This window comes from Glutamicibacter sp. JC586 (genome assembly GCF_009805585.1).
In the GTDB taxonomy this organism is placed as follows: domain Bacteria; phylum Actinomycetota; class Actinomycetes; order Actinomycetales; family Micrococcaceae; genus Glutamicibacter.
The window spans coordinates 1-57,549 of the sequence record NZ_VHIN01000006.1; the positions used below are offsets into that span (position 1 = coordinate 1).

Genomic DNA, 57,549 nt, shown 5'->3' on the forward strand with positions numbered 1-57,549 from the left:
ACAACCACCATTTCTCAGTGACTGCTTCGCTCCGGAGCAACTTTTCTAGCCTACCATGCTTCGTGATCCAGTCAAAACTGGTCGAAACTCTTCGGTGAAAAGTGATTGGCTACCGGGTAAACAACTCGTATATTCCGTGTTGTTTCCGTTCCGGCAACAGATAAAAACTATACAGAGGTTTCCGTGATGTTACAAATCGAGGAGCCGCGTTCTAGGTCACATTCAAATTGCTGTTCTAGTCTGGGCACATGAATGACCTACAAAGACTGCTTGGCTACCGTGAACCAATCTTCAACGCCCCCATGGCAGGAGCCGCAGGTGGCGCTTTGGCCGCTGCGGTGTCTGCCGCCGGCGGAGTCGGAATGATCGGGGTATCGGGTTCGCCCCAAAAAACGTGGATCGAAGAACAGGTATCGCACGTTGCCGAGCTGGATACGCCCTGGGGCGTCGGATTCATGGCTTGGTCCCTAGAGCAGGATCTCGCGCCCTTGGAGAACTTCCTCGAATATTCGCCGGCGCTTGTATCCCTAAGCTTTGGCGACGTGACCCGCGGTGCTGCCCTAGCGCATGAGGCCGGGGTACTCACTGCCATGCAGGTAGGCAACGCCGCAGAGCTAGAACGGTCTATGCAGGACGACATCGACATCATCGTTGTTCGTGGCGGCGAAGGCGGCGGACACGGTCGCAATGAGGTAGGCACACTACCCCTACTGCAACTGGCCACCGCGCAACAAGTGAAACCGGTCGTTGCTGCCGGCGGTATCGGAACTGCTCACGGTATGGCTGCGGTGTTGGCTGCCGGCGCCCAGGCCGCGTGGGTAGGAACGCGATTTTTGTCCGCAACCGAGTCACTGGGTCACGAGAATTTCAAGAAGGCAGCCAGAGCGGCCGGGATGGATCAGACCGTCTACACCCGCGCTTTCGACATCGCCCAACAGCTTGCCTGGCCAGCAGAGTTTGGTGGTCGCGCGCTGCGCAATGAGTTCAGCGATGCGCATCAGGATTTGTCGTCCTGGGAAGCGACGTCGGACTTGCGCGAAGAGATGGTGCAAGCTCGCGCTCAGGCACGCGAACAGATAGCCCCGGTCTATGCCGGACAGGCAGTGGAATTTGTCCGAGCGGAAACTTCCGCGGCGCAGGTGGTGACCGAGCTGGCCGGCTTCCGCCAGATCCTGAGAGAAGCCGCCGGCCGGTTCAGCTAGGGGCAGGCCCTAATCGCCGATCGGCTGGTTATCAATCAGCCGCACCTTGCCTACCGTGGCAGCCACGAGGATCAGGCCCTGGCCGGTGAACGGGGTGTCCTGACAGTTGAAGGCCAGCTCTTCTAGGGTGTTGGGATCAACCACCGTGAAGTAGTCCAGCTCAACTAATGGTTCCATCTGGAACATGCCAACGGCATCCTCCACGTTCAGTGGCTCGTTGCGGGCGGCTCGATCGGCGATCAGGCTAATGGCACGGTGCAGTACCAGGGCCGCTTCCTTCTCTTCTGCGCTGAGCAGTGCGTTGCGGCTGGAGAGGGCCAAACCCTTCTCGCTGCGCACGATCGGCACCGATCGCAGCTGGACCGGGTAGTCCAGGTCGGCAACCATACGGCGAATCAGCACCACCTGCTGGGCATCCTTCTGACCAAAATACGCGCGGTATTGACCCTGACGCGGGTCGGCCAGATGCAACAGTTTGGCGACTACGGCCAGCATGCCATCAAAGTGACCGGGGCGTGAGGCGCCCTCATAGAGTTCGCCCATACGCCCGGAGCTCAGACGGATCAACGGTAGGCCCGCCTGGTAGACCTCAACAGGTGCTGGGGCAAAGATAATGTCGACCCCGGCCTGTGCTGCCAGTTGAACGTCCGCATCCAGTTGGCGCGGGTAGCGGGAGTAGTCGCCGGCGTCGTTGAACTGCAGTTCGTTGACGAAGATCGAGATGACCACCAGCTCGTTTTCTTCTCGAGCGACGCTAAAGAGGGAACCGTGGCCTTCATGCAGGGCGCCCATGGTGGGGACGAAGCCCAGGGACTCCGGGTTAGCTTCGGCAATAGCTGCCTTCAGCTCGGCACGGGTTTTGCAAATTTTTGGGGTTTTCACCCCTCTATTCTAGAACTCGCAACAGTTCCTCAAGGGTGCCCTGTGAGATTAGCCCCCGATCGGCCGCCCGCAAGGCAGTAGCACGCGACAGGGACCGGTAGGAATTGTTGGTTTCTGCAGGGTCCTGGGCAAGGGCCGTGAGGTGCGCGGACACGGTGCCGATGTCGCCTCGGGCCACCGGGCCGGTCAACGCCCCGGCGCCCGAACGCAGGGCGTTATCCAGGCTGGCACCCATCAGTGCGCGCAGGGTATTGGCCGGGTCTTCAACGCCGATGCGGCGCAAAATATCCGCGGACTGTGCGGTGATGGTATTGAGGTGATTAGCTGCATGGGCCAGGGCCGCGTGGTAGCTGGCACGGTCCGCCTCGGCGATCACTACCGGCTCGGCACGCATCTCTACCACCAGGGCTTGAGCGACTGGCAGCATGATTTCATCGGCGGTCACCGCAAATACGCAGTCGGTCAGTCGGGTCAGATCCATACTGGTGCCGGTAAAGGTCATCGCCGGGTGAATGGCCAGGCCAAACGCGCCAAGTTCTAGGGCCGGGGACAAGATCGAGGTTCCGTAGCGTCCAGCGGTGTGTGCGATCAGCTGCCCGGGCTGAATATGGCCGGCGGCGGCCAGCCCGGCCACAAGCTCGCCGAGCACATCATCGGGCACCGCAAAAAGTACTAGTTCGCTGCGGCGCAGAATCTCGGCAGGGTCCAATAGTTCAACGCCGGGCAGTAGCGCAGCGGCCCGATCTTGCGAGGCTTGGGACACCGCGTGGATGCCGGTGATTCGGTGACCGCTGGCGGCCAAGGCGGCAGCCAAAACGGTGCCGACTTTGCCGGCGGAGATGATGCCGATTCCTAAACGTGGTGCGTCCACTTCTACCTTCCAACCTGGCGCTTGGCTTGTGCCAGGGTAAATTCTGCTGCGATCTGCGCATCAACCTGGTGCAGGTATCCGATGATACTTCCGCCGGCGCAGTGCAGGCGAACCCCGGCCAATTCACGCCGTTGCTCCCATGGCCCCTGCCTAAACTCCGTGCCTTGGATGCGATGGTGCGGAACAAAATTGGCGGTGCGGGCCAACCAGCCGTAGCGGGAGATCACGGTGGACTGCGTGACCAAAAAGCCTTGGTGCTTCCACGCTCCCGGGGAGAGCAATTTTGCCCGGTCAGGCGAGGCGGTGAAGCCATAATCGGTACCCGTTTTCACCGCGGTGGCCAGGACCTCGCGCTGGTTGGGTACGCCCAGATCGGGCAATAAGATCCCCATAATGCGGGACAGGGACTCAAAGTCGCCGACCGGAAGCACCTGGAGGTTATCCAGGTCCTCGCTTTTGGTGCCCAGCACGTTCACTTCCACCTTGTACCAGCCCAGAAGTCGCCAGAGTAGCGGCGCGGTGACCGAGATGGCTTGGACCCGGCCGGCGGGGATGGAGTGCTGGCGGGTATCAGCCAGACCGTAGCTGATGCGCAGACCCGAATCGGTGGCGCTGGCGGTGAAGTTCCAACCCTGGTTCAGCTGCTTGTAAAAGTAGCTGCCAAAGGTCAGCAGGATCGGTAGCACACCGGCGATGATGCCGTTAATGCCGGTGAGCCACAAGATCACCATGGTTGCACAGCCCAGAGCGCCGATCACCACCGGAAGCTGAAGGAATAGCGAAGCCAGCAGCCGGCCTGCGGGAACCTTGGCCATCAGCGGTGCACTGCCTGCGTGTTGCTCGCCCAGCGGATTCAGGGTTGCGGGTTCTGCGGGCTGCTGGGCAGGATTTTCGACTGGCTGCTCGCCTTGGGCCCGTTGCAAAATGAGCTGGCGCAGATCGTGGGTGTCGGCCTTTTTCAGGAAGGATAGGCGCAGCACCGACTCGGAGGAATCGGCCACGTCGAAGCGCAGCTCGGCTAAACCAAGAAGCCTGGCCACCAGCGGTTGGGCGATGTCGATGGCCTGCACCTTATCGATCCGCGCCTGCTTCTGGCTACGAAAGAGCATGCCCGCGTTGACGTAGACGTGGGTGTCGGTGAGCTTGTAGCGAGTGAAGTACCAGGACAGGAAATAGAAGAAGAGCACCAGCAGTAGGGCTGCACCGGCAAGGACTACGGTCCAGAAAAGTCGTTGACCGGCGAAGCGTTCGGCGAAGGAGAGCTCGTCGGTGTTTTGCCAGTAGATCCAGAGCAGACCAACGATGGCTATCCAACCGTGCACAAAGGGGCTGGCGGGGTGGACCCGCTGCCAGTGGGCTACCTGGTTCACAGCATTTTCTCTTCGCCGGCAGCCACCAGACGTTCACGCAGTTCTTGGCCTTGGGCTTGAGGTAGGCCGTAGACGTGGGCGGTGGCCCCGGCGCCTGCGGTATTCAGCGTGAGCTGGCACAGGCCGTAGCGACGCTCCAGCGGACCGCTGTTGACCTCCACATATTGCATGCGACCGTAGGGGATGACCAGCTGTTTGCGCCACATCACCCCGGAGCGAACCACAAAGTCTTCTTCGCGTTCTAGATAGCCAAGTGCTAAAACTTGTCGGCGCAGGATGCGCAAAATCAGCAGGGCGATCACCACCACCAGTACCGGTGGGATGATCACCAGCCATAGCGGTGTGTCCACCGAGGCGACGAAGAGTATTCCCGGGACCAAACTGGCCAGAAAAATCAGTCCCCAGGTGATAGAAAAGGTGATGAGCTTGACTTTAAAGTAGGCGGGGTCCGCCGGGGTGAAACTATTCGGTGACCACGGATTCGTTGTTGTCATCGGTATCCTCCGGGGGTAGCTTGCATAGGTGCTGAACAATATAGCCGACGATCACCATCAAGATCCCGGCACCAGCTAAAACTAGGGCGCGGGTGAATGTGGGGCTTTGGCCATTGGCCAGCCACAGCGTCAACAGCGAAGGCACATGCCATCCGGTGATCACTGCGCCGGCATACGCCGAGGCTTGGGCCAAGACCAAGGTCCGAGCGGCAGCGATCGGCTCAAAATGGGCTTTACCCATTGAGGATCGTTTAACCCTGATGCCCAGAAAAAGAACCACCGCACACACCGCACCCAGGGAGAATAGCGCAGAGTAGTCCAGCACCGGGGCATAGCGGCCAGCGCTGGTAAATAAGCGCAAGGTCAGCCATCCCGCGGCGGCACCGATCACGGCACACAAGATAATCCAACGCAGCTTCAGCTTGCTCATAGCCGGATGATGTCCTTGGTATCAGCAGCTTGCGCGGCCAGGCGGGCGACGAGCTGTCCCCCAAGCACCGCGTCGGGATCCATCCAGCTCCACGGAGCCAACACAAAACCGCGGATAGCTGCCCGCGGATGCGGCAACGTCAAGCGTTCATCGTTCAAGCGCAGTTGGTCAAAGGTGATCAGGTCCAAATCCAGGGTGCGCGCTTCCCAACGTACCTCGCGGGTGCGGTGGTGTTTGGCTTCGATCTGCTGGCATAGATCCAGCAGTTCATGGGCGGATAACCGGGTGTGCACTTGAATGACTTGATTGGTGTAATCGGGCTGATCGGGTGGGCCACCGACCGGCTTGGTAATAGCCAACGGCGAAGTCTTGAGGATTTCCAGCTCTTCACCCAAGTCTTGGAGCGCCTGCGCCAAGGTGGCCTGCGGGTCACCCAGGTTGGCGCCCAGCGCAATGATCGCGGTGTGCTGCTTCTGCTTACGGGTTAGCGAGATGGTGACATCGGTGAAGGGCACCGGGATGGGGGCTTGTGGCTTATGCACCACCACGTCCACTTCAAGCACCGTAGGGTAGGCGGCGAGGATGGCGTCGGCGATTTCGCTGCCCAGCTTCTCGATCAGATCCCACGGTCCGGCCTGGATCTGCGCAACTACCAGTTCGCTGACCTCGCCGTAGTGCACGGTGTCCAGAACATTGTCGCTGGCCGCGGCGCGGGTGATGTCCACGTGCAGCACCACGTCGATAATGAACTTCTGCCCATCACGTTTTTCGTGGTCAAAAACCCCGTGATAGCCGGTGGCAGAAATGCCGTAAATGCTAATGCGATCCATAGGCCTTCACGACTTCGATGGCGTCACGGCTACCGATCACGTCATGAACGCGCACCGCCCAAACCTGATCTTTGGCGGCCAGTACGGTGGTGGCTATGGTGGCAGCATCGCGTTCCAACGGCTTACGGCTGGTGCCGGCCTCGGCGAGTAGTTCACCGAGGAAGCGCTTGCGGCTGGTGCCGATCAGCACCTGGTGTCCTAGCTCTTCAATGGCAGCGACGTTGGATAGTAGCGCCCAGTTGTGTTCCGCGTCTTTGGCGAAGCCCAACCCCGGATCGATGATGATCTTTTCCGGTGCAACACCCTTGGCCACAAACTCATCACGTAGGGTGCGCAGTTCGCTCACCACTTCGCGCACAACGTCTTGATAGTTGGCCTCGGCCACCATCGACTGCGCGGTGCCACGGCGGTGCATCAGCACATAGGGTACGCCGGTTTCTGCAATCAGCTCGGGCATGCCCGGCTCATAGGTCAGCCCGGAAACGTCGTTGATGATGTGCGCACCGGCCTCGATGGCTGCACGGGCGGTGGACACGTGCATGGTGTCCACCGAAATCACCGCTCCGGCCTTCACCAAAGCCCCGATCACCGGAATGATCCGTGACTGCTCCAGTTCCGGGTCAACATCCTTGGCTCCGGGGCGGGTGGACTCGCCACCCACATCGATAATGTCCGCGCCCGAGTACAACAGCTTCAGACCCTGATCGATGGCCGCATCGAGAGAAAGGTACGCTCCCCCGTCGGAGAAGGAGTCTTCGGTGACGTTTAGGATACCCATCACCAAGGTGCGGTCGGTGGGCAGATCCGCCATGGTCTTAACCTTGGACTTGCGGATCACGGGCAATGGACTGGTGTTCGGGCCGGTGCCCGGGATGGCTCCAAGGGACAAAGGATTTCCTACTTTCCGAGGATCAGGCTCATGGCTTCGGCACGGGTGGCGGTTTCCCGCAACTGTCCACGCACCGCACTGGTCACGGTCTTCGCTCCGGGTTTTTGCACCCCGCGCATCGACATGCACATGTGCTCACATTCGATGACAACGATCGCTCCAGCCGGGTTCAGGTGCTCCACGAGCGAATCTACGATCTGCGTGGTCAAACGTTCCTGAACCTGTGGGCGACGGGCGTAAACCTCGACTAGGCGGGCCAGTTTGGACAGGCCAGTGACCTTGCCGCCCTTGCCCGGGATGTAACCGATGTGCGCCGAACCGTAGAACGGCACTAGGTGATGCTCACAGGTCGAATAGAACGGGATGTCCTTAACCAGCACCATCTCGTCATGTTCGATGTCGAAGGTGGTGGACAGGTGGTCTGCCGCGTCCTGGTGTAAACCAGCGAAAAATTCCGCGTAGGCCTTGGCTACCCGCTTAGGGGTATCTACCAGGCCGTCGCGATCTGGATCTTCGCCAATGGCTTCCAGAATCTCGCGGACGGCTGCCGCGATCCGCGGCTGATCGATCTGTTGTTGTTCACTCACGTTTCGATCCTAGTCGGTCGAGGAAGCTGCGCGCTCCTTGGGGCTTAACACCGGGCCATCTGTGTGCACTGGGCGACCTTCATTGCTCAGCCACACATCACGGATTTCGCGCTTTTGCAGGTCGGCAAAGATCTCCGCGATTTCCTTCTGGTTCAGCGTCTCATGCTCCAGCAGGGCAAGGGCAAGACGGTCCAGCACGTGACGGTTTCGCATCAGGGCCTGGTAGGCGTCGTTGTGTGCCTGTTCGATCAGCTCACGCACTTCCTGGTCCACCAGGTGAGCCATTTCGTCCGAGTACTCTCGTGAGGCGGTACCCATCTGCTGTTCCGCGGCGGAACTAGCCAGGCGTACCGCGCCGACCTTTTCACTCATACCGTATTCGGTGACCATCTTGCGGGCGGTGTCGGTAGCTTTCTCGATATCATTCGAGGCTCCGGTGGAAGGATCGTGGAAGACGATTTCCTCTGCCACACGACCACCCATGGCGTAGGCCATTTGATCCAGCAGCTCGTTGCGGGTCACCGAGTACTTATCGGACTCTGGAACCACCATGGTGTAACCCAAGGCGCGACCACGAGGCAAGATCGTAATCTTGGTGACCGGTGCGGTCTGGTTCATCGCTGCAGCTACCAGGGCGTGTCCACCCTCGTGGTACGCGGTGACCTTACGTTCGTGCTCATCCATCAGACGGGTGCGCTTCTGCGGGCCAGCCATCACACGGTCAATTGCCTCATCCAGCGCGCGGTCGTCAATCAGGTTGGCGTTGGAGCGGGCGGTGAGCAGGGCAGCCTCGTTGAGCACGTTGGCCAAGTCGGCACCGGTGTAGCCTGGGGTCTTCTTGGCAACGGCGTTCAGATCCACGGTGGCATCCATTGGCTTGCCTTTAACGTGGACTTCCAGAATCTGCTCGCGGCCCTTCAGATCCGGCGCTTCTACCGGAATCTGACGGTCAAAACGACCCGGGCGCAGCAAGGCTGGGTCCAAGACATCGGGACGGTTGGTAGCCGCGATCAGGATGACGTTGGTGGTGGCGTCGAATCCGTCCATCTCCACCAGCAACTGGTTCAGTGTCTGCTCGCGCTCATCGTTACCGCCACCGATTCCGGCGCCACGGTGACGACCCACGGCGTCAATCTCATCAACAAAGATGATCGCAGGGGAATTGTTCTTGGCCTGCTCAAACAGGTCACGCACGCGGGAAGCACCGACACCGACGAACATTTCAACGAAGTCAGAACCGGAGATCGAGTAGAACGGCACCTGGGCTTCACCGGCAACAGCCTTGGCCAGCAGGGTCTTACCGGTACCTGGAGGACCGTAAAGCAGCACACCCTTAGGGATCTTTGCGCCCACTGCTTGGAACTTCGCTGGCTCCTGTAGGAATTCCTTGATTTCGTGGAGTTCTTCCACGGCCTCATCGGCACCGGCGACATCCTTGAAGGTCACCTGTGGCATGTCCTTGGTGATCAGTTTGGCCTTGGACTTGCCGAACTGCATGACCTTGGAGCCACCGCCCTGGGAGCGGGCGAGGATGAACCAGAAAATACCGGCAATCAGCAAGAACGGAACGATCACGCCGAGCATCGAGAGCAACCAGTTGCTTTCCACTGGCTGATCGGTGAACTTACCAGGCTCTGCCTTGTTGATGGCGTTCACTACCTGCTCGGCACGCGCGCTGGAGTAGTAGAAGCTCACCGATTTGCCCTTGTCTACGCCATCCACCTTGAGGGAATCACGCAGTTTCAGGTCGACTCGCTGGTCTCCATCAAACATTTTGGCTTCGGTGACGTTGCCGCTGGTTAGCTGCGACAAACCTACCGAGGTGTCTACCTTGGCAGAATTATTGCCAAAGACCATCGGCAAGAACAGTGCCACGGCGATCACGCCGAGCAAAACCCAAATGATCCAGCTGTTAAAAAGCTTCTTCGTTTTCATTGATCCGCGAGGCCCCGCGCCTCACGCATCCCCCTCACGCACTACTCAGGCGTCCGGGTCACGCCACCTTCGATACTTCTCAACGCCCTAATGGCGAAAAAAGTTCCCTACTCGTAGATATGCGGAGCCAAGGTGCCCACGCAGTCTAGGTTGCGGTACTTTTCCGCGAAGTCTAGGCCGTAGCCCACAACAAATTCATTAGGAATGTCCATGCCGACGTACTTCACATCGATCTCTACCTTGGCAGCCTCAGGCTTGCGCAGCAGGGTGCAGATTTCTACCGAGGCCGGGCCACGGGATTCAAGGTTGGACTTCAGCCAGGACAGGGTCAGGCCGGAGTCGATGATGTCTTCAACAATCAACACGTGCTTGCCCATCAGATCCGAGTCCAGGTCCTTGAGGATGCGTACCACGCCAGAGGACTGGGTTCCCGAACCGTAGGAGGACACTGCCATCCAATCCATGGTCAGGTGTGAGTTCAGAGCGCGAACCAGGTCAGCCATGATCATCACAGCGCCCTTGAGCACACCCACGACGAGAATGTCGCGACCCTCGTAATCCTTGTCGATCTGCGCGGCGAGCTCGGCCACGCGTTCCTGAATTTCTTCCTTGGTGTACAGAACATGCGCCAGATCGGCTTTGACTGCAGTGGAATCCACGAGGGTTCTCCTGATTCTAGAGGTGTGGTACTTACCTAGAGTGCCACATTTAGTGAACTGTTGTTGAGCCGGTATTCGTGAAAACGATCACCGAACGCTGCCTAAAGGCACTGATTTTTCCGTCCAGTTGCACCGGACCAGCAGATTTGGACTTCCCGACGCCGATTCCGGCCAGCGCGCAAAGGGCCTGTGTTCGCTCATGGCCCACATTTTTTGCGCCGGATTCGATGGCGGCTAGGCGTAACACTCGAGACGCTATCGCCACCGGTAGCTTGGCGAGTTCAAGAAGATTCAGTCCGTGCTCGTTCTTGGCTCGTTGTGCCCACAGATCCAACGCATCGGCATCGGCGGCAGCCAAGGAAGCTGTGCGAGCCAACGCTTCGGGTACATGCTCACCGAGTTCGGAATTCAAATAAGGCAAGATCCGATGCCTGATCAGGTTCCGGCGGTACCTGGTATCTGCGTTACTCGGATCTTCCCAATACTGAATCCCGGCGTCGTGGCAGATCTTTTCGGTCTGTGCTCGGGTCAACTCAAGTAACGGTCGACGGTAGGGACCGCGAGCAGGTGGTATCCCAGCTAAAGAGCGTGTACCCGAACCTCGCAGCAGACCTAGAAGAACCTGCTCGGCTTGATCATCGCGGGTATGCGCCAAGAGCAAGGTTTCAGTTTGGTGGTGGGCTAGCGCCCATTCGAACTGTTCGTACCGTGCCGCACGAGCCGAAGCTTCATCCCCAGCGGTGGATACCTTGCGAATCACCACCGGATCCAGTCCGAGCCCGCGACACCGCTCGGCTGCCTCGTGAGCAACCTGCGCACTATTCGGTTGCAAACCATGATCCACAATCACCGCGCCAAAAGCTGAAGGCAAAGACGAAGCCACGATGGCTAGAGCCATCGAATCCGCGCCGCCGGAGACCCCAATCAGGGTCAGCCCCGGCCCGCTTTCCTGGGCAATAGCGTTGCGGGCGTCATGAAAAGCTTGGTTCATCGGGTGCGAGCCAGCCAACGTTCTGGGTGGTCCAGTTCTTCGGCGTTGGGGAAGAGCTCGCGGGCAGTAAAGATCTCGTTGAATCCTTCGTAACCGATTTCATCAACAATGTGTCGCACAAACTTTGCTCCGCGCTTATATTGCAGAGCCTTTTCATCCATGCCCAAGAGCTTGCCTAACAACGTGGCCCACACTGAACGATTCTCGCCTCGCGCCTCGAAACGACGACGGATGGTCTTGATGCTGCGGATGGAGGTGACATCGTTCATCACCACCATGGCGTGACCTTCAAGTACCGACATGATGCTAGTCAGCTCGCTGACCTCTGACTTCATTGATTTGAGTCGCTCACCAATTTGGCTGACAGAATTTTGACCATCCATGGGCTCAAAGGCCTGAGCAAGGATAGATTTCATCACTTCAGGAATCCACGGCGCTTGCTCAAACTGCAGTCGGTGCGTCTGCTCATGGGTAGCTATCCACAGATAAAAATCTCTGGCATTTAGATTCAGCTCGCCGCGGATCTGTGTAATGGTTGGAGCGTTGAGTAGCAAACGAGGGCCAACAAATGGGTCAAATTGGCCAAGTACGCGGGTACCCAAGACTGAGAGTACCGCCCCGAGCTCGGCACCTGCTACAGCTGGCACCACGGCCGGGACATCCAACTCGGCAGGAAGCATCGCTGCGAAGTTTTGGCTTACCGCCTTAGCCCAACCGGCGCGGTCCACGACCAACGTCTGTGAAGGTGCGCTGGAGACAAGTTTGGAGATCTTCTCGGCTTCTACCAGTCCCTCACCCGCGGCAATCCGTAGTTCCTCAACGATGCGTGCGGCATCCTGTTTGATAATTTTGGGGCCGGCAGGCATCAGAGTTTTAGCGGCGCTGGCCGCAAGTTTCCAATCAACAAGTTGCTTCATGTGCTTTTCCTGCTCCTTCAGCTCTGGCAGCCACAACCGCGGATAGCGGCGACGGCTGAGTCGATGGTCGGCTTATGAGGTGCGAGTGTTCCGTTGGATTGGTGGGCAAAAATTGAGAAGACGAGTAGTCGCCCGTCTTGGGTGGTAGTCATTCCGGTAAGTGTTGCGACCCCAGTCAATGAACCGGTCTTGGCATGAACCAATCCCAGCGTAGTGTCCTGTCCCAAACGTTGCATCAAGGTTCCGCTGTATCCGGCAACCGGCAACGAATACAACAGTTCGCGAAGTTCTGGTTTTGGGCTGGTTGCCGCGGCACGTAGTACTGCGGTCAACGTAGCTGGGGAAACCTTATTCCCTGCCGCGAGTCCACTAGTATCGAGCAGTTCGGCACCTTCGGCGCCATGTTCCGCTGCAACGTCGGCTACTGCTTGGCCGTTTTGCGCTGGTTCGATTCCGCGCTTGATCGCGACTAGACGACCCATGCTTTCGGCAATGTAGTTATCCGAGACCAAGAGCATGTGCTTAATAATCTGTCGCAGTGGAGCTGACTTCACTTCAGCAATCTGTTCACCACCGTCGTGCGTTCCGCGACCGCCCTCGTTAACTTTGATCGATGCGCCAAGAGCTTTGGCAAAAACTTTGCGCACTTGTTCTGCGGCATCTGACTGATACGGCGTATCGGTACTAAAACCTGCGCGCCCGGCGTAATGCGCAATCGGGTACACCTGCGCAATGTTGTTAGAGGTGAACAACGACTTATCCCACGCCGAATTATTGTGGGCATCGCCGAACAGAGAGTCGTCAAGCCACAGTGAGACTTCACTGATCCCACGGGATTTGAGTTCTTTTGCAGTCTGTTCTGCCAGAGTTGCTAATCCGGCGTAACCCTTGGCTTGGCTTGGGTCAGATTTGCCGTCACCCAGAAGAACATCTCCCCCGCCTCGTAAGACGAGAGTATTGCCGTCTAGGAATACGGAAGTAGATAGCTGGCTGTCGCCGCCCAAGGTGTCTAGCGCGGCCAGTGCAGTCATGACCTTCAGGCTGGAAGCCGGTGCGCCCTTGGCATCAGCGTTTCGGTCATAAAGAACTTTTTGGCTGGCAACGTCAACGACTTGCGCATTGAACTTAGTACCGTCTGACTTGTCGGCCAGGATCTTATCTAGTTGTGCGGTGAGCGCTGCAGGATCTGGTTCAGGGGCGTTTGAATCAAGGTCCGAGACGGTCACCGGCTCTTGCTCAGCGCTTTGAGCACTCGCTGGCGTATAAAACGCTTCGGGTTCTCCAGTAAAAAATCGAGGGGCCAAAACCATGGCCACAACCATGACAATTACGGCCAGCACGGCCACCCCCAGCGTAATCGCGCGTCGGGCGGCAGTGTTCATATGGTTACATTCCTCTCGAAGTTTTATCGAAGGTGCCCTTCGGGGCGATACCCTTATATTCGGATAACCCTAAGACTAGTTTAGGAGCGTGCTTTTCATGAGCCATGACGTGACCATCGAGATCCCTACCGGATCACGCGTCAAGTACGAGATCGACCACGAGACCCACCGCCTGCGTTTGGATCGCGTGCTGTTCACCTCGATGCAGTACCCAACCCACTACGGCTACTTCGACGATACTCTGGGCGAAGATGGCGATCCTCTGGACGCCATGGTCTTCATCCCAGGCGTAGACCTGATCCCAGGTGTTGTTGTTGAAGCTCGCCCAATTGGCGTCTTCAACATGACCGACGATGGCGGCGGAGATGCCAAGTTGCTGTGTGTTCCTACCGACAAGCGCTTTGACCACATCAAGGAGCTTGAGGACATCGACGAATGGTTGATCAAGGAGATCGAGCACTTCTTCACCCGCTACAAGGACCTAGAACCAGGCAAGTGGGTTAAGGCTGAGGGCTGGGAAGGCCGCGAGGCTGCCGAGGCCGAGCTGGCTCGCTCCATCGAGCGTTTCAAGGCCTAGTCTCCAAGACTTGAGCTGACAATGGCGGTGACCCCCCTGCGGGTCACCGCCATTGTCAGCTTTCGGGGTCTTCCTGGAAGACCCGGACTTCCCACGCATTGAGCATGACCGGCGCAAGAACCGTTTCTAGGCTTCGGGAAGCAATCCGCTCAGGACATCTTCTTGGGGCGTGACTTCCAAGGTCTGGACATCCTTGAGCCTGCGTTCCACGGCCCGCGTGCGCGTACCGGCATCACGAACTGTGTTCTGCGCGGTGGCCAGTTGCTTGCCCAGCTTGTCCCAGACGTCCCCGTATTTGCGGAATTCTTCCTTGGCAGCGGAGAGCACCTGCCATACTTCGCTGCTGCGCTTCTCGATGGCCAGGGTGCGGAAGCCCATCTGCAGCGAGTTGAGCAGACTCATCAGGGTTGTTGGACCGGTGACGAGCACCCGATGCTCTGTTTGCAGTTTGCTGGCCAGGCCGGGGCTGCGCACGACTTCGGCGAAGAGCCCTTCGGTGGGCAGGTACATGATCGCGAAATCGGTGCTGTAGGGCGGGGCGATATATTTGCTGGAGATCAGTTTGGCCTGCTCGATAATCGCGCGGTCCAGGGCCTTGGCCGCTGCGTCAATGGCAGCCTTTTCCCCGGATTCCTGGGCATCGAGCAGGCGCTCATAATCTTCTTGCGGGAGCTTGGAGTCGATAGGCAGGTAGATGGTGCCGGCCTCGCGTCCGGGCAAGATCACCGCGAATTCCACCACTTCGCGGCTTCCCGGAACGACTACAACATTCTGCTCGTATTGATCAGCGGTGAGGATGTCTTCCAACTGGCGCGAGAGCTGCACTTCGCCCCAGGAGCCGCGGCTTTTCACATTGGTAAGCACGCGCTTGAGCCCGCCGACATCCTGGGCCAGCGATTGCATTTCTCCCAATCCCTGCTGGACCATTTCCAGGCGCTTGCTGACCAACTCGAATGATTCGCCCAAGCGCTTCTCGAGGGTTCCCTGCAACTTCTCGTCCACGGTTTCGCGCATCTTTTCCAGCTTTGCTTCATTGCCCGCGCGCAGCTTTTCCATTTCCTGCTGCAGCAGATGCTGGATCTGGATGTGCCGGTTGGCATTGGATTCGCTCATGGCGCTGAGCTTCGCATCAATCTCGGAGCGCACTTCTCCCATGCCCTGGCGCAGTTCATTGCGCTGGGTTCCCAGCTCCTGCCGAAGCTCTGAATTGGCGGACCGCACCGACTCCCGGATCTGGCCAGCATCATTGCCCTGGGTGCGTCGAATCAGCAGCAAAGCAATACATGCCGTTGCGAGAATATTGAGGATGACGAGGATTAAAACCGCGATAACCATGAGCACCTATCCAGTGGCTTTCAATTGGACCTATACCCAAGCTCTATCAACACGCACCGACAGTTTAGGGACATAATGGGCTCATGCATCTTTTGGTGACCGGCTTCGAGCCTTTCGGCAACGACCAGTTCAACGCGAGTGGCGAGGCCGTGCGGCTGGTTCCCGACAAAGCCGATGGCCATCAAATCACCAAGGCGATCTTGCCGGTATCCTTCCAGCGCTCTGGCGAAGTTCTGGCAGCTTTGCTGCAGGATCACCAGCCCGATGCTTTGATCTGCGTCGGAGAGGCTGGCGGGCGAGATGAAATCAGCCTGGAAGTCCAAGGCGCCAACGTGGACGATGCCCGCATCCCTGATAATGATGGCGCCCAGCCGGTGAAACAGAGCATCGTTCGTGGCGGCGAAGACTACCGCCCCGCGACCTTGGATCCAGAAATGATCCTCCGGGCATTGCATCAGGCGGGCCACGGCGCTTACCTATCCGAAGACGCGGGCAAATTTGTTTGCAACCGCATCGCATACCTCGCCTATGGGCAGAAAGTACCGGCGCTGTTCATCCATGTTCCCGCGCTTCGACCTGCCGGCCAGAAGGCCACGGTGGGCGCCGAGACGGACAACCGTGAAGCTGCGCTTAAGGCGCAGCCTCGGACTGGCTGCACTCTCCCCGAGCTTGCCGAAGCACTGACCGTGGTCCTAGCGTCCCTTGCCGACCAAACGAAATAGACTACTGACATGGACAACGCTCTTGCTCTAGACCCCTTTGAAGTATCCGTACTGCTTCTTTGGGCCACCGGGGTCATCTACGTGTGCTGGCGCTACGTCCAGTGCCGTTCGGCGTACATGCTGATCGTACTGGTGGGGACTTTATGCATTCCAGGGCTTGGCATTTGCTACGCTGCCGGCCAGGCAATTCGGAAATTCACCAACCGCGAAAGCTAGGTCTAAAGAATGAATAAACCTGAAACTCGCTGGCTCGTACTATTCTCAGTCATCATCGGTGTCTTGTTTGTTGGCACCTTCGCACTTATCACCTCTGGGGCATTGGCCGCTTGGTTGGATTAGTCCACGGATTGCCCCATCACGTCCAAGGATCAGTTCAATCTCACGCAGCCACCTTGTGCCACGCCTCGGCAATAGCCGGAAGCGCCTGTTCAAGATCGGCTCGGTCCTGGGCAAATGGCAAACGCAGATAATGCTCCAAGCCGTGGCCTTCCACGGCGAAGGTGGATCCCGGCGCCAGCAACACTGATTTGAGCTGTCGAGCCAGCGCGCTGGAACGTGGCTGCGGCAGTTGGCACCACAGGCTCAGGCCGCCTGCAGGCTTATTGGGCTTCCATTCCGGCAGCAACCGCTGCAGTTCAGCGATCATCCAGTCTCGGTTGTCCCGCAATCCCTCCCGGGCACTCTGTGCGAGGCTAGCGCCTGCATTCAGCAGGTTGGCCAGCACCAATTGCTCCAGCACGGGCGCCCCGAGATCCATGCTCATGCGCGAGCGGGCGATGGCACCCGAGAGATGCCGTGGCGTTCGAATCCAGCCAAGGCGCAATCCGCCCCAGTGCGATTTGCTGGCACTGCCCACGGTGACCAGGTTCTTGGAAAAGGCCGCCATCGGCAAAACGTCCGGCTCAGTATCAAGCCACAGCTCGGCGCAGGTTTCATCGATGATGCCGACGGTTCCCGCCCGGTCCAGTTCTGCCGCCCAGCGTTCTCGCCTTGCGTCATCCAGCAAGGTTCCCACGGGGTTGTGGAAGTCGGGCAGGCACAGCATCACTGTCGGGGACACCGTGTGAAGAGCCGAGGCGATCTGCTCCATATCGGAACCGTCCGGACCGATGGGCACCGCTGCGGTGCGAGCGCCATGCGCCTTGAGCGCAAGCAAGGAATTGGGGTAGGTCGGGGATTCAGCCAGCACGCTCTGCCCGCGACCCATGACCGCGCGTCCTGCGGCTGCCACCGAGGATAGCGCACCTGAGGTGACAATGATCTGATCCGGACCGGTGGGAAGACCCTTGCGCGTGTAGTAATCGGCGAGGGCCAGCCTTAACGGCTCGAGGCCCAACGGGTAGTAGCCCATTGTGGCCGCATAACGCGGAAGCTGCTCCAACGCGACTTGGAATTCTCCGAGCATTCCGGTCGGGGCATTGGGCGCCGCGCAGGTCAGATCTAGCGCGGTGCTTCCAGGCATTGGCCCGAAACCGCCGAGCGGCAGTGGCTCTGCTCCGCCGGCAACCGGCCCTCCGGGAATCTGGGCGACTGTTCCCGAGCCTTGGCGGGAACTGGCGTAGCCGCTATCGCGAAGTTCTGCGTAGGCACGTGAAATGGTGGTGCGGCTCAGCCCCAGTCGAGCCACGACTTCGCGTTCGCTGGGCAGTACCGAGCCGTGCAGGATGCGGCCATTGGCTATGAGCGAGCGCAGCGTTTCAAAAAGCCATCGGTATGCAGGTTGAGAAGTGTCGACTGCCCCGAGCATTCCGGCGAGCGCAGCACCTGTGACGCGGCCCATAAGTCCACCTCTTCAAAATTGGCTATTTTTTACGTGGCCAATTTACCGGATTATTTTATTCATGACCATCACTAATCTGACTCCGCGCCAACAGCTCGCCAGCGGGCGGTTGCCTTTGCGATTCTTCAACCTCTTTGCCGGCCTGTCACTCTACGCATTGGCGATGGCCATGATCATTCGAGCGCAGCTGGGCGTGGATCCATGGGATGTATTGCACCTAGGCATCGCCAACCATGTGCCCTTGTCGTTGGGCACCATCATCATCTTTGTTGGCGCGTTGGTCTTGCTCGCCTGGATCCCGTTACGCCAATGGCCGGGGCTGGGCACCATCGCCAACACACTGTACCTGGGTGTCGCACTCGATTTCTTTCTGCTCTTCCTGCCCGAAATCAACGGTCTGAGCTGGCAGATCCTCACCCTCGTGGTCGCAATCCTCATCAACGGCTTGGGTGGAGCCCTCTACATCGGAAGCCATTTCGGCCCCGGCCCGCGCGATGGCCTAATGACCGGACTGCACCTGCGTACTGGGCTTTCGTTGCGGCTGATCCGCACCGCTCTGGAACTCTCGGTACTGGGCATCGGCTGGCTGCTCGGCGGCCCGGTGGGTCTGGGTACGGTGGCCTATGCTGTACTCATCGGACCGGCGACGCAGCTCTTTGTTGCGCGAACCAGTGTGCGCTTGCCACAAGAGCGCTAAGGTCAACGTGTCGCGTTGAACTCGCGACAAACCCGCCTACACAGGCAATACTGGAAACATGTTTGTCGTTGCGCTCAGCCCCCGGCCCCGCTCGGTCACCGATGTTGCCGACGCCAGCGAGCAGTTGTGGCATCAGCTTTCCCAAGTTCATACTCATGCTCCGTTCACCGCACTGAGCGGACAATTGCTGCTGGGCGTGCCCAAAGATCCCGACGCGGCAGTAGATGCACTCATGCGAGTGGCGAGGTTGAACTTCTGCAATATCGGCCTGGGCATAGGCAGCCTTTATGAGCCGGTACCTACCGAAGCGGACCTGGTTGAAGGCAAAGCTGCACGTCGCGCTCTGGGCGCTTTGGAGGCCGCAAGTCACCGAGGGGAACGCGTTCCTATTTGTGTGTCGTCAGGCAATGACGAAATGGATGCCGAGCTCGAGGGTCTTTTGCGCATGCTCGGCCAGTGGATTCGTACTCGCACTGAAGCCGAATGGTCTGTAGTTGATCTGCTCACTCCTGGTGTGCGCGGCCAGCAGAAAGCTGTGGCCGAGATCCTTGGGATCACTCCGCAGGCGGTATCAGCCGCGATTGTGCGCTCAGGCTACAACGATGAGCTCGGCGCACGCGCAGCCATCGCCCGGCTACTGGAATTCACTGACCAGCTCTAGCCTTGCAACAGTCCCTCGAGGACAATCGCCAAACCGTCCTCATCCACGCCTTCGGTCACAGCGTCAGCTACATCCTTAACTTCATCCGGTGCCTGCCCCATGGCCACACCGTGGCCGGCCCACTGAAGCATTTCGATGTCATTGCGGCCATCACCCACGGCCAGTGAATCGGCCAGATCAAATTTGAGGATCGCTCGCAGGCGCTCCAGACCACTAGCTTTGGTGGTGCCGTCGGCGGCGATATCCAGCCAGGCGGTCCACCCTACCGAGTAGGTCACGCCGGAGAGTCCAAGTCCCTGCACCGCATGTCCGAACTCCTCGGCTGTATTGTCGGTGGAGAACACCACGACACGCACTGCCTTGTTGGCCAGCAATTCCTCGAAATCAACAACCCTGGATTCGGCGCCAAAACTGGCATCGCCAAATTCCTGGTTAGAAAGAAATTCGCCGCGCTCATTCTCCAGCGCGTACTTGGCCTTGGGCAACTGCTTCCACAAGGCAGTGAGTGCCTTTGATGGATCAAAAACTTCACGGTGAATCACTTCGACGTCTCCGTCGCTCACCTTGGCCAGTACGCCGCCGTTGCTGACCACGACGTAGCCGTGATCAATGCCCAGTTCTTCCATGATTGGAAGGGCCGCACCAAGGGAACGTCCAGTGGAGATGACCACTTCGTGGCCCTGCTCAACCACTGCCCGGGCTGCGTTACGTACCCGCTGACTCATCTGGCCCTGATGGTTGACGATGGTTCCGTCCACATCAAGGCAAATCATCATTTTCTGCTTATTTAGTCGGTCGTCGTTGCCGATCTTTGTCATAACTGTCATGGCTCAAGTTAACCATCACCGCCGCAATTTAGCGATGATCCACGGCACAGGCGCACTTGAATAGCTGGTTAACGGCAATTGCCGGCCACCTGGATAAGGTGACCGGCAATTTGTTAATCACGAATTACTTGAGAACTTCGAGTCCGCCGAGGTATGGCTGCAGAGCCTTAGGAACGTTGACCGAACCGTCTGCATTCTGGTGGTTTTCCAGAATCGCAACGATCCAGCGTGTGGTTGCCAAGGTACCGTTCAGTGTAGCTACCGAACGGGTCTTGCCTGGCTTGCCGTCAACAATTTCGCGTTCGCGAATGTTAAGGCGGCGGGCCTGGAAGGTGGTGCAATTTGAGGTCGAGGTCAGTTCGCGGTATGCGTCCTGAGTTGGAACCCAAGCTTCACAGTCGAACTTGCGAGCAGCACTCATTCCGAGGTCGCCGGCGGCGGTGTCGATCACGCGATATGGAAGTTCCATGCGGCCAAGCATTTCTTCCTCCATGGCCAGCAAATTCTGGTGTTCAGCTTCAGCGTTCTCAACGCTGGTGTAGGTGAACATTTCCAGTTTGTTGAACTGATGAACGCGGATAATGCCACGGGTGTCCTTGCCGGCCGAACCAGCTTCTCGTCGGTAGCACGAGGACCAACCGGCGTAGCGAATTGGGCCCTGAGACAGATCCATGATCTCGTCCGAGTGGTAACCGGCCAGGGCCACCTCGGAGGTGCCCACCAGGTACATGTTGTCGCGCTCGAGCTTGTAGATCTCGTCGTCGTGCGCCACATCGAAGCCGGTGCCCTGCATGGTTTCTGGGCGGACCAAGGTCGGGGTGATCATTGGGATGAAGCCACGCTCCATAGCCACGTCCAGCGCCATGTTCATCATCGCGATTTCCAGTCGGGCACCAATGCCCTTGAGGAAGTAGAAACGCGAGCCAGAAACCTTTGCGCCGCGCTCCATGTCGATGGCGCCCAGCTTCTCGCCGATCTGCAGGTGATCCAACGGTTCAAAGCCTTCGGCCTTGAAGTCGCGGATGGTACCCACATGCTTCACGACGGTGAAGTCCTCCTCACCACCGGCAGGGATGCCGTCGATGATCAGGTTAGGGATCAGACGCTGCAGTTCGGTGCACTTAGCAGCGGCTTCATCGGAGGCAGCCTGGGCAGACTTGACCGAAGTGGCCAGTTCTTTGACCTCGGCCAGCAGCGCGGCGCGTTCCTCGCCCTTGGCCTGGCCGACCTTCTTAGAGAACGCATTCTGCTCGGCACGCAGGCGCTCGTAGGTGGCAATGGTTTCGCGACGCGCCGTGTCAGCAGCCATAAGCTGGTCAACTAACGACTCGTCGGCACCGCGCGCGCGTTGCGAGGCGCGGTACAAATCCGGATTTTCGGTGAGCATTTTCAGGTCGATCACACGTTAAGCGTAACAATCTTGAGTACGATGAAAGCACTATGCAGACAAATCGTGTGATCGTTTTCTCTGCCGTGGCCGCCGCAGCTGCCGTCGCGGCAACAAGTTGGTACTCGGTGCGTAAGCTTTCGCACTACCGCAAGCCCTCGGCGCAAGAGCCGTTCGCAGCCGAACAGCAGAGTCCGGGCAAGGTCGCACTGGTCATCAATCCGTCCAAGTCAGGTGCTGAAGAAGCGCAGAAGGCCGTAGAGCGAGTCTGCGCTGAAGCCGGGGTTGAGGCTCCCCTTGTACTGCACACGACGAAGGAAAATGCGGGCCAAGATGCTGCCCGGGAAGCCTTGGATGCGCAGTGCGACACAATTATTGCCGCAGGCGGAGATGGAACTATCCGTGCCGTCGCAGAAGTACTCGAAGGTACCGAAGCCGCACTTGGCGTGTTGCCTCTAGGTACCGGCAACCTGCTAGCCCGAAATGTCGATATTCCGCTCGATGATCTGCACACCGCCGCACTTGCTGCCGTGCGTGGCATGGTCCGCCGGATCGACGTGGGGCACATGAAACTCAAACTGCTCGACGGCTCAGAGGCAGACCACGCATTCTTGGTCATTGCCGGGGTAGGCACGGACGCGGATCTTTTTGATGACACCAATGAGGAGCTGAAGTCCAAGGTTGGTTGGCTCGCTTATTCTGAGGCGGGTCTGCGTCAGCTTCCGGGCAAGCGCAAAAAGGTCAACTTCAAATTAGATGACGACGAAAACTGGCAAACCCGTAAGGTCCGCTCGGTGCTTTTCGCTAACTGTGGCAAACTGCAGGGCTTGGACTTTGTCCCCGACGCCAAAATTGATGATGGCGTCTTAGATGCAGTGATCCTGTCTCCTCGTTCAGCCGCTGGCTGGATGTGGATTTTACTCAAGACAGCATTCCGCGCTAAAAACAAGATCCCTGTGATGAGCTTCTACCAGACCCCAGGGATCGCCTTGCGTTGTGCTGAGCCTATGAATACCCAGATCGATGGGGATCCCACCGGTCAGGTCAACGAACTGAAAGTGAGTATTTCACCGAGTTCGTTGCGCCTACGCACCCCGTAGTTGACATTCGTCTCAAGACGCTGTGAAGGCCTCGATAATCCTGAAGACTATCGAGACCTTCACGGCCTCTCTATAGCCGATTGCGCAGCGACTGCACCCACGCACGAGCATCACTAAATGCGCCGTCCGAATTATGCTTATCAACAAGAGGTTCAACACCCTGCGCCGCCGGATAGGAACCAAGGAAGCGTAGATCTGGGGTCAGTCGGTGCAATCCGGACAGGGCCGCAGCCACACGTTCATCGGCCACGTGCCCCTCAAAGTCCACAGAGAAGAAGTACTGGCCTAAACCTTGGCCGGTGGGACGAGATTCAATGCGCGAAAGGTTCACGCCGCGAGCGGTAAATTGCTCAAGTAGTTCCATCAGCGCACCGGGGCGATCTTGCCGCAACGGCAGGATCAGAGTGGATTTATCCACCCCGCTGGGAGCCGGAATCTTCCCCGGACGGGTGACCAGAATGAAGCGAGTCACCGCACCCACATTGTCCTCAACCCCGCGCACCATTACCTTCAGTGCGCGTTCCTCAGCCACCAAAGGGTTGCAGATCGCAGCATCATGCTGTGGGTCATCCTCGACCAGGGCCACCGCAGCGGCCGCCGTAGATGATGCCGGAGTGAAGACGGCGCCGGGGATATTCGCTTCTGCCCACAACCGGCATTGTGCCCAAGCGTGCCCGTGAGTGGAGACTAGCTTGATCTGATCCAGCGAGTCGATGCCCGGGCGTACCGCCAGCACAAAACTGATGGGGACAAGGATTTCAGCAACAATCTGCAAGGCTTGACCTTGGGCAATGGCGTCCAAGGTGGCCGAAACGCCACCTTCCACCGAATTTTCAATCGGTACCATCGCAGCATCGACGCTGCCATCTCGCACCATCGCCAAGGCAATGTTCACATTAGTTGCGGGGATACGTTGCGCGTCCGGTGCCCCGGGAACCTGCAGCAGCGCCGACTCGGTGAAGGTGCCTGCAGGTCCCAGATAGGCGTATTTCATCGGACTGCTGGCTCCTGCCCATTTTCTGATTCCATTGGCAGGCCGGCTTCAATCCATGCATCCGAACCACCGGCAACGTTAAACGCCGTGTAGCCCATTCCGGTCAGCCAGGCTGCTGCCTGCGCGGAACGTCCACCGGTGCGGCAGATGACATAAGTGTCCACATCTGGATCCAGTTCGCCAACACGCTCAGGAAGGGTGCCCAATACGACATGGGTAGCACCAGTTGCGTGGCCGGCTTCCCATTCAAAGTCTTCACGTACGTCAAGGATGAAGGCATCCTTAGGGACATCATTGACCGAAACAGTCTCAAAATCGCTCATAGCTAGCATTCCTCTCACATAGGGTGTTTGCTTATAAGACTAGTCATTTCCTGCGTCGAAAGCTGACATGTTTCCCACTAGCGCCCTGAAATTGCGTGACGACTTGGCCCGAGGCGAGATTTCCAGTCGCGAGCTGACCGAACACTACCTGAACCGCATAGAGCAACAGCGGGATTTGGGCGCCTTTGTGCACGTGGCCGAGGATGCCATGGCCGCCGCTGCGGCAGCCGATGAAGCGCAGGTACGTGGGCAGTTGGGGCGGCTTCACGGAATGCCCACCGCATTCAAAGATTTGAACGATGTGACCGGCATGCCTACGACCTACGGATCAGCTGCCATCGATCACCCGGTGGCCACTCGCGATCATTCCCTCGTTGCGCAGCTGCGCAGTGAAGGAGTGGTGGTTCTAGGCAAAACGCAGGTCCCAGAATTTGGGCTGAGCAGCCATTCAGAAAACCTGGTGGCTCCAGCTTCACGCAATCCTTTTGATCCAACGCGCTCTTCGGGCGGTTCCTCGGGCGGACAGGCTGCGGCGATCGCCGCCGGAATGATTCCGGTGGGACCGGGCTCTGATGGTGGTGGCTCGGTACGCATCCCGGCAGCAGCTTGTGGACTCATTGGGCTCAAGCCGTCACTCGGACGAGTCCCCACCGATGTGTTAGACGGTTATGTTGATCCGCTGGGGGCGCCAAAGCTCGCCGTCTCAGGCCCACTGGCCCATGATGCTTTAGATGCAGCGCTGTTGCTGGATGCGATGCGCGGCAAGGATCATTACCTGCCGCTGTTGCAAGGCAGCTACCCCGAACGTTTAAACGAGTTGAGCATCGGCTTCAGCACCCACTCACCCTTTGAATCGGTCTACGACATCTCGATTTCTCCTCAAGCCCGCGCTGCCTTTGACCGAGGCCTTAAGCTACTGGGCCAGCGCCACCGCGTACAGCCAGCGGATATGAACTATGCGGAGGACTACCCTCAGACCTTTGCCACGGTGTGGACCAACGGACTCAAAGATGTTCCTATCAATGACGAGTCACTGTTGGGCGAGTTGGCCCGCGATTACCGGCGCCGGGCCGCGGGGCGTTCGCTGGAACAGAATCTACAGGCCGGTTCACGGCTTAAACAGATTGCCGCGGACTTTGTTCGCCAATGGTCAGCCTATGACGTTATTGCCACCCCAGCGATGGCAACCATTCCACCGTTGCTCGGGCACTATACCCAAGGCGATGCGGATCGCGATTATATGTTGCAGTGTCAGTACACGCCGTACACCTCAATGGTGAACGTCGCCTCAGTAGCTGCCATCACCATTCCGGTGATGACCACTGAGGATGGGTTACCAATGAGTATTCAGCTGATTTCCCCTCGTTCAGACGAAGGACTTCTGCTCGCGCTGGCCGCCCAGATGCAGCTGTGAGCTTTGCCATATAAGTAGGTACTCGAGTAGCCAAAAGCGAAAAATATTACGTATGTCTACTGCAACAACGAGCACTTCTAACACCGGAAGGACCTTCTTTGGTCACCCCGGTGCGCTCGCAAGCCTCTTCAGCGTAGAAATGTGGGAGCGATTCTCTTTCTACGGTATGCAGGGCTTGCTGGCTTACTACATGTATTACTCGGCCACCGATGGTGGTCTGGGAATGGACCAGGGCTTGGCCCTGTCCCTGGTTGGCGCTTACGGTGGCGCCGTATACCTGTCCACCATTCTTGGCGCGTGGCTCTCTGACCGTCTCTTCGGTTCCGAGCGCGTATTGTTCTTCTCGGCCATTGGCATCATGGTTGGGCACATTGCCCTAGCATTGCTGCCTAGTTACATTGGCTTAATCATTGGTCTGATTCTGGTCGCTGTCGGTTCCGGTGGCCTGAAGGCCAACGCCGTAGCACTGGTTGGCTCGCTCTACGCCAAGGAAGATCCACGCATTGATGCTGGCTTCTCCCTGTTCTACATGGGCGTGAACATTGGTGGCTTGATCGGCCCACTGCTCACCGGCTGGCTTCAGGTGACCTACGGCTTCCATATCGGTTTCGGCGCTGCCGCCATCGGTATGGCTATCGGCCTGGGGATCTACGCTGCGGGGCGCAAGAAGCTTCCTGCCAGTGGCAACATCCCGAATAACCCGTTGCCTGCCAACGAGCGCAAGCGTTACGTACTGATCTTTGCGGCTGTTTTGGTCATCATCATTGCCGCTTTCGCGACCAAGATCGTCACCCCTGAAAACCTTGCCAGCACCGTGGCTTATGTGGTTATCGTGGCTTCGGTCATCTACTTTGCTTTGATCCTGCGCAGCAAGAAGGTTGATGCGACCGAGCGCAAGCAGGTCTGGGCATTTATCCCGTTCTACATTGGATCGGCTGCCTTCTGGGCGCTGTTCCAGCAGCAGTTCACCTTCATCGCCGCATACTCGGATCAGCGTTTGGACCGCCACATTGGTAGCTGGGAGATGCCACCGAGCTGGGTCACCTCGATCAACCCAGTATTCATCATCATCTTCGCCGGCGTTTTCGCCGCCATGTGGACCAAGCTGGGCAAACGTCAGCCACACACTGCCGTCAAGTTCGGGCTCTCACTGGTAATTGTGGGTGCTGCGTTCCTATGCTTCATTCCGTTGGAGTCCTTCACCATGACCCCACTGTTGGCCTTGGTGGGTATTTTGTTGCTGTGCACTTTTGCTGAGCTACTGCTCTCCCCAGTGGGACAGGCCATCGCTACTAAGTTGGCTCCGGCTGCCTTTGGTACCCAGATGATTGCACTGTTCTTCCTGTCGGTATCCTTGGGCACCACCCTGTCCGGTGTGCTGGCTGGTTACTACACTCCGGGTAACGAGATCCCTTACTTCATCGCCATGGGCGGCACCGCTGTCGTTCTGGGTATCGCCATGATGGCGGCAACCCCGGGGCTGAAGAAGTTGATGGGCTCGATTCACTAGGCTCACAACTGCGAAAATTAGCTGGTCCCGATTTCGGGACCAGCTATTTTTGTTGGAATTGTTCTGCAGAGGTCAACGCCTATGCATAGGTCACATTCTCGTAATAGGAACTGTCTCCAAACCCGCTGGCAATGAACCAAACGAACCAGATGACCACCGCATATGTGACGATGGCTAGGACTAATCCGATCCATGACGTGATCAGCCCAGCCAATGCTAGGTCTCGGGAACGTGGTTCGCGTCGGTAGGCAAGGTGTCCGGTAATGACTCCAGCGAGCGGAACAAGGATAATAGCAGCAAAGCCCAACATCGATAAGATGCCCAGCACCAAGGAAGCCACGGACAATCCGTTGGGTTCTCGCGGTGGCTGGTACGGGTTCTGCGGATATGGGTAGTAGCTCATCACCTACTATTCTTCTACGAATTCGCATAAGGCGCATTAACCTGAGAGGCAATCTGTGGCACATCTTCGAGCTGGCCAACCAGCAACTGAATCCGACCTGATTAATCTTCAGGAGGTGCTCGACGCCTACAGCAACATCATTCCTTCCAGCGACAACGCCGATCAGGCAGTCATCTTTGGCACCTCGGGACACCGCGGGACCTCATTGAACGGCACCTTCAACGAAGCACATATCGCCGCCATCACGCAGGCCGTCGTCGATTACCGCGTCGACGCAGGGATCACCGGCCCTATGTATGTTGGCAAGGATAGCCACGCACTCTCGGACCCTGCCTACCAGACCGCACTAGAGGTTTTGGCAGGAAACAACGTTGAGGTTCTTGCCGAAGACGGTCTGACCCCAACCCCGGCAGTAAGCCACGCCATCCTCGTTCATAATGCCAAGGGCGGGGATCAGGCGGACGGTCTGATCATCACCCCGTCGCACAATCCACCCACCGATGGTGGCATCAAGTACAACCCACCACACGGCGGACCAGCGGAATCCGAAATTACTGGACCCATCGCTGCCCGCGCCAACGAGCTGTTGGCAAGCGGAAAAATTAAGCGCGGCGAAGCAAACGCCAAGCCTTTTGATTTCCGCGAGCTTTACATCACCGACCTGGCTGGGGTCATCGACTTTAAAGTCATCGCCGACTCAGGGATTTCCATCGGCGCTGATCCGCTGGGTGGCGCCTCGGTGCACTACTGGGGAGAAATCGGACGCCGCTACGGGTTGAACCTCGAAGTAGTCAACGAAAGTGTTGACCCGCGCTTCGGTTTCATGACCTTGGATAAAGACGGCAAGATCCGCATGGACTGCTCCTCGGCGCACGCCATGGCTTCCTTGGTAGCCAACCGCGAGAAGTACGACATCGCCACCGGTAATGATGCGGATGCTGACCGCCACGGCATCGTCACGCCGGATGCCGGGCTAATGAACCCTAACCACTTCTTGGCCGTGGCCATCGACTACCTGTTGACCCACCGCGAAAACTGGCCAGCAGACGCCGAGATCGGCAAGACCTTGGTCTCCTCGGTGCTCATCGACAAGGTCGTGGCTTCCCATAACCGGACCCTGCGCGAAGTACCAGTGGGCTTCAAATACTTCGTAGAACCGTTGGCCTCCGGCAAGGTGGCCTTCTGCGGCGAGGAATCCGCAGGCGCAAGCTTCTTGGACTTCTCCGGCAAGGCCTTCAGCACCGACAAGGACGGGCTGATGCTCGCCTTGCTAGCTAGCGAAATGCGCGCTGTCACCGGCAAGAGCCCAAGCCAGTTGCACGCAGAACTAGTAAAGCGCCACGGTTCCAGCTTCTACGACCGCTTTGACGCCCCGGCTAATCGCGAACAGAAGGCCGTGCTTTCCAAGCTGGACCCTTCGATGGTTTCCGCCACCGAATTGGCGGGCGATTCGATCACCGCAAAGGTGACCGAGGCTGCTGGGTTCGCCATTGGAGGCCTGAAGGTTTCAAGCGAGCACGCATGGTTCGCGGCCCGCCCTTCGGGCACCGAAGACATTTACAAGATCTATGCAGAATCAACAAAATCACCCGAGCATCTGCAGCAAGTGCTCGCTGAAGCTCGGGTGATTGTTGACGCTGCTCTGGCATAAGTCAGAGATTTATTACCCTTGTGCAGTGGCTCGGGCACAGAGAATTTTTCTGCGGCCGGGCCACTGTGGTTTCCGAACTATTGTCCGTTTCTGAATACAATATCGGCCACGCCGAGTACTCTTCGATCTGCCTCTCTTGTCGACAAACAGCGAACTGAGATTCATCAGAGACTTGGCGCTCAACGACCATCTAGCTCGCCCAGCGGTGACTTCTGGATGTCTTCAATCAATTTTGTAAGCCATTCGCGAGTTGCATCGATGTTCGGGAGCGCGAGCGTTTCACCGCGCACGAGGGTCTCCTTGCGCGCCTCCCCGTACTGCGTTTCCCATCCGTCCATTTCACGCAGTGGAAGTGGCGGCCACTTCTGCGAACGGCGGAAATCAAATGTACGCACGCAAAATGCCCTCACCGTGGAAAGATCAGGACCAGCACTGCATAGCAACTGCAAATCCACCAGGTCATGTGCACGGTTATAGGCAGGGTCTGTCACGGCATGAATTTTCTGTGCAATTTGATATTCCAAGTCGATCAGTTCGACCGGCAGTAAGTCTCCGAATCCAAAGAACGCACCGAGCTCTACGAGCTCGGGGTCTATATCGAGCCGACGATGGGCATGCGGTTCGATTTCAGGGTCAGACACCTCTACGTCCACGCCAGCCCAATCCTTCCCAAGGAAGGCGAGGGTAAGCCTATAGGGGTGCACCACATACCCCGGCATCCCTAGCCCAGGGTCATGCTGACGTTGCTTCTTGAGGGTCGCGGTGAAGGCGACGCGGTCAGGTGCCGTAGGGGACTTCCTCAGCGAGCCCTTTGACGCTGGCACTGTTCCCCAGCCTTTTGCCAATCGTTCCCGGAAAGATTCTTCGAAGTCCTTGCCACGTTGCTCGGTTGAAACATCTAAATCAGCTGTAGCCCGCGTTCCACTCTCGCCCATACGAAGCTTGATACCCATACCACCCTTGATGGCTACTGCACTGGGAAGCATCTGAGAAATGATGAGCGTACAAAGCATGCGGCGTACACGTGCAATTGGAACCCCAAGATCTCGAGAAACTTCCTCCAACCGGACGTTCAGTTGCGCAATATTCAGCACCGGGACCACAGCACTCATGTTAGGTGTCGCCCATTCTTAGGATCAATGGCCTCGCAGTCACCTATTAGATCACGTCGATGCGCCTGGTCAACTAGTGATTTCCATCGGTTCCACGGCATCCTGCCACGGATGTCCGATAGGGCCCGTCCGACTGTGGTGGACGGCACCCCCTCGTAATGAGTCAGATCTTCGTCAGCGACATCCATACGCTGTTCCAACTCGACCCATTCAGGCATGACTCGTCGTACCCTGCGTCGAGTCCCCACCATGATTCGGTGCGGGTTGAACTGCCCTAGACCTAGCAGGTCAAAAACTGCCTCCCGCTGCAGAAAAGCCCCTGGTCCAGCCAGTGCCACTGCTACTGCCGCTTGAGTAAATTCGGTCATTGGCACACTGAGATGAACATATACGCCTTTGCCATACGAACGTAGCGCGCCTCGATGCGCAAGCTTACGTACTTCCACGGCAGGAACTCCCGCATCCTCGGCTTCTGCAATGGTCACTACGCCGTGGCGCCCTGAGGCAATCTCCCACAAGTCATGCCTATACCCGTTCATTTCAAACCCTTCCCGCCAAAAGTGTACCATTTTTGGTACGCTTTTGGCGCGGACTGCGACTAAGTCCAGGCACAACAAAGCCGGCAGTCCCGCATTCAAAAAATGCGAACTCTGCCGGCTTGGCTGGTCATGAAATTACTAGTTCAGCTTCGCGGTCCATGGGTCAATGACCTCGGCTGGCTGCTTGCGAGTAGCCAGCCAGTGGCCCAGCCACAGCAAGAGGAAGATCGGTAGGCCGACATAGCTTGAGGCCATCTGCAGCAGATTGCCGTCCAGAACTGCCTGGTAGTTCTGGCCAGCGATGACCACCAGCAGGATGACGAAGGCAAGGAATGGACCCAGCGGGAACAGCGGAGCCTTGTACGGCAAATCGGCAAGACTCTGACCGCTGGCGATGTACGCCTTACGGAATTGATAGTGGCTCACCGCAATCCCGACCCACGCGATAAATCCGGACAGCCCCGAGACGTTCAGCAGCCAGGTGTAAGCCTCGCCCTGTCCGATGATCGCGGTCAGGAACCCGAAGAGCCCCACCGAGGCGGTCAAAAGCATGGCCGGCACCGGAACACCTCGCTTGTTCAAGCGTGCAAAGATCTTCGGAGCTTTGCCGTCTTTGGCCATGGAATAAAGCATGCGCGCAGAGGCATATAGGCCTGAGTTGCCTGCCGACAAGATGGCCGAGAGGATCACGGCGTTCATCAACGCGGCAGCGAAGGCGATGCCGGCTCGCTCGAAGACCAAGGTGAACGGTGAGGTGGCGATATCAGATGCTTCGGATGACAGCAGCGAAGGATCCAGGTACGGGATCAACATGCCGATGACAAAGATGGCGCCGATGTAGAAGAGCATGATTCGCCAGAAGATGGTCTTGATGGCCTTTGGGACATCGCGCTGCGGGTTTTCCGCTTCACCTGCGGCGACACCAACCAGCTCAGTTCCCTGGAACGAGAAGCCGGCAATCATGAACACCGAAACGATGGACAGCCAGCCGCCCACAAATGGCGCGTCCCCGTCGGTCCAGTTGCTAAATCCTGGCGAGGTTCCGCCGATGATGCCGAAGATCATCGCGAAGCCGCAGATCAGGAACACGATGACCGTGATGACCTTGATAGCAGCCAGCCAGTATTCGCCTTCACCGAAGGCCTTGGACGACAGGGCGTTGAGCCCGGTGAGCAGCACCAGGAAGATGGCGGCCCAGATCCATCCGGGAGAGTCCGGGAACCAGTAAGACATCACGATGCCCGCAGCAACCAGCTCGGCGGCGACGGTAATGGCCCAGTTGAACCAGTAGTTCCACCCGATCGCAAAGCCGAAGTGGCGGTTGACGAAGACGGTGGCGTAGGTCTGGAACGAGCCTGCGACAGGAAGCCGTGCACTCATCTCGCCCAGCGATTGCATCAACAGCAGCACCATGATGCCAATCAGGGCATAAGCGACGAGCGCGCCACCGGGGCCAGCTTCAGAGATCGTGCCGCCGGACGCGACGAATAGTCCGGTACCAATTGAGCCGCCAATGGCAATCATCTGCATGTGGCGAGCTTTGAGGCCACGCTTCAGGCCGTCCTGGGACGGTGCGGGCTCAGTCATGCGTTACATCTCCTGATGCTTAGAAATTTCCAACCTTTCAATCCAAGCACTCTGACCAGTCCCAATGCTATGAACCGCGCTACAGTAAGCGATCAATAATCTTTCGCTTAGCCCAAGAATACGGAGGATAAATTGCGCTCAGCGTATCTACCACCGTTGTTTTGTTGAGTTCTGAGCGCATCTGCGAAAGACGATCAAAGCCATGTTTGCCATGATAAGAACCCATACCGCTGGCACCCACGCCGCCAAACGGCAGGGTTGGAATCACCATTTGAGCCAGTGGGGCGTTGTGTACGATCGCTCCAGCACGAACCCGATCCGAGAAAATCGACTGCAGTCGGGGACTCTCACTCATCAAATAGGCAGCTAGCGGTGAAGGACGCCGGGCAATAAATTCCAAGGCTTCTTCAAAGGTCTTGACCTCGATGACCGGAAGAATCGGACCGAAGATTTCCTCGGTCATCAAGGTGCCTTCTAGATCTACGTTGCGCATGATGGTCGGCGCAATGCGTAGCGTCTCTTCGTCATACTCACCACCAACAACAACTTCACCTTGCTCCAACATTGCCAGGAGGCGGTCAAAGTGCTGACGGCTAGCAATCCTGCCGAAGTCTTGATGAGTGATCGGCTCTTTACCGTAGAAGCTGGTGATGGCCTGTCCCAGCCGGTTGATCAACGATGTAGCATCACCGATGCACAAGATGTAGTCCGGCGCGACACAGGTCTGTCCTGCATTCATGAATTTCGCGTAGGTCAGTCGTTTAGCAGTAGCCGGCGAGTGATTGTCCACCACCGCAGGGGACTTTCCTCCCAGCTCCAAAGTGGTTGGGGTCAGATGCTTTGCTGCCGCCATGGCGACAATCTTTGCAACTCTCTCACCCCCGGTATAGAAGATGTGGTCCCAGCGGGCCGCGAGTAGCTCAGTGGCTGTATCCACTCCGCCTTCGATAACCGCAAAGACTCGCTCATCGAGGTAGAGCGGAAGGAATTTGGCTAAGGCACCAGAAGTGGCCGGAGCCAGTTCTGAAGGCTTGATGACCGCCGCGTTGCCAGCAGCAATAGCGGCCACCAAAGGGGCCAGCACCAGCTGCAGAGGATAGTTCCACGCGCCAATAATCAAAACCACTCCTAGAGGGCGTGGTTCGATCTTGGCCATGGCCGGCTGTAGTGACAATGGGACCTTAACGCCGGTGCTGTCCATCCATTCAGCCAAGTGCCGCAGCGCATGATCTATCTCGGCACGAACCACATCGACTTCAGCGAATTTTGCTTCTGTCGCACTTTTTCCAAGGTCTTCATTCAGAGCCTGCAGGAAGTCCTCAAGATGCTCTTCGAGCATCTTCTCCAGCGCTCGCAATTGTTGGACGCGGAAGCGGCGCGGGTGCGTAATTCTGGTATCGGCTGAACGACGAAGATGGCTCAGGACCGTAGCAATACGAGAAGGATGCTCGTCCACCGGCGGCGCGGAATCGCCGACCGGTTCAGGCAATGGAGTGGAAGTAAACAGACCCATGATTTGAGACTACGTTACGAAGCGAAAGTTTCCTCAAATAATTCCCAAGTTCTTCAATATGTATCAAGTATTTGATACATTAACTGTCATGGATCAACTCTCGGCGAGCGCTTTGTCGGTAGCCATTGCGGCCACCATAATCTATCTTTGGCTGCGCTCGGTGGCTACGGGAGGCAAGGTCCCTGCCCTTCAGCGGGCCAGGTCTCATTCGTTCTGGTGTGCGTTAATTGCTTTCTTCGTCTCTACGTCCGGGGAGCTTAGAAAGTTGTGGGTGATTGATGGACAGACGGAGCCGACAATCTCACTGATCATCATCGCGCTGAGTGCCGGAGGGTGGATCGCTCTGGTCTACATCATCGGTTTGTTTACCTGGCCACAGGAGCTACAGCCGGTCCGTGTTGCTTCCTTAGAACCTCGGACATTTACCTCACCTTTCCCCCGAAAATTGGGGGCACTTGTTGGTGCCCTCGCTGTGGTTTCAATTGCGCTTCTCTGGCCGGTATCTCAAGTTTCGGGTCAGAGTCCCCAGGGTTATTCCGAGACCGAATCCACTAGCGACTTTGGCGAACCCTTCGAGCAAGTTTCAACCGTCACGCCCGGATGGCACTCCGGCACTGAAGTGGCTCCACTTTTAGCACTGAGCATTCTAGGAGTGTTGGTTGCTGCCGCATTGGTCAGTTTCGTCATTCTCAAGCGCCAACCTTTGACCGGAATATCGACTGCGCATAACCAACAGTTGCGCACCGTATGGCTCAACAGGCTCTTGCGGCATACCGGCTGGATCCTCGTTGGCATTAGTGTTTCTGCAATCTCCTATGCCGACCCCATACTAGGTCCCGAGTGGAGCCGCATCTCAACATTTGCGTACCTTGGTCTGGGCTTCGTATTGCTCGTTTGGGGACCGAACGTTCCAGCGCTGAAGAACGAACACCCCAATGTGCATTCAGCTTTCGCGCGGATGCGATCGCACACTCTGACGGTTTCGTATATTGCAACGGCAGTATTGCTGGTCTGTTCCTACGTCATCGCTGTAGTTGCCAGTGAACGCACTTATGAAGTGTCCACTGTTTATGGCGACATGAGAGCCAGACTTTCAAACACTTCACTCGTAATCGTCTGGGGCGCACTTGCCGTAGTGCTCTTCTTGGTCATTTCGGCCGGTTTCGCGCTCTATGCTGACCGACGCGCCAAACATGGCGCAACACGCTCCCCACAGACTCAGAATCTCCCTTTTTGGGTGTATCTCATTGCCGCGCTTTGCGTAACCAGTGGTAGCGTTTTGCTCTACATTCCCGACGCAGTCCCCTCGAACATGCGAGTTTCCCCCTGGTTGACCACGGGGGTTATTGTCGGGTTGCTGATATTCGCTGCCGGTTATCACTGGTGGATCCGCCGTTGCGCGGTACCGTGGGACGTCACAATGGAGCAGGAGATCTGGTATCGACAAGTGTTGGAATTCCGCGCCCTGCGGGTGTTAAGTAGCGCGTTCTTCCTGCTGCCTGGATTAGCTTATCCAGACGAACCGGCCGTAATCGCCCTTGGTGTGGGCCTATTCTGCATTCCAGCTTTCTTAGTGGTACCCCGACCAAATCCCGTTGCTCTCCAAAGCGCACGCGCATGAGCACGCAGATCAGTGTAGATCTTGAGGCTGCTACCGCACCTTATGAGCAAATCCGTTCGCAGGTAGCCTCGCTGATCAATCTTGGCGAACTAACTGCCGGTAGCAAGCTACCTACCGTTCGTGCGCTGGCCACGGACCTTGGTGTAGCCGCAGGAACGGTAGCCCGCGCCTATAAGGAGCTTGAAGCTGAAGGTCTCATTTCTTCGCGACGTCGCGCCGGCACGGTGGTGAACGAACGCTTAGCACCCGTCGATACGCATGAAGACCTTGTGGTTGCGGTAGACAACTTGTGGAAACTGGCCGCAGCGCACCATGTCGATGCCGCGACGCTTAAGGCTTTGGTGGCGCGACGTGAACCGTAAGAATTTGTTCTAGCCATCCCTACTGCGTACGCTCTAGACCAGTGACACGGGGTGTCGGAGAAGCCGACTGAGATAAGACCCGTCGAACCTGATCTAGTTCACGCTAGCGGAGGGATGTCGCATGACTCTACCTACCGTTGCCCAAAAATATCGGCAGCACTCCCCCTTGGTTTTTTGTCTGACGAATACTGTCGTCACCAACTTCACCGCCAATGCTCTCTTAGCTTCGGGCGCTTCACCGGCGATGACCAATCTGCCCGGCGAGGCCGGGCCGTTTGCGGCCGTCGCATCTGCAGTACTGGTCAACCTCGGTACACCGAGCACCGAGCAAATGGTTGCTATGGAAGAAGCAATACACTCGGCGAACGCAGCTGGCACCCCATGGGTCCTAGATCCAGTGGCAGTGGGCGCTCTACCAGTGCGCACCGACTTTGCGCGTCGTATCGTGCAGCAGAAGCCGACATTGATCCGCGGTAATGCTTCGGAAATTCTCGCCTTAGCGGGTAAGGACTCCACCGGCCGGGGCGTTGATGCAACAGATACCGTACACGCCGCTGTGGCCGCCGGGCGTGAATTGGCTCAGGCTCACGATTGCATTGTTGCCATCTCCGGTGAGGCAGACGCGATCATCGATTCACACCGCACGGCTCTGGTGCACACCAATGGCATCGGGCTGACCAGAATCACCGGAGGCGGTTGCGCACTTGGTGCTTTTAGTGCTGGCATGCTCGCCGTGCATGATGACCCCTTTGAAGCCACCATCGCTGCACACGGCTTTTATGGCCTAGCCGCCGAAAAGGCATTGGCTAACAGCACTGGACCGGGAAGTTTCGCAGTGGCATTCATTGATTCACTGGCATCCGCTGAGCCCGAGGAACTACAGAATTTGAAGTACGAGGAATTGAACCATGCATAATATCGGCGCTTACTTAGTAGCCAACACTGCCAGCTGTACCCCACGCACCACACTGGAAGTAATCGAAGGTGCAGTAGCTGGTGGCATCGAATGGATCCAGCTGCGAGCCAAAGATGAGACCGCCCGCGAATTCTTCGAACTGACCTGCGCTGCGGCCAGGCTAACCGAAGGCAAAGCGAAGCTACTGGTCAACGACCGCATTGACGTGTTCCTGGCAGCACGCGCGGCCTCTGCAGCTGTCAGTGGAATTCATATCGGTCAGAAGGATGTTCCGGTGCGTCTGGCACGTCAAATCATTGGCGAAGGCGTCATCGGGCTGAGCGCTTCCACCGATGAACAGCTGTCACAGGCCAATCTTGATGCTGAAGTCATCGACTACCTAGGCGTGGGGGCAGTACGCGCTACCCCCACCAAAAAAGATCACCCCACCCCGCTGGGATTGGATGGGTTTACCCGCGCAGCCTCGCTGACCGAGTTGCCCTGTGTAGCTATTGGCGCAATCACTGCAGAGGATGCCACCGCAATCCGTGCAGGTGGCGGCTCCGGTCTAGCCGTCGTTCGGGCCATCTGCAACGCCGAGAATCCGCAAGAAGCTAGCGAGCAACTAGTTGCCGCATGGAAGGCAGCACAGTGAAAAACATTCTCTCCATCGCCGGCTCCGACCCATCCGGTGGCGCCGGAATCCAGGCGGACCTAAAAGCCATCGCCGCTAATGGTGCCTATGGTATGTCCGTCATCACCGCCCTGACTGCACAGAACACCCAAGGGGTCAGCGCGGTTCAGGCCATCGGCGGCGAGTTTGTCCTTGCCCAGCTTGAAGCCATCGGTGCTGATATACAGATTGATGCCATCAAGATTGGGATGCTGGCCAACGCCGATGTCATCCGGGCTGTCACCAGCTGGTTGGATTCCGTGGATGCCCCTGTCGTTCTTGACCCCGTCATGGTGGCTACCAGCGGGGATCGCCTCCTCGAGAATGAGACCGCGCTTGATTCTTTGCTCAACCGTGCCTCGGTAATTACCCCCAACCTATTGGAGCTGGCCACATTATTGCGCGAGCCCGCAGCTGACAACTGGGCTGATGTCCTAGAACAGGCCCAACGCCTGGCAGCCAAACATGACGTTCTAGTTTTGGCTAAGGGAGGGCATCTGGCCGAAGATCGTTGCCCAGACGCACTCGTTGAGGCCGAAGGGGTTGTAGCCGAGTTCAGTAATCCCCGGCATCACACCAAGAACACCCATGGCACCGGCTGTACCCTGTCCAGCGCTCTGGCCGGCCAGTACGCAACCACTGGTGATTGGGTGCAGTCTCTGGAAAATGCCAAGGCCTACCTGTTCCGGGCCATCGGCACCGCCGATGAGCTCAACGTGGGTAGTGGGCACGGCCCGGTCAACCATTTTGCCGACTTCTTCGACGCTTCTGATCCAATGCAGGATTGGTGGCAGCAAATCGAGGGCTTGCGTGAGTCCATCGATAATTTGGAGTTCATCACCCAGTTGGCCGACGGCACACTGGCACCAGCTGACTTTGAGCACTACCTCGCGCAAGACGCCTTATACCTTCAGCGTTACGCTCAGGTGTTAGCTGAGGCCAGTGCCCTAGCGCCCGAGCTTGATGCTCAGCGTTTCTGGGCCAACTCTGCCAGCCAGATCCTAGAGGGTGAACTTCAGTTGCACCGCAGCTACCTCGCCGAGGGAAGCGCCAACCCCAGCTCTATCACGCTGAACTATGTGAACCACCTTGCGGCGTCAAAGCACAGTTACGGTGAGCTGATTGCGGCGATTCTGCCCTGCTACTGGCTGTATCAGGACATTGGCAAGCGCCTTGCTTCGGCCAATCATGAGCAACACCCCTATAACAAGTGGCTGGTTACCTATGCCTCGGAAGAATTCGACCTGGCTACCGAGCAGGCCATCAACATGGTGCGTAGCGCGTGGAAGAAAGCCGATGCGGACCAGCGCGAGCGAATGCGGCTTGCCTTTATGCGTTCTTCGGAGCACGAGGTGGCCTTCTTCGACCAGGCGCGAGTGAACCGAGTAGAATTCTCTACGGTCTAAAACGCACGGGCCACAACCTGGAGGATTGTATGAGCTGGAGCATTCACGGCAATGGAAAGACCATCAGCCCGGGCGAGGTTGTTGCCCCCGATGAGCGCTTGCACTGGCCGCAGACCATTTCCATTGGAGCCCAGCACATCTTGGCCATGTTCGGGTCCAGCATTTTGGTACCTACGTTGACCGGTTTCCCGGTCACCACCACCTTGCTGTTCACCGGCTTGGCCACCATTATCTTCTTGCTGATGACTAAGAACAAGGTGCCTAGCTACCTTGGCTCGTCCTTCGCGTTGATTGCTCCGGTCATCTCCACCACCCAGTCACACAGTATGGCTGGTGCGCTGGGCGGAATCGTGATGACCGGTGCATTGCTCTTTGTGGTGGGTCTGATTGTGCAGGTCACCGGCACGGCGTGGATTCACACTCTGATGCCCCCGGTAGTCATGGGTACCATTGTTGCGCTGATTGGCCTGAACTTGGCTAGTGCAACCTTGGCACCAATGACCGACTTCCCACTGACCACCTTCCTGACGGTGATCTTCACGGTGGTAGCCACCGTGGCCTTCAAGGGCTTGCTGGGACGCCTGTCGATTCTGGTCGGGTTGGTTCTTGGTTACTTGCTCGCATTGGTGCAGGGTCAGGTTGATTTCAGTGCAGTCGCCAAAGCTGACTGGGTTGGCCTGCCACAGTTCACCACTCCAACCTTTCATCTGGACACCGCGCTAATGTTCCTACCTGCGGTCTTTGTGTTGATTGCTGAGAACATTGGACACGTGCGTACCGTGGGTGTGATGACCGGCCGAGACCTCTCAAAGTTCAACGGACGCGCGTTAATGGCTGATGGTGCAGGCACTGTTCTCGCTGGACTCGGCGGCGGCTCTGCGACAACTACCTATGCAGAGAACATCGGCGTGATGGCTGCATCACGCGTGTACTCCACCGCAGCCTATTGGGTAGCGGCCATTGTTGCTATGGCTTTGGCCTTCCTGCCAAAGTTCGGCGCACTAGTGGGCACCATTCCAGTGGGTGTTATCGGCGGTTTGGGCATTGTCCTGTACGGCATGATCGGTATTGTTGGTGCCCGCTTGTGGATCGAAGCGAAGGTTGATTTTGGCAATCCGGTCAACCTGATGACAGCTGGTACGGGTTTGATCATCGCTATCGCGGTCACCAGTGACATCACCTTCGGGCAGATCCAGCTCGGTGGTATCGCCCTGGGGTCGATCGCCACGTTGGTCGTCTTCCACTTGATGAGCCTGGTAGCCAAGCTTCGTGGTTTCGACCCTGCCGAAGTGTCGAAGCAATCTTGAGAGATTAAGAATATTTTTTGATCGGTCGGCGCCGCGAGTTTTTTCGCGACACCGACCGATTTTTTGTTGTAATCTCCCGGCTGGTTAGGCATGAGAGATAGTAGGGATTCACCCTTCCTGAACGTCTCATGTAAGGACTCCTTCCAAAATGTGACGGTTATCCCACAAAAAACTGAAAATAAGTGATTTTCATACCATCCAAATCGGATAGCATGGCTCATTGTGACTGCGACAACATCAGACGGAAAACTCTCCGCGCGACTCATCTTTATCGCCCTTGGGGCGGCACTAGGTGGGTTCGTTTTTGGATATGACTCATCAATCGTTAACGGCACCGTGGACGCTGTCGAGCACGAATTCGGGCTCAACGCGGTAACCATCGGTTTCACTGTTTCCTGCGCCTTACTCGGTGCAGCACTAGGGGCTTGGGTGGCCGGCATGGTCTCCCAACGTGTGGGACGCGTACGCACCATGGTGTTCGCCTCCGCCCTCCTCATCATCTCGGCCATCGGCTGTGGCCTGTGCTTCAGCGCAGTTGACCTGATCGTTTGGCGTATTGTCGGCGGCATTGGCGTGGGCTTCGCTTCGGTAATTGCTCCGGCCTACATCGCCGAAATTTCCCCAGCAGCCGTCCGCGGCCGTCTGGGCACCATGCAACAGATGGCCATCGTATTGGGCATCTTCGTAGCATTCTTGGTCAGCGCGCTGCTGGTCTTCGTCATGGGCTCTGCCGATGCCACCGGCCTGTTCGGTCTGGCTGCTTGGCGTTGGATGTACCTCTCGCTGGTAGTTCCAGCAGTGATCTACGGGCTTATGGCACTTCGTCTTCCCGAGTCTCCTCGCTACCTCGTTGAGCGTGGACGCGTGGTTGAAGCTGCTGCGGTTCTGACCCGCGATATGGGCATGACCCCAGGCACAGAAACCGAGCAGAAGATCGAAGAGATTCGCTCTACCGTGCACGTAGAAAACCGTCAGAAGTTTAAGGACCTTTTGGGCCGCTTCGGCTTCCACCCACTGGTCTGGACCGGTATTCTACTTTCGGTTTTCCAGCAGTTTGTTGGCATCAACGTGATCTTCTACTACTCCACTACGCTGTGGAAGTCAGTAGGCTTCGCTGAATCGGATTCGTTCACGATTTCACTGATTACTTCGATCACCAACGTCGTGGCCACCGTCGTGGCAGTGCTGCTGATCGACGTGCTTGGACGTAAGCTGCTACTGACCATCGGTTCGGCAATTATGACCCTGTCTTTGGGCATGATGGCTATTGCCTTCGCCCAGTCGGTCACCGTCGACGGTGCCGTCTCCCTGCCTGGTAGCTGGGGCATCATCGCCCTGGTTTCGGCGAACCTGTTTGTTGTGGGCTTCGGTGCCACTTGGGGTCCAGCGGTATGGGTACTGCTCGGGGAAATCTTCCCGAACTCCATCCGAGCCATGGCCTTGGGTGTGGCAGCCGCCGCGCAGTGGATCGCCAACTTCGTTGTTTCCACCACCTTCCCGGCCCTGGCCGACGCAGGTCTGGCCCTGGCCTACGGCATCTACGCGGTCTTCGCATTACTCTCCTTGATCTTCGTGATCTTCATGGTCAAGGAAACCAAGGGACGCACCCTGGAAGACATGAAGCTGTAAACGTAACGTACTCAGAAGCACGGCGGAGCATGCTCCGCCGTGCTTTTTACTACCTTCATTCAGTGAGTTTGCTCAGGCACCGTTCAAGCTCTGTATCTTCATAAAAGAAGCTACCCTCTTCAACGGGCTTGCAATCAAAGCCGAACGGGATTTCCTTTTCGTTATACAACATCCGAACAATCACCTGCTGATCGTCATTTGAAAATACATCCCACTGGATGTTCGCCCCCATTGGGGCAACTTCCGCACCACGCCACTCATTAGTGTCATAACTGAACAACGTATCTGCTGGCTGTTGTTCTTCACTACCTGGTAGCTTGAGCAGTGCCGCCAACGGAATGAGTTCCTCTGCGTGGGCAAAGCGGAAATCTGCAGCCTGGGTGGTCTTACCCTCACGCACCCCAGCTACCGCATCAAGCATGTCCGTTAGCAACACGTCGGCCATCTTGTAGGTGACATCGTTGCCGGCAATGCTCGGTCCCTTTTCGTAGAAGTCTTCGGCTTCTGAGACCCGCGAGAGCACTAGCGCGTCTTCGCTGGTGAGGAATTCACCGAAGTCGACTTGGTAGTCCTCACCCATACCCGGAGAGATCACATACAACTCGTAAAGGTACATGGCTGCATCCACTACGCTTTCCAGATGCTTCTCGCCTTTGCCGCGGTCCACCAAATCAATGGCTCCACTATCAAGCTTGGTAATGAACTCTTCGGTAAAGAGTCGCGAGAGCACATGCTTGGATGCGTCAACGATCTGCGGATCCTCTTCAACCTTCTCCAAGGTCTCAACCAGAACCGGGTCATTGTCGATGAAGTCGTTGTAGGCCTGATCTGTGTCATGGAAATACAGCAGCTTTTTGTCCGTGCGTGGTTCACTGATCAGTGGCTTAATATCCTGATCTTCTTCAACTAGTCCCTGCGAAAAATTTTGCGCGCTATCCACGGCACGGTCCACACCGGAGGTCACGATGTTGATCTTCTTCTGCTCGTCTTCGGCGCCCTCGAAAAGCCCCTCCATACGTTCGTAGGCGCGTTCAGCCATCTGCTGATGCTCGTGTTCTCCCTCGGTGCTTAGCATTCCGTAGCCAACCTTTTCGTGCACCGCGGTAATCTGCGCAACCACCGGACCCAAGCGTTCTCCGGTTTCGGTCAGGGCGTTTTCTTTCTTAGCCATTTCCCACAGTTGGGTGATGAGGTCGTCGTATTTTTTGCTCGAGAGCAATCGTGAACCATGTCGGGCCACATGCTCAATGAGTACTGGTTCGAACTCTTCTGGTGGCTGCGAATACTGCACATCTTGTACTGGGGCGGGATAGGTGGCCTTGGTACCCAAGGCCAGGCGTGCCGCCTGATCGTCATGGGCGGCTTGGCTCGGTGCGCTGCATCCGGTCAGGGCGAGCATCACCCCTGCCAGTGCTAGTGAGGTGAAACGAGTGTACTTGGCCATGCATTGCTCCTTGGGTGAGAGTGATGAGTGATTTTAGGGTTGTGCAGTTGAGGCGCGAGCCACCAGTTGCGGGGTGTAGAGCTCGCGCAGTGCTTGAGTACGTCCGGCGGTGCGTTCGGCAATCGCGTCCACGGCCCGGCGGCCCATATCGACCTGCGGCTGGTCGATACTGGTGAGGCTGGGGTAGAGCAATCGGGCTAGGGCCGTGTTGTCATAGCCGATCACCGCTAGTTGCCCGGGCACCTGAACCTGCTGTTCATGGGCCAACCGGATCACTTCAGCGGCCGTTAGGTCGTTATTGCACAGCACCGCATCTATCCCGCTGGCGCTGAGCTGCTCTAGGTTTATGTCTTCTCCGCTCTCCACCTGAAGAATGGTGCACGGCAGCTTGGCTGCTTCAAGGGCCAGGACCACCCCATCGATACGTGCGTGGCTGGTCGCGCTGGCGGAGCGAGAGAGATAGGCGATGCGCTGGTGCCCGGCCTGAACCAAATGTTCTACCGCTAGTTGGGCACCAGAGACATCGTCGCTGGCGATGGTGTCCACCTGCGCGGGTGGATCCGCCAAATGGGTGAGCACCACCGTCGGGACCTCACTGCCGGCACGTTCCAACACCTGACGTGGAACCCACGAAGAAACAATGACCAACCCATCAACCCGCAACTCGATCATGGTGTCGATTTGGCGTTCTAACTCTTCGGGATTCTGTCCACCATTGCCGATAATCACCCGCGCATTCAGTTCCTTGGCGCGAGTCTGGACTCCCTGAACAATTCCGGTGTGGTGTTGGTTATCGAGCTGATTGAGCACCACTCCCACCAGCCCGGAGACCCCGCGCACCAGTGAACGCGCCGCTGAATTAGGGCGATAGCCTAACTCTTGGGCAGCATCGAGCACTAGATCACGATTATTCGCGCTCACTCCGCCGTCCCCGCGGAGCGCCCGGGAGGCCAAAGACTTGGAGACTCCAGCACGTTTGGCCACATCAATAATGGTCGGGCGGCGACCGGCCGTCAGTTCCGCTACCATCTCAGCTACCAACCCGAATGCGGGTGAATTCCTCGACAAAATGGTCCAGTGCCGGGTAGTGCGCACCGGGCCCCTGGGCGACGAACGCCGGGGCAAGGTGTTCGCCCATTTCTCCCGCGTCGAGCAACAGTGGCTGATAGCTGCCTCCGGCGCGTTGGACAATCAACGCACCAGCGGCCACATCCCAAGGATTCACCGAACCACCAAAGGCACAGTCCACCCATCCGGCGGCCACATGGGCCAGGGTCAATGCGCCTGAACCGGTGCGCCGCAGTGAGGAGAACGCCTCAGCGAGATCACCAAAGTGACCCAATGCAGTCTCCCTATCAGCTTCGAGATCCCGGGCCGTGGGGTACCCAGTGATCATGGTCGCTGCCGCTGCCGGCTGTGTCGCCGGGGTGCGCAGGATCTGACCATCTAGGTAGGCATGTTCATGATCGGCGCTAAAGAGTCGTCGTGCTATCGGATCAAAGATCGCCCCGGCCACCAGTTCGCCATCCACGGCGACTCCGATAGAGACACAGAAGAAAGCTAGACCCTGAGCAAAGTTGGAGGTGCCATCGATTGGATCCACATACCAGGTCACCGGGCCTTGCCCGCCCTGGGCTCCACCTTCTTCACCGATGATTCGCCAGCTAGGATCACGTTCTAGCAAAAACGGCACAATCAACTCTTCGGCGGCTCGGTCATGTTCGGTGACCAGGTCGTGGCGGTCGCGCTTGTAGTCGATGTCCATCTGACCGCGGAATACCTTTTGCAAATATTCTCCGGCGAGAAGGGCGGCTTCTTCGGCGGTGGTACGCAGGAGGCTGGGCAGTTCAGGCACTGTACTTTCTCATTTCATTCAGTAATTCTTGGGGTGTGGCGACCACGAGGTCGGCAGTCACCTCAACGGTGTAGGGGCGTTTGGCGCTTCCCGGGGAGGGCATCAGCACGTTGCCACCAATCCCGGCGCGCACCCCGCATAGGACATCGCGATCCAGGTGGTCCCCGACATACCAGCAGTCGGCGGCACTCAGCCCCAGCGCCTGGGCACCCAGATGCAGGAAGTCCGGGTTGGGTTTACGCAGCTCACACTCATCGGAATACAGTTCGGCAACAAAATAGTCGCTGAGCTTTTGTTCTGCCAGATAGTCGCGGTGCACCTGCCCACACATGGCATTGGAGACCACTGCCACCGGCAAGTCGATTTTTGCGCACCAGGCCAATAGCTCGGTGATACCCTCACGTAGTTCGCGGTGCTCCTTGGTGAAGCTGATCAGGTAGCACAGCTGCTGATAGTGAGCTTCGATGGTACGACGAGCTTCTTCGGGCCAGTCCGCGGCGATGAAGTCCAAAACGTAGGTGTGCTGGTCTAGTTCTTTGGGGTGGCGCGGCCGGGACATGGCATTGCGCCAGAGCCCAGCGGCCACCGCCCCGGCGGTGATGTCTGCGATCAACCGGTCGCGTGAGACCATGGGTTCTGATCCGATCAGTACCAGGAACTCATCGGCCACCAATTGCTGCCAGTTCGCCGGTTTTTCGCTGTTGACAATGACTCCGCCGAAATCTAAAAGTAGGCCTTTGGGCAATGCTTGCAAGCTCATGCTGCTACCGCCTCTACATTTCTCACGCGTTCTCCCGTGGCATCAAAGAGGTGCAGTTTCTGTGCGAGGGCCTGCACCTGTTGTCCCTCGGCGAGCGCTGGGCGTTGCTGTGAGGTGGCGAAGTAACGCCGCTCACCGTCACTCAGCTCGATAATCCACGAACCACCGGTGGGCAGTAGTGCACTGACCGTTACGGACAAGGAGAATTTCCCGGGCGTCGGCGTCGTGGTGATGTGCAGGTCTTCAGGCCGGATACCCAGTGACGTTGCGGTGGAGTCCATTGACTTCATCCAGGTATCTGCGGATTGGTTGTGCCCCGATTCAATGATGTTCATCGGTGGACTTCCCATGAATTCTGCGACAAACCGATTGGCTGGGGAATCGTAGATCTCGCTGGGGGATCCGACCTGTTGGATCCGTCCCTGATCCATCACCACAATTCTGGTAGCCAAGGTCATGGCCTCAAATTGGTCGTGGGTTACAAAAACCATCGTGTTACCGGTATCCCGATGGAGCCGCTGAAATTCTGCACGCATTTCTAGACGCAGTCGGGCATCGAGGTTGGAGAGCGGCTCATCTAAGAGCATCACCTGCGGGCGTGCTGCCAGTGTTCGGGCAATGGCCACACGCTGTTGCTGCCCGCCGGAGAGCTCCCCGGGGTAGCGGTCAGCTAATTCGCTAATCGACAAGGTCGCCAGGGCCTGGTCCACAAGGGTTGCACGTTCGGCTTTGGCTAGCTTTTGCACGCGCGGGGCAAAACCCACGTTGTCTTTGACATTGAGGTGCGGCCATAGCGCGTAGTTCTGGAACACCAATCCGAGTCCGCGGCGCTCGGCAGGAACACACTTACCTCCGGGCACGTCGTCGAAGGTGGTCCCGTTCACCACAATTTCGCCGGTTGTGGGATGTTCCAGCCCTGCGATCATGCGTAGTGTTGTGGACTTGCCGCACCCCGACGGTCCCAGCAGGCATAGGAACTCCCCTCGTTCCACCTCAAGGTCTACGTCCTGTACGCTCGGGCGGCGGCTCCCAGAGTATGTTTTGCCCAAGCCTCGCAAACTGATCATCGGCTCCATATGAACTCCTTGTCGCTGTGCTTTTACTTGGCCGAGGTGCGCCACAGGTCTTGCCAGATTTCGCGTGATGCCCAGTCGGTTTCCAGCCCAGCGTTATCAAACTGGAAGATTTCATTGAGGTGTTTTCCTACATGGGCAGCGTCTTCAGGCTGTTTGATCGACGAGTTTGCCGAGATCTTTCCATCGGAGATCTGAGGTTCGATGCCCTCTTGAGTCAGTACGAAGTGTACAAAGAGCTTGGCGGCATTGGGGCTCTTGCTACCCGAGGCAATAGTCAGTGACTTAGGCGAGGCCTTGCCCACCCATGGAACCAACCCTTCACACACACCAAGGGAGTAACCCTTTTCCTCAATATTTCGGTACTTCGCGCTGGACATCAGTGCCATCGGAGGATCATCCTGCCCGCCTGCTCCCACCGCTTCGGAAGCCTCTTCACTGGATTTGGTAAGGATCGGCTGATTGGCAGCCATTCGAGAAACCCATTCTGCAGCGGCCGAATCCTTGTCGGTTACCAGGTCCTCACCGAATGCTTCCTTATAGGCATCGCGGAGTTGCTGGTCACCGAACTGTGCCATCTGGCTGTACCAGTCCAGAGCCCCGTTATCACCGACGGGGTCCTGGAAGGCGACCTTCTTAGTGAATTTCTCCGTGGTGAAGTCCCATATGTTGGTTGCTGGGCAGGTATTAAAAGCCTCGGTGTTATAGGTCCAGAAGCTCGGGTCGGTAATCATGACCAATGGTTCTTGCATCGAAGCATCGATATTCGGGGCTAGGTCTGCCGGGACCCAGTTGGTGACAAAGTTATTGGGCAACAGCTGGTTTTTGACCGCGGGTAGATCAGAAATCGCCACGACGTCCCCAACCACATTTCCGGCCTGTGCTTCCCGGGTCACTTTTTCAATGGCTTCGGCCGCATCAGTTTTCACGCCGGTGGCTTTGATCCCGTAAGCCTTGGTAAAAGCAGCAGCCATGTCTTCTACCTTGGAAGTGCTGTCGTAAATGGTAATCGGGCCTTCTGCCTTAGCTGCTGAGATTAGTTGGTCCAGATCAAAATCTTCAGCAGACTGGGCCACGGGTGCAGTGGTGGCCGCCGGGGCCTGGCCAGCGCAGCCGGTGAACAACAGGGCGCTCAGCCCTAGGCCCACAACGGTGGTCCATCGGTGAGTTGATGTAGTGCTCATGGTGAGGCTCCTTAGATATTGGTACTGCGGTGGATGATGTTTGGCTCAACCCAGCGAATCTGCCAGGTTGCTTCGAAAGAGTTTCTGTGTCGCCCAGGTGCCCAAGAGGGCTATTGCGCAGATCATGACCACTACCGCGTTGGCGGCATGGCTATAACCGAAGTCGATGAGAGTCATGGACAGCGTGGTCATGAGTTCCGTACCTGGCGTCGCCAAGATAATCACCAGACTCAATCCTTGAACTCCGGAGACGAAGGGCAGCAGGGTTGCGCTGGCCAACGAACTACGCACCATGGGCAGTATTACCGTGCGTAGGCGATAGCCGAACCGTGCACCAAGACTCTGAGCTGCTTCTTCGCTTTCCGCCCCGAGCTGCATCATGGCAGTGACCCCGGCCCGGGAAGCAAAGGGCATTTCGTCGGCGATCATGATCAAAATCAGAATGGTTGCCGTGCCATACAGCGCCGGGATGGGGCCACGGGGCACCGCGAAGAGGGAGAGATAAGCTACCGCAAAGGCTAGTCCGGGAACGAGGTAAGGCATGAAGGTGATCACGCGCAGTGCCGTGCCCAACTGTCGCAGGGGAGAGCGCACCACTACATATCCCACGAGCAACCCGAGTAGGCCAGTGCATAATGCCGCTAGGCCCACCATCCACACGGTATTCCACACTGCACGCCAGGTTGCGGCCGAAACCAATACGCCTTGGCTGAAACCAACGGTTGGGAGATCATGGCCTATCCAATAATCCGCGGTGAAGTTTTGTACGGAAAAGTCCCCCGGAACCCGCATCACGGTGGAAAGTACCAAAGTGCCTAGCGGTATCAGTACTGAAATAGTGAAGAGCAGGCTAACCACGGCCAACGCCGGAATACGCCAACGGATCAACGGTTCAGTTTGGGTGAGCGTTGCCTTGCCGTTAAGGGTTGTAAAGCGTTGGGCCTCGCGCAGGAACCTCAGATCAACCATCAGTGAGATGCCGCCTAAGGCCACCATCACGGCGGCGATCACCGCGGCGATTCCAGATTGCTGGGTTGAGATACTTTGGTGCAACGTGGTGGACAGAACCTGAAATCCTGCCGGAAGTCCCAGAACATAGGCCACACCAAATTCGCCGATGGCTTTGGCGAACATGAGGGTAGCCGCGGAGAGAAGAGCAGGGCGTAGCAGGGGCAAGGTCACCCGCCACCACCGTTGTTGTGCACTGGCGCCACTGATCCGAGCGGCCTCATCGAGTTGCCCAGGAAGATTTTTCAGGGCGTTGGAGACTAGAAGGATCACAAACGGTGTGAAGTGCAGGGAAAAGATCACGATTATCGGAACTGGGCCGTAAGCCAACCAATTCGGCGGTTCCCAGCCGAGGGTTTCCATCCAGCCTTGTTGGCCGGCGTTGCTGCGGTTTCGGAAGATCGTGGTCCAGGCCAAGGCGAAGGTCCAGGCCGGCAGCATATAAGGAACGATCAGCGCGCTAGCGAACCATCTCCGGGCGGGTAAATCGGTGCGGACCAGTAGCCAGGCCACGGGAACTCCCACTGCCAGCGCGATAAGCATCGAGCACAGTGAAACCCAGAGGGTATTGAGCAGCGGCGTGTAAAAAATAATGTCCGAGACGGGGGAGGAAAAAACTCGGTCAAGGTAATATCCGGTGAGCGTCCCGGCTGATGCTCCAGCCTTCGCTTCATCGCCAAATCCCACCTGGATCGCACCTAGTAACAGGGAAATCACTGGGGCAAGGATGAGGTACCCAAATATCAATAGAAGAAGGACCCCAAGCAACGTAGCTGGGTGACGAAGAATAATTCTGGCGCGGTAACGCGGTGAATCTTGTGTTGATTTAGCTGATGTGGAACGTTCCCTTTGTGGCGTAAGCAGTGCCATCAAATCCTCCGCGTGCTCGCCGTGCCTCATGCCAGCAGGGAGAATTCCCGGGCACAATCACGAGATTAGGGAGGCTAAACGACGCGTAGATGGCATAAAGGTGAACGATTCGATACTGCTTGTGGAACGTTCCCATCTGAGGGATCTTAAAAACGCTGATGCCAACAAGGGCTGCCGCTCTTATAGGAAGGGCAGCCCTTGTCAGCTTGCACTACTTAGAAGAATTTGCGTTCTACCAAGCCTTGCGGGGTACATCGATCCCCGCCTCGCTTTGCACTTCAAGGACCTTATCTAAGGTCGGACGCCCAACACGCACCGGACCCTGATCCGCCAGGGGAATCGTGATCGACTGCCCAGGAAATAGATCTATTTGCTCGTCGCGAACCCAGATCGGGCGGGAGTGGGCTCCTTCAAGGGTGAACTGGATAGAGTCCTTCTCCAAGCGCACCGCAATACTCATGCCGTGCCAGGCTAGGTTGAAGCTAATTGAACGCCACTGCTCAGGCAGGCGCGGGTCAAAGCACAGCCGGTCATCGTCATCGCGCAATCCGGCAAAACCGTAAATCAGCGCGGACCACACACCACCGGTGGAGGCCACATGAATCCCGTCCCCGGTATTACCGTGCAAGTTCTCCAAATCCACGTTCAGCGCATGTTCGAAGTATTCCCACGACAGTTCGCGGTAACCCACTTCGGCAGCCAATATTGACTGCACCGTGGCAGAGAGCGTGGAGTCTCCCGTAGTCAGCGGATCATAGTAGTTAAAGTCCGCAAGCTTTTGTTCGGCGGTGAAGTCACTGGAGCGAAGCCACAGGGCCAGCACCGCGTCGGCCTGCTTGATCACCTGGAAACGGTAGATCACCAGTGGGTGATAGTGCAGCAGTAGTGGTCGCTTATCAGGTCCGGTGTTTTCCAGATCCCACACTTCACGGTTCAAAAAGTGCTCATCCTGCGGGTGAATACCCACCGATTCCGAGTACGGAATGTGCATGCAGTCCGCCGCCTTGAGCCACAAGGCAATTTCCTCGGCTTCAAGTTTCAACGACTCAGCCAACTTGGCATAGCGTTCGGGGTGCGCCAAGGCCAGTTCGGTGAGCAGTTGGGCGCTTCGGCGAAGGTTAAACCGCGCCATGACATTGGTATATAGGTTGTCGTTGACCACCGCAGTGTACTCATCAGGACCGGTCACCCCGTGAATATGGAAACGCTCGTTGCCTTCCTGACCGCGCCAGAAACCCAACGAAGCCCACATTCGGGCGGTTCCTACCAAGATCTCAGCTCCACCAGCGAGCAGGAATTCATCATCATCCATCACGCTCAGGTAGCGGTTCAGCGAATAAACGACGTCCGCGTTGATGTGATACTGCGCAGTTCCTGCTGGGTAGTAGGCGCTGGCTTCTTCACCGTTGATGGTGCGCCATGGGAAGAGCAACCCTTCCTCATTCATGATCCTGGCCCGGCGGGTAGCCGCCGGAATCATCGCCACCCTGGCTCGCAGGGTATTACGCGCCCATTGCTGGTTGGTATAGGTCAAGAACGGCATCACATAGATTTCTGTATCCCAGAAGTAGTGTCCGGAATAACCGTTGCCGCTCACGCCCTTGGCGCTAATTCCTAGCCCGTCAGCACGACCGGCAGCCTGAGCCAACTGGAAAAGATTCCAACGGATCTTGCGTTGCATGGTTGTGTCGTCGGTTTCCACCACAACATCGCTACGCTTCCAGAAATCGGCCATGAATGCGCGCTGGGTGCGTAGGTGCTCGTCCATGCCCTGTTCTACCAAATGATCCAGCGCACGATCTGAACGTAGCAGCATTTCTTGGGCCGGATGGCGGCGCGAACAGTTGTAGACCGCGAACTTGGAGACACGAATTCCTTGGCCGGTCTCAAGTCGGGCGCTGATGACCTCATCGGCTCGCTCCTCGGCGCTATTTCGGGTGATGTGCAGATCCTGCTGCGCCCCACCGGTGGTGGCGACTTTGTGTTCCACCACCGTGGCTACCGACATCCCTGAACCTGGGACTTGATAGGAGACGCCGAGCCGCGAATCATTCACCGAATTACCGGCTGGACGCAGCGGGTTAACGCTGGCTTCTTCACTCTTGCGTGGGTCCCAAACCCCAGCATTCGACGCGTCAGTCTCCGCCGGAGTTGCGACGGTACGCGCGGAACTGTAGCCAATGACCGAAGACTGCACGAGCACGCGCGCCGGAGCGTCGAGTAGGCGTACGTGGACATCCTGGAGTGCTAAGTGACGGTCAGTGAAGGAAATCATGCTGCGAGCCATTACCGCGACGCGGTGCCCCTCTGCGGTACGCCACAAGGTGCGGGCGCACAGGGTGCCGTCGCGGAAGTCCAAACGTAGCTCGTCGTTCAACATCTCGGTACGCCCGACTTCCAGGGCCTCATCGTTGATGAATACGCGCATGGTTCGAAAGTCTGGCGCGCTGATCATGGTCTGTCCGGTTTCGGCTAGGCCGAAAGCACTTTCTGCGTGCCGAATCTCCCAGGCCTCATGCAATCCGTTGATGAACGTGCCCCCACTTTGGTCACCGAGACCCAGCTGGGCGGCCCGTGAACCAAGGAAACCGTTACCGAGAGAGAAGACGGTATCTTGAGCGCCATCGGTGTCTCGGTTTTCATCGCGCAGCAACGACCAAGGGTCGGTTTCCCATGCCGTGGCCGATTCCTCGGTGGCTAGTTCTGCCAGGTCTTCGATGACAAAGTGGGCTCCTGCTTCAAGTAGTTCAGCCTCATTGTCTTCCCGTGCCACACCGATCACACCAAAACCACCGGCGCGCGCAGCGGCCACTCCGCTGGTGGCATCTTCAATGACCACACATTCTTCGGGGCGCCAGCCCAGGTCAGCGGCGGCAGCTAGGAAGGTGTCTGGGGCGGGCTTGCCAGGCAGAGACCGGGTGGCGGCTTCTTGTCCGCTCATCACCATCGGGAAGTGTTCCTCCAAGCCAGCGGCGGCCAACACCGTGCGTGCATTGCGTGAGGAAGACACCACGGCAACGTCTAGCCCGGCATCCAGGACTTGCTTGAGGAAAGCCACCGAACCCGCATAGGGCTCAATCCCGTCACGCGTGAGCACTTCGGTGAACTTGTCGTTTTTCATATTGCCCAAGGCACAGACGGTGTCTTGGCCCGCCGGATCATCCACGGTGCCCCACGGAAGTTCTATGCCGCGTGAAGCAAGTGTGGCTTGGACCGCGTCATACCGTGGGCGTCCGTCAAGCAACTCAAAATAGTCTTGGTCGGTGTAACTGGCCACGCCCGGGTATTGGTCAAAAAAGGCGGTGAAGAGTTCATGCCACGCCTTGCGATGAAGCAACGCGGTCGGGGTGATCACACCATCCAAATCAAAGAGGACGGCTTTGTAATCACGGTGTCGGTACTCAGGTCGATAAGCGTTCACGATCGAAATCCTTCGAAAGAGGAGCAAATTACTAGCCGTAGTCCATACGGTAGCAAGTGAACACGTTTGCATCGACATACTACGATAAGAATGTGGCACAGTGGATAGATTTGTTCAACAGCGATACCTGGCGTGAGTCGACCGCACAATGGATCGACTCAGCATGCGAGGCCTACGGGATTAAGCGCACCGCTCCCCCTCAGTTCGCGCCTGCTCAATTGCACCAGATTCAGGCCTCGGTGAAGACCGATGCAGCTGATCTGATTTTTACTGCCAACGCCCCTGGGCTGGCTGCCGAACCGGCCATCACGGTGACCGCGGGCCAATTTTTGCCCGACCGTGTGGTGGTACCACTAGCCGTGGATCGCAGTGCAGGTTACATGCTCAGTCCTGATTTTGGTCATTCGCTGGCCGATCTTGGTGACTCCGTGGAGCACTGGGAGATGGCCATGGCTTCCCTAGGCTCCTTCCAAGTCGCTCTAATGGGCCACGAAGATGAATTTTTCGACTCCGGGGTGACCGTGGTGGACCCGCAGTTCCTGCCAGAGCAATTTGAGCAGGCATTGATGATGCATGTTTCGTTGCCACCCGAGCACCCATTGCATATTGATGGTGCTCACGCAGATCACCTGGCCGGTCACATCGACGAACTATCACGTGCCTGCAGCATCTTGCATGACGGACCGGTACCGCTGAGCCTGGAACATGGCAACTTTGATCTTTCCCAGGTGGTTGTTCCCGGCCAGGCGGGCGAACACGGACGCATCTTGAACCTGTCTTCGGCGCATTGGGCTCACCCATTCTCGTCCCTAAATGTTGCTCTTCAGGCAATGACCGAAGCTTGGGATTGTGACACCAATGACGAGCGAGTCATGCAGGTGTTGTTCTCCTACTTGGATCAGTTTGCGGCTTACGGCACCGCCGATGAACTGTACGAGCTGATCGACCCAGCGTGCCTGGTCGCTCCACTGTCTCAGCACGAGACCTGGCTGCGCCTATTGCTGGATGCTGACGATGACAAGCTACGAGAATATGCTCCCGCCGTTCTTGGAACGCTGGATCTAGCGTAGGTTAGAGCGCTTAGTTCTTTAACGAACTTCGGGCCCCTGATCAGGGGCCCGAAGTTCTGTTTTTATTTGGACACTGCTGCTTGAATTTCTTTATAAGCGTTTTGTGCGGCATCACTGACGCTTTGTCGTCCGAAGAAGACTTCCATCTCGTATCGGTAGAGCACGTCTTGAACCGCGCTGAAGCCCATCGGTGGGATCGCTTCGGTATCTTTCAATTCCTTTTCAAGGCTGGTGACGAACTTAGCTGAAGCAGTCTCAATTGAGTCGAGGTCGGCGACCACTTCTTTACGGACGTCCGTATTTGCCGGCAGTCCTCTGTCCATCTTGTTTAGCTTGCCTGCTTCTGGCGAGTTAACCATGAAGTCGATGAATTTCTTTACTTCTTCCGGGTGCTTTGTGCGACCGTAGCCTGACATCATCATCGATGACTTGTACCAGAGGCCATTATCTTCGGCCTTACCTGTATGACTTGGCAGTCGCAGTGGCACCAGATCCGAGCCTACCGCTGCCGATAGTCCGCCAAGCTGGTTACTCCACCACATGCCAAAGGCCGCCACTCCCGTACCGGTCATTGAGCGGTCGGGGCCAGCGTTCTGGTTTTCGGCCAGAACTGAGGCCTTAGGGTAGGTTCCGCCATCAAGAAGATCCTTGTGATGCTGGAAATATTTGGTCAAATCTTCCGCGGTGAATTCTAAATCGCCATTGGCTCCGGTTAGATGTTTGCCGTCTTGTCGCAGCCAAGTTTGCAGACCGGCCGGTTCGTTAGGTGCTTCGGCACCATACTTACCATCGGATTCCTTGCTGACTTTTTCGGTGATCTCGCGGTAATCGTCCCAGGTCCAAGTCTTGTCATCGGGCATTTCGATACCCACCTCGGCCAGCAGCTTTGGATTGGCAGTCAAGGTAAAGGAATTGATGCCAGTGGTAATGCCTACAAGTCCATCGTCGGTTGTACCGTTGGTGATTGAGACTTCTTCAAACTTGGAGACATCCACACCGGTCAGGTCCAGCAAGGCCCCGCGGTCAGCGTATTCACGCAGGAACTTGTCATCCATCTGAATAATGTCAGGAGCGTCGTTGGAGGCCACCTGCGTTGCTAGCTTGTCCCAGTAGCCGCTCCAGTCAGAGAATTCGCCTTGGACGTCAATGTCCGGATTCTCAGCTTCAAACGCTTCGATGATTTGATTGGTGGCCTGCGCTCTTGAATCTGAGCCCCACCAAGAGAAGCGAAGCACCGTTTTTCCATCGGAGCTATCTGCGTTGCCGCTGCCCCCACACCCCGATAGGGCCAATGCCGCGACCGCGAGAAGTGCGACAGACTTACTCAAACGAGCGCCAAGATATTTTCGACTTTTCTTCGACTGTTCCTGCTGGTCCATGAGACTCCTCCTTGAGTGGGCCTGAAAGTGCGCCGATTCGGTAGCTGGGTATCATTTTCAGCTTTTCGGAAAGCGCTTGCCAAACAATCTATGTGTGACACCCATCACGAGTCAAGTGGTGCAGCGGAATCAGTCAATAACAATTGGGCATGACTCCATACCCGATTGGCATCACGGTAGTCTCGTGAAAAATTCTGTGGATTCACGTAATACCGGAGTTCCAGTGACCACCATTTTCCGCGCATCACCATGACTGAGCACCATTTCACCAGCCCAACGGCCAATTTCTTCTAGTGGTAGATGGGCGGTGCTAATTGAAGGTATGACGTCCTCCAACGTTGGAATATCATCAAAACCGACAACCGCGATATCTTCGGGGACGCGAAGGCCTCTTTCTCTGATCGCACGCAGTGCGCCGAGGGCCATAACGTCAGAAACACAAAATACGCAGAGCTGTTGGTTTGAGATCTCAGCTGCGTGCGAAGCCAGGAAGTCACTCATCGCCATATATGCACCCTCACGGGAGAACGCTCCGTGAATCACGTCAACAGCACTTAGCCCAGTCCGCTTGAGCTTAGTCAGGAAACCATTGGCGCGGTCCGCCGAGGTCAACAGATTCCTGTCACCAGAAAGCACCACGAAGGACCTGTGACCCGCTCGAATTAGTTCTCCGGCAAGGTTTTCGGATGTCTTCGCATTATCTATTTGGATCCCACCAGTAGTCGCTAGCGGCTGCCCAATAACCACTACCTGGCCACCATTTTCTTGGTAACTCTCAATGAGCCGAAGGAGCTGTTCATCCTCAGACATCCCGCGAGAACCGGAGAGGATAATTGCGTCGGTCCGCTGGGACATAAATGCCCTCACCGCTTCAATTTCCCGGGTCGGATCCGAATCAGTGCTCGCAAGTAGGACTTGTGTTCCACTATCACCTAGGCCGCGCTGAACTCCCCGGGCAATTGTTGAGAAATATGGGTCCGCGATATCTCGCACAACCAGCCCGACCAACTTAGTGGAAGCGCGGGCAAGCGCTTGCGCTTGAGCATTGGGAAAATACCCAAGTTTCTCCGCAGCCGCACGGACTTTGTCTGAGATTTCAGGAGCAGGTTTTCTTGCGGAACCGTTAAGTACGCGCGACGCCGTCGCCAAGGAAACACCCGCTTCATTAGCGACGTCAGTTAGTCGAATAGCCATCTCAAATCCTTATCATCCGCTTCGGGCCAGCACAAGCTTATCTTTCAAAAACACCAATGGTTGACACTCCAATATTGCATCACTATCGTGGAAAGCGCATTCCCAAATCTGTTTCCATGTCTCACTTCAGCCCAGGAGCTTATCGTGACGAATACCAAAGTTCTCCGCATTGCCATGAATGGCATTACCGGCCGCATGGGCTACCGCCAGCACCTACTGCGTTCGATTCTTCCCATCCGCGATCAAGGTGGCATCACACTGGCAGACGGATCCAAGCTCACTGTGGAGCCGATCCTCGTTGGGCGCAACGAAGATAAGTTGCGCGATCTAGCTCAAAAGCACCATGTAGAACACTTCAGCACCGACCTTGATTCACTCATTGACGATCCGAGCATCGACATCATCTTTGACGCATCGATGACCTCTTTGAGGTACGACACTCTGTCAAAGGCCATCGCTGCAGGCAAACATATCTTCACTGAAAAACCGACAGCCGAAACCCTCAGCGACGCAATTGATCTTGCTCGACAAGCTCAAGATAAGGGAATCACCGCCGGCGTAGTCCATGACAAGCTCTACTTGCCGGGCCTAGTTAAGCTACGGCGGTTGGTAGATGAAGGGTTCTTCGGAAGAATTCTCTCGCTGCGAGGAGAGTTTGGATATTGGGTCTTCGAAGGAGAAATCCAAGAAGCTCAACGGCCGTCATGGAACTACCGACTCAAAGACGGTGGTTCGATGACCACGGACATGTACTGTCACTGGAATTATGTTCTGGAAGGAATCATCGGTCAGGTCAAGACCGTGACTTCAACTACCGCCACCCACAT

Annotated in this window: 53 protein-coding genes and 1 riboswitch (1 of these 54 only partly in view); of the genes, 19 read left to right on the forward strand and 34 right to left on the reverse strand. The window is 57.2% G+C overall.

The features are described 5' to 3' along the window. The first annotated feature begins 248 nt into the window (after nucleotides 1-248). Nucleotides 249-1,202: a nitronate monooxygenase family protein gene (locus FJV47_RS05925; RefSeq protein WP_159611000.1), complete on the forward strand. Its 954-nt coding sequence runs from the start codon at nucleotides 249-251 to the stop codon at nucleotides 1,200-1,202. A gap of 9 nt (nucleotides 1,203-1,211) precedes the next feature. Here FJV47_RS05925 and panC read toward each other — a convergent pair whose 3' ends face one another. From panC to dacB, 13 genes are all read right to left on the reverse strand, one after another. Continuing rightward, on the reverse strand, nucleotides 1,212-2,084 hold the full coding sequence (gene panC / locus FJV47_RS05930) for a pantoate--beta-alanine ligase (protein WP_159611002.1): 873 nt from the start codon (nucleotides 2,082-2,084) through the stop codon (nucleotides 1,212-1,214). 4 nt (nucleotides 2,085-2,088) lie between these two features. Next, entirely contained in the window at nucleotides 2,089-2,955 is an 867-nt protein-coding gene (locus FJV47_RS05935; RefSeq protein WP_159611004.1) for a Rossmann-like and DUF2520 domain-containing protein, read from the reverse strand. A 2-nt stretch (nucleotides 2,956-2,957) separates the two neighbouring features. After that, entirely contained in the window at nucleotides 2,958-4,325 is a 1,368-nt protein-coding gene (locus FJV47_RS05940; protein ID WP_159611006.1) for a PH domain-containing protein, read from the reverse strand. Then, nucleotides 4,322-4,819 (reverse strand): PH domain-containing protein, encoded by a 498-nt coding sequence (locus FJV47_RS05945; RefSeq protein WP_159611008.1) that lies wholly within the window; start codon nucleotides 4,817-4,819, stop codon nucleotides 4,322-4,324. The genes FJV47_RS05940 and FJV47_RS05945 overlap by 4 nt, the downstream gene beginning before the upstream one ends. Beyond that, the gene (locus FJV47_RS05950; RefSeq protein ID WP_159611010.1) at nucleotides 4,788-5,249 is read right to left on the reverse strand and encodes a DUF3180 domain-containing protein; all 462 of its coding nucleotides are present in this window, start codon (nucleotides 5,247-5,249) and stop codon (nucleotides 4,788-4,790) included. The genes FJV47_RS05945 and FJV47_RS05950 overlap by 32 nt, the downstream gene beginning before the upstream one ends. Beyond that, entirely contained in the window at nucleotides 5,246-6,079 is an 834-nt protein-coding gene (gene folK, locus FJV47_RS05955) for a 2-amino-4-hydroxy-6-hydroxymethyldihydropteridine diphosphokinase (protein ID WP_159611012.1), read from the reverse strand. Before folK ends, FJV47_RS05950 begins: the two co-directional genes overlap by 4 nt. Continuing rightward, nucleotides 6,066-6,968, reverse strand: coding sequence for a dihydropteroate synthase (gene folP, locus FJV47_RS05960; RefSeq protein ID WP_159611014.1), 903 nt, complete (start codon nucleotides 6,966-6,968; stop codon nucleotides 6,066-6,068). The genes folK and folP overlap by 14 nt, the downstream gene beginning before the upstream one ends. Nucleotides 6,969-6,976: 8 nt before the next feature. After that, a complete protein-coding gene (gene folE / locus FJV47_RS05965; RefSeq protein WP_159611016.1) occupies nucleotides 6,977-7,555 on the reverse strand; it encodes a GTP cyclohydrolase I FolE in 579 nt (192 codons plus the stop codon). 9 nt (nucleotides 7,556-7,564) lie between these two features. Then, nucleotides 7,565-9,490, reverse strand: coding sequence for an ATP-dependent zinc metalloprotease FtsH (ftsH, locus tag FJV47_RS05970; protein ID WP_159611018.1), 1,926 nt, complete (start codon nucleotides 9,488-9,490; stop codon nucleotides 7,565-7,567). A gap of 107 nt (nucleotides 9,491-9,597) precedes the next feature. Then, nucleotides 9,598-10,149, reverse strand: a complete 552-nt coding sequence (gene hpt / locus FJV47_RS05975; RefSeq protein WP_159611020.1) for a hypoxanthine phosphoribosyltransferase — start codon at nucleotides 10,147-10,149, stop codon at nucleotides 9,598-9,600. A gap of 49 nt (nucleotides 10,150-10,198) precedes the next feature. Next, nucleotides 10,199-11,140 carry a tRNA lysidine(34) synthetase TilS gene (gene tilS / locus FJV47_RS05980; protein ID WP_235026368.1) on the reverse strand — a complete coding sequence of 314 codons (942 nt, stop codon included), beginning with the start codon at nucleotides 11,138-11,140 and terminating at the stop codon, nucleotides 10,199-10,201. After that, nucleotides 11,137-12,057, reverse strand: a complete 921-nt coding sequence (locus tag FJV47_RS05985; protein ID WP_159611022.1) for a zinc-dependent metalloprotease — start codon at nucleotides 12,055-12,057, stop codon at nucleotides 11,137-11,139. Before FJV47_RS05985 ends, tilS begins: the two co-directional genes overlap by 4 nt. Before the next feature lie 17 nt (nucleotides 12,058-12,074). Next, nucleotides 12,075-13,439, reverse strand: a complete 1,365-nt coding sequence (gene dacB / locus FJV47_RS05990; protein WP_159611024.1) for a D-alanyl-D-alanine carboxypeptidase/D-alanyl-D-alanine-endopeptidase — start codon at nucleotides 13,437-13,439, stop codon at nucleotides 12,075-12,077. A 97-nt stretch (nucleotides 13,440-13,536) separates the two neighbouring features. Between dacB and FJV47_RS05995 the strand changes: the two genes are divergently transcribed. After that, a complete protein-coding gene (locus FJV47_RS05995; protein ID WP_159611026.1) occupies nucleotides 13,537-14,016 on the forward strand; it encodes an inorganic diphosphatase in 480 nt (159 codons plus the stop codon). A 126-nt stretch (nucleotides 14,017-14,142) separates the two neighbouring features. On the opposite strand, the gene FJV47_RS06000 is transcribed toward FJV47_RS05995, so the two are convergent. After that, complete coding sequence (locus tag FJV47_RS06000; protein WP_159611028.1) at nucleotides 14,143-15,351, reverse strand: DNA recombination protein RmuC; 1,209 nt, start codon at nucleotides 15,349-15,351, stop codon at nucleotides 14,143-14,145. Nucleotides 15,352-15,434: 83 nt separating this feature from the next. On the opposite strand from FJV47_RS06000, the gene FJV47_RS06005 reads away from it, so the two are divergent. Together FJV47_RS06005 and FJV47_RS06010 are read left to right on the forward strand one after the other, a co-directional pair. Then, nucleotides 15,435-16,073, forward strand: a complete 639-nt coding sequence (locus FJV47_RS06005; RefSeq protein WP_159611030.1) for a pyroglutamyl-peptidase I — start codon at nucleotides 15,435-15,437, stop codon at nucleotides 16,071-16,073. 9 nt (nucleotides 16,074-16,082) lie between these two features. After that, nucleotides 16,083-16,289, forward strand: coding sequence for a hypothetical protein (locus FJV47_RS06010; protein ID WP_159611032.1), 207 nt, complete (start codon nucleotides 16,083-16,085; stop codon nucleotides 16,287-16,289). 163 nt (nucleotides 16,290-16,452) lie between these two features. Here FJV47_RS06010 and FJV47_RS06015 read toward each other — a convergent pair whose 3' ends face one another. After that, nucleotides 16,453-17,853: a PLP-dependent aminotransferase family protein gene (locus FJV47_RS06015; protein ID WP_159611034.1), complete on the reverse strand. Its 1,401-nt coding sequence runs from the start codon at nucleotides 17,851-17,853 to the stop codon at nucleotides 16,453-16,455. A gap of 61 nt (nucleotides 17,854-17,914) precedes the next feature. Here FJV47_RS06015 and FJV47_RS06020 point away from each other — a divergent pair, with 61 nt between their 5' ends. Then, complete coding sequence (locus tag FJV47_RS06020; protein WP_235026369.1) at nucleotides 17,915-18,550, forward strand: YitT family protein; 636 nt, start codon at nucleotides 17,915-17,917, stop codon at nucleotides 18,548-18,550. A 58-nt stretch (nucleotides 18,551-18,608) separates the two neighbouring features. Beyond that, the gene (locus tag FJV47_RS06025; protein WP_159611036.1) at nucleotides 18,609-19,211 is read left to right on the forward strand and encodes a hypothetical protein; all 603 of its coding nucleotides are present in this window, start codon (nucleotides 18,609-18,611) and stop codon (nucleotides 19,209-19,211) included. Here FJV47_RS06025 and FJV47_RS06030 read toward each other — a convergent pair. Both FJV47_RS06030 and serS read right to left on the reverse strand, forming a co-directional pair. Continuing rightward, on the reverse strand, nucleotides 19,208-20,038 hold the full coding sequence (locus FJV47_RS06030) for an HAD family hydrolase (protein ID WP_159611038.1): 831 nt from the start codon (nucleotides 20,036-20,038) through the stop codon (nucleotides 19,208-19,210). The two genes, FJV47_RS06025 and FJV47_RS06030, sit on opposite strands and share 4 nt — an antisense overlap. A gap of 124 nt (nucleotides 20,039-20,162) precedes the next feature. Further along, a complete protein-coding gene (gene serS / locus FJV47_RS06035) occupies nucleotides 20,163-21,440 on the reverse strand; it encodes a serine--tRNA ligase (protein WP_159611040.1) in 1,278 nt (425 codons plus the stop codon). A gap of 38 nt (nucleotides 21,441-21,478) precedes the next feature. On the opposite strand from serS, the gene FJV47_RS06040 reads away from it, so the two are divergent. Next, nucleotides 21,479-22,525, forward strand: a complete 1,047-nt coding sequence (locus tag FJV47_RS06040; protein ID WP_159611042.1) for a diacylglycerol kinase family protein — start codon at nucleotides 21,479-21,481, stop codon at nucleotides 22,523-22,525. A 70-nt stretch (nucleotides 22,526-22,595) separates the two neighbouring features. Here the strand turns inward: FJV47_RS06040 and pheA are convergent, their stop codons facing one another. Beyond that, the gene (gene pheA / locus FJV47_RS06045; protein ID WP_159611044.1) at nucleotides 22,596-23,519 is read right to left on the reverse strand and encodes a prephenate dehydratase; all 924 of its coding nucleotides are present in this window, start codon (nucleotides 23,517-23,519) and stop codon (nucleotides 22,596-22,598) included. Further along, nucleotides 23,516-23,842, reverse strand: a complete 327-nt coding sequence (locus FJV47_RS06050; protein WP_159611046.1) for a rhodanese-like domain-containing protein — start codon at nucleotides 23,840-23,842, stop codon at nucleotides 23,516-23,518. Before FJV47_RS06050 ends, pheA begins: the two co-directional genes overlap by 4 nt. Before the next feature lie 67 nt (nucleotides 23,843-23,909). On the opposite strand from FJV47_RS06050, the gene FJV47_RS06055 reads away from it, so the two are divergent. Both FJV47_RS06055 and FJV47_RS06060 read left to right on the forward strand, forming a co-directional pair. Continuing rightward, nucleotides 23,910-25,256, forward strand: a complete 1,347-nt coding sequence (locus tag FJV47_RS06055; RefSeq protein ID WP_159611048.1) for an amidase — start codon at nucleotides 23,910-23,912, stop codon at nucleotides 25,254-25,256. Between the two features lie 52 nt (nucleotides 25,257-25,308). Continuing rightward, the gene (locus FJV47_RS06060) at nucleotides 25,309-26,766 is read left to right on the forward strand and encodes a peptide MFS transporter (RefSeq protein ID WP_159611050.1); all 1,458 of its coding nucleotides are present in this window, start codon (nucleotides 25,309-25,311) and stop codon (nucleotides 26,764-26,766) included. 79 nt (nucleotides 26,767-26,845) lie between these two features. On the opposite strand, the gene FJV47_RS06065 is transcribed toward FJV47_RS06060, so the two are convergent. Beyond that, nucleotides 26,846-27,169, reverse strand: coding sequence for a DUF4190 domain-containing protein (locus FJV47_RS06065; protein WP_159611052.1), 324 nt, complete (start codon nucleotides 27,167-27,169; stop codon nucleotides 26,846-26,848). 55 nt (nucleotides 27,170-27,224) lie between these two features. On the opposite strand from FJV47_RS06065, the gene pgm reads away from it, so the two are divergent. Next, entirely contained in the window at nucleotides 27,225-28,820 is a 1,596-nt protein-coding gene (gene pgm, locus FJV47_RS06070; RefSeq protein ID WP_159611054.1) for a phosphoglucomutase (alpha-D-glucose-1,6-bisphosphate-dependent), read from the forward strand. 179 nt (nucleotides 28,821-28,999) lie between these two features. Here pgm and FJV47_RS06075 read toward each other — a convergent pair whose 3' ends face one another. The 4 genes from FJV47_RS06075 to FJV47_RS06090 form a co-directional block, all read right to left on the reverse strand. Then, nucleotides 29,000-29,932, reverse strand: a complete 933-nt coding sequence (locus FJV47_RS06075) for a nucleotidyl transferase AbiEii/AbiGii toxin family protein (RefSeq protein ID WP_159611056.1) — start codon at nucleotides 29,930-29,932, stop codon at nucleotides 29,000-29,002. Beyond that, complete coding sequence (locus FJV47_RS06080; protein WP_159611058.1) at nucleotides 29,929-30,471, reverse strand: type IV toxin-antitoxin system AbiEi family antitoxin domain-containing protein; 543 nt, start codon at nucleotides 30,469-30,471, stop codon at nucleotides 29,929-29,931. The genes FJV47_RS06075 and FJV47_RS06080 overlap by 4 nt, the downstream gene beginning before the upstream one ends. Nucleotides 30,472-30,609: 138 nt before the next feature. Beyond that, a complete protein-coding gene (locus tag FJV47_RS06085; protein ID WP_159611060.1) occupies nucleotides 30,610-32,058 on the reverse strand; it encodes an amino acid permease in 1,449 nt (482 codons plus the stop codon). 79 nt (nucleotides 32,059-32,137) lie between these two features. Further along, the gene (locus tag FJV47_RS06090; RefSeq protein WP_159611062.1) at nucleotides 32,138-33,571 is read right to left on the reverse strand and encodes an aldehyde dehydrogenase family protein; all 1,434 of its coding nucleotides are present in this window, start codon (nucleotides 33,569-33,571) and stop codon (nucleotides 32,138-32,140) included. 88 nt (nucleotides 33,572-33,659) lie between these two features. Between FJV47_RS06090 and FJV47_RS06095 the strand changes: the two genes are divergently transcribed. The 7 genes from FJV47_RS06095 (at nucleotide 33,660) to FJV47_RS06125 (ending at nucleotide 41,464) form a co-directional block, all read left to right on the forward strand. Then, on the forward strand, nucleotides 33,660-35,192 hold the full coding sequence (locus tag FJV47_RS06095; protein ID WP_159611064.1) for a hypothetical protein: 1,533 nt from the start codon (nucleotides 33,660-33,662) through the stop codon (nucleotides 35,190-35,192). Next, the gene (locus FJV47_RS06100; protein WP_159611066.1) at nucleotides 35,189-35,554 is read left to right on the forward strand and encodes a GntR family transcriptional regulator; all 366 of its coding nucleotides are present in this window, start codon (nucleotides 35,189-35,191) and stop codon (nucleotides 35,552-35,554) included. Before FJV47_RS06095 ends, FJV47_RS06100 begins: the two co-directional genes overlap by 4 nt. A 37-nt stretch (nucleotides 35,555-35,591) precedes the next feature. Next, nucleotides 35,592-35,686, forward strand: a riboswitch (TPP riboswitch). Then, on the forward strand, nucleotides 35,676-36,470 hold the full coding sequence (gene thiM, locus FJV47_RS06105) for a hydroxyethylthiazole kinase (protein ID WP_159611068.1): 795 nt from the start codon (nucleotides 35,676-35,678) through the stop codon (nucleotides 36,468-36,470). (Overlaps the previous riboswitch by 11 nt.) Next, a complete protein-coding gene (thiE, locus tag FJV47_RS06110; RefSeq protein WP_159611070.1) occupies nucleotides 36,463-37,104 on the forward strand; it encodes a thiamine phosphate synthase in 642 nt (213 codons plus the stop codon). Before thiM ends, thiE begins: the two co-directional genes overlap by 8 nt. Next, a complete protein-coding gene (thiD, locus tag FJV47_RS06115) occupies nucleotides 37,086-38,528 on the forward strand; it encodes a bifunctional hydroxymethylpyrimidine kinase/phosphomethylpyrimidine kinase (protein WP_159611072.1) in 1,443 nt (480 codons plus the stop codon). Before thiE ends, thiD begins: the two co-directional genes overlap by 19 nt. A gap of 29 nt (nucleotides 38,529-38,557) precedes the next feature. Further along, nucleotides 38,558-39,835, forward strand: a complete 1,278-nt coding sequence (locus FJV47_RS06120) for a uracil-xanthine permease family protein (protein ID WP_159611074.1) — start codon at nucleotides 38,558-38,560, stop codon at nucleotides 39,833-39,835. Nucleotides 39,836-40,057: 222 nt separating this feature from the next. After that, nucleotides 40,058-41,464, forward strand: a complete 1,407-nt coding sequence (locus tag FJV47_RS06125) for a sugar porter family MFS transporter (protein ID WP_159611076.1) — start codon at nucleotides 40,058-40,060, stop codon at nucleotides 41,462-41,464. Between the two features lie 55 nt (nucleotides 41,465-41,519). Here FJV47_RS06125 and FJV47_RS06130 read toward each other — a convergent pair whose 3' ends face one another. The 8 genes from FJV47_RS06130 to FJV47_RS06165 all read right to left on the reverse strand — a co-directional run bounded on the left by FJV47_RS06130 (nucleotide 41,520) and on the right by FJV47_RS06165 (nucleotide 53,079). Continuing rightward, nucleotides 41,520-42,908 carry a histidine-type phosphatase gene (locus FJV47_RS06130; RefSeq protein ID WP_159611078.1) on the reverse strand — a complete coding sequence of 463 codons (1,389 nt, stop codon included), beginning with the start codon at nucleotides 42,906-42,908 and terminating at the stop codon, nucleotides 41,520-41,522. A gap of 33 nt (nucleotides 42,909-42,941) precedes the next feature. After that, nucleotides 42,942-43,937, reverse strand: a complete 996-nt coding sequence (locus FJV47_RS06135) for a LacI family DNA-binding transcriptional regulator (protein WP_159611080.1) — start codon at nucleotides 43,935-43,937, stop codon at nucleotides 42,942-42,944. A gap of 1 nt (nucleotide 43,938) precedes the next feature. After that, nucleotides 43,939-44,763, reverse strand: a complete 825-nt coding sequence (locus tag FJV47_RS06140; protein WP_200831960.1) for an inositol monophosphatase family protein — start codon at nucleotides 44,761-44,763, stop codon at nucleotides 43,939-43,941. Next, nucleotides 44,756-45,523 (reverse strand): HAD family hydrolase, encoded by a 768-nt coding sequence (locus tag FJV47_RS06145; RefSeq protein ID WP_159611082.1) that lies wholly within the window; start codon nucleotides 45,521-45,523, stop codon nucleotides 44,756-44,758. Before FJV47_RS06145 ends, FJV47_RS06140 begins: the two co-directional genes overlap by 8 nt. Next, nucleotides 45,520-46,599, reverse strand: coding sequence for an ABC transporter ATP-binding protein (locus FJV47_RS06150; protein ID WP_159611084.1), 1,080 nt, complete (start codon nucleotides 46,597-46,599; stop codon nucleotides 45,520-45,522). Before FJV47_RS06150 ends, FJV47_RS06145 begins: the two co-directional genes overlap by 4 nt. Before the next feature lie 23 nt (nucleotides 46,600-46,622). Next, nucleotides 46,623-47,780, reverse strand: a complete 1,158-nt coding sequence (locus FJV47_RS06155; protein ID WP_159611086.1) for an ABC transporter substrate-binding protein — start codon at nucleotides 47,778-47,780, stop codon at nucleotides 46,623-46,625. Nucleotides 47,781-47,825: 45 nt separating this feature from the next. After that, entirely contained in the window at nucleotides 47,826-49,505 is a 1,680-nt protein-coding gene (locus FJV47_RS06160; RefSeq protein WP_200831961.1) for an iron ABC transporter permease, read from the reverse strand. A gap of 385 nt (nucleotides 49,506-49,890) precedes the next feature. After that, nucleotides 49,891-53,079 carry a beta-phosphoglucomutase family hydrolase gene (locus FJV47_RS06165; RefSeq protein WP_159611089.1) on the reverse strand — a complete coding sequence of 1,063 codons (3,189 nt, stop codon included), beginning with the start codon at nucleotides 53,077-53,079 and terminating at the stop codon, nucleotides 49,891-49,893. Nucleotides 53,080-53,135: 56 nt separating this feature from the next. On the opposite strand from FJV47_RS06165, the gene FJV47_RS06170 reads away from it, so the two are divergent. Then, nucleotides 53,136-54,149 (forward strand): hypothetical protein, encoded by a 1,014-nt coding sequence (locus FJV47_RS06170; RefSeq protein ID WP_159611091.1) that lies wholly within the window; start codon nucleotides 53,136-53,138, stop codon nucleotides 54,147-54,149. Nucleotides 54,150-54,211: 62 nt separating this feature from the next. On the opposite strand, the gene FJV47_RS06175 is transcribed toward FJV47_RS06170, so the two are convergent. Together FJV47_RS06175 and FJV47_RS06180 are read right to left on the reverse strand one after the other, a co-directional pair. Then, nucleotides 54,212-55,528: an ABC transporter substrate-binding protein gene (locus FJV47_RS06175; protein WP_159611093.1), complete on the reverse strand. Its 1,317-nt coding sequence runs from the start codon at nucleotides 55,526-55,528 to the stop codon at nucleotides 54,212-54,214. A 171-nt stretch (nucleotides 55,529-55,699) separates the two neighbouring features. Further along, nucleotides 55,700-56,722, reverse strand: coding sequence for a LacI family DNA-binding transcriptional regulator (locus FJV47_RS06180; protein ID WP_159611095.1), 1,023 nt, complete (start codon nucleotides 56,720-56,722; stop codon nucleotides 55,700-55,702). A gap of 174 nt (nucleotides 56,723-56,896) precedes the next feature. Here FJV47_RS06180 and FJV47_RS06185 point away from each other — a divergent pair, with 174 nt between their 5' ends. Beyond that, nucleotides 56,897-57,549, forward strand: partial view of a Gfo/Idh/MocA family protein gene (locus tag FJV47_RS06185; protein WP_370514960.1) — the 5' portion only. 484 nt of this gene lie beyond the right edge of the window; 653 of the gene's 1,137 nt are visible here — the first part of the coding sequence; the start codon lies at nucleotides 56,897-56,899; the stop codon falls past the right edge of the window.

Coding starts and splice junctions, on each gene's coding strand:
- FJV47_RS06175 (WP_159611093.1), bottom strand. CDS start 55,528: ATGGACCAGCAGGAACAGTCGAAGAAAAGTCGAAAATATCTTGGCGCT.
- FJV47_RS06060 (WP_159611050.1), top strand. CDS start 25,309: ATGTCTACTGCAACAACGAGCACTTCTAACACCGGAAGGACCTTCTTT.
- FJV47_RS05995 (WP_159611026.1), top strand. CDS start 13,537: ATGAGCCATGACGTGACCATCGAGATCCCTACCGGATCACGCGTCAAG.
- FJV47_RS06155 (WP_159611086.1), bottom strand. CDS start 47,780: ATGAGCACTACATCAACTCACCGATGGACCACCGTTGTGGGCCTAGGG.
- FJV47_RS05985 (WP_159611022.1), bottom strand. CDS start 12,057: ATGAAGCAACTTGTTGATTGGAAACTTGCGGCCAGCGCCGCTAAAACT.
- FJV47_RS06075 (WP_159611056.1), bottom strand. CDS start 29,932: ATGAGTGCTGTGGTCCCGGTGCTGAATATTGCGCAACTGAACGTCCGG.
- FJV47_RS06130 (WP_159611078.1), bottom strand. CDS start 42,908: ATGGCCAAGTACACTCGTTTCACCTCACTAGCACTGGCAGGGGTGATG.
- FJV47_RS06025 (WP_159611036.1), top strand. CDS start 18,609: ATGTTTGTCGTTGCGCTCAGCCCCCGGCCCCGCTCGGTCACCGATGTT.
- FJV47_RS06015 (WP_159611034.1), bottom strand. CDS start 17,853: ATGGGCCGCGTCACAGGTGCTGCGCTCGCCGGAATGCTCGGGGCAGTC.
- FJV47_RS05950 (WP_159611010.1), bottom strand. CDS start 5,249: ATGAGCAAGCTGAAGCTGCGTTGGATTATCTTGTGTGCCGTGATCGGT.
- FJV47_RS06020 (WP_235026369.1), top strand. CDS start 17,915: ATGACCATCACTAATCTGACTCCGCGCCAACAGCTCGCCAGCGGGCGG.
- FJV47_RS06090 (WP_159611062.1), bottom strand. CDS start 33,571: ATGGGTCTGTTTACTTCCACTCCATTGCCTGAACCGGTCGGCGATTCC.
- FJV47_RS06100 (WP_159611066.1), top strand. CDS start 35,189: ATGAGCACGCAGATCAGTGTAGATCTTGAGGCTGCTACCGCACCTTAT.
- tilS (WP_235026368.1), bottom strand. CDS start 11,140: ATGAACCAAGCTTTTCATGACGCCCGCAACGCTATTGCCCAGGAAAGC.
- FJV47_RS06065 (WP_159611052.1), bottom strand. CDS start 27,169: ATGAGCTACTACCCATATCCGCAGAACCCGTACCAGCCACCGCGAGAA.
- FJV47_RS06050 (WP_159611046.1), bottom strand. CDS start 23,842: ATGAGCGATTTTGAGACTGTTTCGGTCAATGATGTCCCTAAGGATGCC.
- ftsH (WP_159611018.1), bottom strand. CDS start 9,490: ATGAAAACGAAGAAGCTTTTTAACAGCTGGATCATTTGGGTTTTGCTC.
- FJV47_RS06180 (WP_159611095.1), bottom strand. CDS start 56,722: ATGGCTATTCGACTAACTGACGTCGCTAATGAAGCGGGTGTTTCCTTG.
- thiM (WP_159611068.1), top strand. CDS start 35,676: ATGACTCTACCTACCGTTGCCCAAAAATATCGGCAGCACTCCCCCTTG.
- FJV47_RS06145 (WP_159611082.1), bottom strand. CDS start 45,523: ATGAGCTTGCAAGCATTGCCCAAAGGCCTACTTTTAGATTTCGGCGGA.
- FJV47_RS06010 (WP_159611032.1), top strand. CDS start 16,083: ATGGACAACGCTCTTGCTCTAGACCCCTTTGAAGTATCCGTACTGCTT.
- FJV47_RS06055 (WP_159611048.1), top strand. CDS start 23,910: ATGTTTCCCACTAGCGCCCTGAAATTGCGTGACGACTTGGCCCGAGGC.
- dacB (WP_159611024.1), bottom strand. CDS start 13,439: ATGAACACTGCCGCCCGACGCGCGATTACGCTGGGGGTGGCCGTGCTG.
- FJV47_RS05925 (WP_159611000.1), top strand. CDS start 249: ATGAATGACCTACAAAGACTGCTTGGCTACCGTGAACCAATCTTCAAC.
- FJV47_RS06000 (WP_159611028.1), bottom strand. CDS start 15,351: ATGGTTATCGCGGTTTTAATCCTCGTCATCCTCAATATTCTCGCAACG.
- FJV47_RS06080 (WP_159611058.1), bottom strand. CDS start 30,471: ATGAACGGGTATAGGCATGACTTGTGGGAGATTGCCTCAGGGCGCCAC.
- FJV47_RS06085 (WP_159611060.1), bottom strand. CDS start 32,058: ATGACTGAGCCCGCACCGTCCCAGGACGGCCTGAAGCGTGGCCTCAAA.
- FJV47_RS06095 (WP_159611064.1), top strand. CDS start 33,660: ATGGATCAACTCTCGGCGAGCGCTTTGTCGGTAGCCATTGCGGCCACC.
- FJV47_RS06120 (WP_159611074.1), top strand. CDS start 38,558: ATGAGCTGGAGCATTCACGGCAATGGAAAGACCATCAGCCCGGGCGAG.
- FJV47_RS06030 (WP_159611038.1), bottom strand. CDS start 20,038: ATGACAGTTATGACAAAGATCGGCAACGACGACCGACTAAATAAGCAG.
- thiE (WP_159611070.1), top strand. CDS start 36,463: ATGCATAATATCGGCGCTTACTTAGTAGCCAACACTGCCAGCTGTACC.
- thiD (WP_159611072.1), top strand. CDS start 37,086: ATGGAAGGCAGCACAGTGAAAAACATTCTCTCCATCGCCGGCTCCGAC.
- FJV47_RS05945 (WP_159611008.1), bottom strand. CDS start 4,819: ATGACAACAACGAATCCGTGGTCACCGAATAGTTTCACCCCGGCGGAC.
- pheA (WP_159611044.1), bottom strand. CDS start 23,519: ATGAAATACGCCTATCTGGGACCTGCAGGCACCTTCACCGAGTCGGCG.
- FJV47_RS06150 (WP_159611084.1), bottom strand. CDS start 46,599: ATGGAGCCGATGATCAGTTTGCGAGGCTTGGGCAAAACATACTCTGGG.
- folK (WP_159611012.1), bottom strand. CDS start 6,079: ATGGATCGCATTAGCATTTACGGCATTTCTGCCACCGGCTATCACGGG.
- FJV47_RS06040 (WP_159611042.1), top strand. CDS start 21,479: ATGCAGACAAATCGTGTGATCGTTTTCTCTGCCGTGGCCGCCGCAGCT.
- FJV47_RS06135 (WP_159611080.1), bottom strand. CDS start 43,937: ATGGTAGCGGAACTGACGGCCGGTCGCCGCCCGACCATTATTGATGTG.
- FJV47_RS06005 (WP_159611030.1), top strand. CDS start 15,435: ATGCATCTTTTGGTGACCGGCTTCGAGCCTTTCGGCAACGACCAGTTC.